Source organism: Lutibacter sp., assembly GCF_041596795.1.
In the GTDB taxonomy this organism is placed as follows: Bacteria; Bacteroidota; Bacteroidia; order Flavobacteriales; family Flavobacteriaceae; genus Lutibacter.
In genome coordinates this window covers 1-57,671 of the sequence record NZ_JBFHHX010000003.1, presented here as the reverse complement: position 1 = coordinate 57,671, position 57,671 = coordinate 1, and the positions used below count along the sequence as shown (strand labels likewise).

Annotated in this window: 61 protein-coding genes (1 of these 61 running past the window's edge); 46 read left to right on the top strand and 15 right to left on the bottom strand. The window is 29.8% G+C overall.

Annotation, left to right across the window (positions count from 1 at the left end; genetic code table 11):
• The 8 genes from leuS to ABY298_RS00925 form a co-directional block, all read left to right on the top strand.
• Positions 1-2,323, top strand: the 3' portion of a protein-coding gene (gene leuS / locus ABY298_RS00960; protein WP_372744108.1) for a leucine--tRNA ligase. 491 nt of this gene lie to the left of the window's left edge; only the last 2,323 of its 2,814 coding nucleotides appear in the window; its start codon lies off the left edge, out of view; the stop codon is at positions 2,321-2,323.
• 100 nt (positions 2,324-2,423) lie between these two features.
• Positions 2,424-3,500, top strand: a complete 1,077-nt coding sequence (ald, locus tag ABY298_RS00955) for an alanine dehydrogenase (protein WP_372744107.1) — start codon at positions 2,424-2,426, stop codon at positions 3,498-3,500.
• A gap of 80 nt (positions 3,501-3,580) precedes the next feature.
• Positions 3,581-3,838 (top strand): SemiSWEET family sugar transporter, encoded by a 258-nt coding sequence (locus ABY298_RS00950; protein ID WP_372744106.1) that lies wholly within the window; start codon positions 3,581-3,583, stop codon positions 3,836-3,838.
• Between the two features lie 65 nt (positions 3,839-3,903).
• On the top strand, positions 3,904-5,364 hold the full coding sequence (locus tag ABY298_RS00945) for a PAS domain-containing sensor histidine kinase (RefSeq protein ID WP_372744105.1): 1,461 nt from the start codon (positions 3,904-3,906) through the stop codon (positions 5,362-5,364).
• A gap of 4 nt (positions 5,365-5,368) precedes the next feature.
• Complete coding sequence (locus ABY298_RS00940; RefSeq protein ID WP_372744104.1) at positions 5,369-6,145, top strand: enoyl-CoA hydratase/isomerase family protein; 777 nt, start codon at positions 5,369-5,371, stop codon at positions 6,143-6,145.
• 5 nt (positions 6,146-6,150) lie between these two features.
• A complete protein-coding gene (locus ABY298_RS00935) occupies positions 6,151-7,107 on the top strand; it encodes a hypothetical protein (protein ID WP_372744103.1) in 957 nt (318 codons plus the stop codon).
• Between the two features lie 6 nt (positions 7,108-7,113).
• Positions 7,114-7,698, top strand: a complete 585-nt coding sequence (locus ABY298_RS00930; RefSeq protein WP_372744102.1) for a Crp/Fnr family transcriptional regulator — start codon at positions 7,114-7,116, stop codon at positions 7,696-7,698.
• Between the two features lie 101 nt (positions 7,699-7,799).
• Positions 7,800-8,375 (top strand): YceI family protein, encoded by a 576-nt coding sequence (locus tag ABY298_RS00925; RefSeq protein ID WP_372744101.1) that lies wholly within the window; start codon positions 7,800-7,802, stop codon positions 8,373-8,375.
• A gap of 52 nt (positions 8,376-8,427) precedes the next feature.
• Here ABY298_RS00925 and ABY298_RS00920 read toward each other — a convergent pair whose 3' ends face one another.
• From ABY298_RS00920 to ABY298_RS00910, 3 genes are all read right to left on the bottom strand, one after another.
• Positions 8,428-10,101: a LysM peptidoglycan-binding domain-containing protein gene (locus ABY298_RS00920; protein WP_372744100.1), complete on the bottom strand. Its 1,674-nt coding sequence runs from the start codon at positions 10,099-10,101 to the stop codon at positions 8,428-8,430.
• 123 nt (positions 10,102-10,224) lie between these two features.
• On the bottom strand, positions 10,225-10,878 hold the full coding sequence (locus ABY298_RS00915) for an HD domain-containing protein (protein ID WP_372744099.1): 654 nt from the start codon (positions 10,876-10,878) through the stop codon (positions 10,225-10,227).
• A gap of 87 nt (positions 10,879-10,965) precedes the next feature.
• Complete coding sequence (locus ABY298_RS00910) at positions 10,966-11,379, bottom strand: BrxA/BrxB family bacilliredoxin (RefSeq protein ID WP_372744098.1); 414 nt, start codon at positions 11,377-11,379, stop codon at positions 10,966-10,968.
• Between the two features lie 155 nt (positions 11,380-11,534).
• On the opposite strand from ABY298_RS00910, the gene ABY298_RS00905 reads away from it, so the two are divergent.
• Positions 11,535-12,275, top strand: coding sequence for a TerB family tellurite resistance protein (locus ABY298_RS00905; protein ID WP_372744097.1), 741 nt, complete (start codon positions 11,535-11,537; stop codon positions 12,273-12,275).
• Positions 12,276-12,413: 138 nt separating this feature from the next.
• Here ABY298_RS00905 and ABY298_RS00900 read toward each other — a convergent pair whose 3' ends face one another.
• Entirely contained in the window at positions 12,414-13,304 is an 891-nt protein-coding gene (locus ABY298_RS00900) for a metallophosphoesterase (RefSeq protein ID WP_372744096.1), read from the bottom strand.
• 145 nt (positions 13,305-13,449) lie between these two features.
• On the opposite strand from ABY298_RS00900, the gene ileS reads away from it, so the two are divergent.
• The 3 genes from ileS (at position 13,450) to ABY298_RS00885 (ending at position 17,929) form a co-directional block, all read left to right on the top strand.
• Positions 13,450-16,857 (top strand): isoleucine--tRNA ligase, encoded by a 3,408-nt coding sequence (ileS, locus tag ABY298_RS00895; protein ID WP_372744095.1) that lies wholly within the window; start codon positions 13,450-13,452, stop codon positions 16,855-16,857.
• Between the two features lie 3 nt (positions 16,858-16,860).
• The gene (locus ABY298_RS00890; RefSeq protein ID WP_372744094.1) at positions 16,861-17,238 is read left to right on the top strand and encodes a TraR/DksA family transcriptional regulator; all 378 of its coding nucleotides are present in this window, start codon (positions 16,861-16,863) and stop codon (positions 17,236-17,238) included.
• A 73-nt stretch (positions 17,239-17,311) separates the two neighbouring features.
• Entirely contained in the window at positions 17,312-17,929 is a 618-nt protein-coding gene (locus tag ABY298_RS00885; RefSeq protein ID WP_372744115.1) for a lipoprotein signal peptidase, read from the top strand.
• On the opposite strand, the gene ABY298_RS00880 is transcribed toward ABY298_RS00885, so the two are convergent.
• Positions 17,919-19,145 carry a DUF1566 domain-containing protein gene (locus tag ABY298_RS00880; RefSeq protein ID WP_372744093.1) on the bottom strand — a complete coding sequence of 409 codons (1,227 nt, stop codon included), beginning with the start codon at positions 19,143-19,145 and terminating at the stop codon, positions 17,919-17,921. The genes ABY298_RS00885 and ABY298_RS00880 overlap by 11 nt on opposite strands.
• Positions 19,146-19,255: 110 nt before the next feature.
• Here ABY298_RS00880 and ABY298_RS00875 point away from each other — a divergent pair, with 110 nt between their 5' ends.
• From ABY298_RS00875 to ABY298_RS00835, 9 genes are all read left to right on the top strand, one after another.
• Positions 19,256-19,588 carry an ArsR/SmtB family transcription factor gene (locus tag ABY298_RS00875; protein ID WP_372744092.1) on the top strand — a complete coding sequence of 111 codons (333 nt, stop codon included), beginning with the start codon at positions 19,256-19,258 and terminating at the stop codon, positions 19,586-19,588.
• A 54-nt stretch (positions 19,589-19,642) separates the two neighbouring features.
• Positions 19,643-20,116 carry a DUF6428 family protein gene (locus tag ABY298_RS00870; protein ID WP_372744091.1) on the top strand — a complete coding sequence of 158 codons (474 nt, stop codon included), beginning with the start codon at positions 19,643-19,645 and terminating at the stop codon, positions 20,114-20,116.
• A 70-nt stretch (positions 20,117-20,186) separates the two neighbouring features.
• Positions 20,187-20,507: a thioredoxin family protein gene (locus ABY298_RS00865; RefSeq protein ID WP_372744090.1), complete on the top strand. Its 321-nt coding sequence runs from the start codon at positions 20,187-20,189 to the stop codon at positions 20,505-20,507.
• A 36-nt stretch (positions 20,508-20,543) separates the two neighbouring features.
• Complete coding sequence (locus tag ABY298_RS00860; RefSeq protein WP_372744089.1) at positions 20,544-21,158, top strand: low molecular weight phosphatase family protein; 615 nt, start codon at positions 20,544-20,546, stop codon at positions 21,156-21,158.
• Complete coding sequence (gene arsB, locus ABY298_RS00855) at positions 21,158-22,192, top strand: ACR3 family arsenite efflux transporter (protein ID WP_372744088.1); 1,035 nt, start codon at positions 21,158-21,160, stop codon at positions 22,190-22,192. Before ABY298_RS00860 ends, arsB begins: the two co-directional genes overlap by 1 nt.
• Positions 22,193-22,199: 7 nt before the next feature.
• Complete coding sequence (locus tag ABY298_RS00850) at positions 22,200-22,811, top strand: class I SAM-dependent methyltransferase (RefSeq protein ID WP_372744087.1); 612 nt, start codon at positions 22,200-22,202, stop codon at positions 22,809-22,811.
• Positions 22,812-22,816: 5 nt separating this feature from the next.
• Positions 22,817-23,794, top strand: coding sequence for a permease (locus ABY298_RS00845; protein ID WP_372744086.1), 978 nt, complete (start codon positions 22,817-22,819; stop codon positions 23,792-23,794).
• A 19-nt stretch (positions 23,795-23,813) separates the two neighbouring features.
• Positions 23,814-24,251: a nitrophenyl compound nitroreductase subunit ArsF family protein gene (locus tag ABY298_RS00840; protein WP_372744085.1), complete on the top strand. Its 438-nt coding sequence runs from the start codon at positions 23,814-23,816 to the stop codon at positions 24,249-24,251.
• Positions 24,252-24,959, top strand: a complete 708-nt coding sequence (locus ABY298_RS00835; protein WP_372744084.1) for an aromatic aminobenezylarsenical efflux permease ArsG family transporter — start codon at positions 24,252-24,254, stop codon at positions 24,957-24,959.
• 199 nt (positions 24,960-25,158) lie between these two features.
• On the opposite strand, the gene ABY298_RS00830 is transcribed toward ABY298_RS00835, so the two are convergent.
• Complete coding sequence (locus ABY298_RS00830; protein ID WP_372744083.1) at positions 25,159-26,403, bottom strand: pyridoxal-dependent decarboxylase; 1,245 nt, start codon at positions 26,401-26,403, stop codon at positions 25,159-25,161.
• Positions 26,404-26,574: 171 nt separating this feature from the next.
• On the opposite strand from ABY298_RS00830, the gene uvrC reads away from it, so the two are divergent.
• Together uvrC and ABY298_RS00820 are read left to right on the top strand one after the other, a co-directional pair.
• Positions 26,575-28,362 (top strand): excinuclease ABC subunit UvrC, encoded by a 1,788-nt coding sequence (gene uvrC / locus ABY298_RS00825; RefSeq protein ID WP_372744082.1) that lies wholly within the window; start codon positions 26,575-26,577, stop codon positions 28,360-28,362.
• A gap of 1 nt (position 28,363) precedes the next feature.
• Positions 28,364-30,580, top strand: a complete 2,217-nt coding sequence (locus ABY298_RS00820; RefSeq protein ID WP_372744081.1) for a patatin-like phospholipase family protein — start codon at positions 28,364-28,366, stop codon at positions 30,578-30,580.
• Positions 30,581-30,627: 47 nt separating this feature from the next.
• Here ABY298_RS00820 and ABY298_RS00815 read toward each other — a convergent pair whose 3' ends face one another.
• Positions 30,628-32,181 carry an Rne/Rng family ribonuclease gene (locus ABY298_RS00815; protein ID WP_372744080.1) on the bottom strand — a complete coding sequence of 518 codons (1,554 nt, stop codon included), beginning with the start codon at positions 32,179-32,181 and terminating at the stop codon, positions 30,628-30,630.
• Positions 32,182-32,457: 276 nt separating this feature from the next.
• A complete protein-coding gene (locus ABY298_RS00810; RefSeq protein WP_372744079.1) occupies positions 32,458-32,802 on the bottom strand; it encodes an HU family DNA-binding protein in 345 nt (114 codons plus the stop codon).
• 78 nt (positions 32,803-32,880) lie between these two features.
• Between ABY298_RS00810 and mutY the strand changes: the two genes are divergently transcribed.
• From mutY to ABY298_RS00785, 5 genes are read left to right on the top strand one after another with little or no spacing between them, the layout of a single operon-like run.
• Positions 32,881-33,921 (top strand): A/G-specific adenine glycosylase, encoded by a 1,041-nt coding sequence (gene mutY / locus ABY298_RS00805; protein WP_372744078.1) that lies wholly within the window; start codon positions 32,881-32,883, stop codon positions 33,919-33,921.
• A gap of 42 nt (positions 33,922-33,963) precedes the next feature.
• Positions 33,964-34,413 (top strand): single-stranded DNA-binding protein, encoded by a 450-nt coding sequence (locus ABY298_RS00800; RefSeq protein ID WP_372744077.1) that lies wholly within the window; start codon positions 33,964-33,966, stop codon positions 34,411-34,413.
• 23 nt (positions 34,414-34,436) lie between these two features.
• Complete coding sequence (gene gldE, locus ABY298_RS00795) at positions 34,437-35,750, top strand: gliding motility-associated protein GldE (protein WP_372744076.1); 1,314 nt, start codon at positions 34,437-34,439, stop codon at positions 35,748-35,750.
• 2 nt (positions 35,751-35,752) lie between these two features.
• On the top strand, positions 35,753-36,304 hold the full coding sequence (gene gldD / locus ABY298_RS00790) for a gliding motility lipoprotein GldD (protein WP_372744075.1): 552 nt from the start codon (positions 35,753-35,755) through the stop codon (positions 36,302-36,304).
• Positions 36,305-36,351: 47 nt separating this feature from the next.
• Positions 36,352-37,359 carry a COX15/CtaA family protein gene (locus tag ABY298_RS00785; RefSeq protein WP_372744074.1) on the top strand — a complete coding sequence of 336 codons (1,008 nt, stop codon included), beginning with the start codon at positions 36,352-36,354 and terminating at the stop codon, positions 37,357-37,359.
• Positions 37,360-37,415: 56 nt separating this feature from the next.
• Here the strand turns inward: ABY298_RS00785 and ABY298_RS00780 are convergent, their stop codons facing one another.
• Both ABY298_RS00780 and ABY298_RS00775 read right to left on the bottom strand, forming a co-directional pair.
• A complete protein-coding gene (locus ABY298_RS00780; protein WP_372744073.1) occupies positions 37,416-37,610 on the bottom strand; it encodes a hypothetical protein in 195 nt (64 codons plus the stop codon).
• Positions 37,611-37,678: 68 nt separating this feature from the next.
• Entirely contained in the window at positions 37,679-38,050 is a 372-nt protein-coding gene (locus tag ABY298_RS00775; protein ID WP_372744072.1) for a cation transporter, read from the bottom strand.
• 81 nt (positions 38,051-38,131) lie between these two features.
• On the opposite strand from ABY298_RS00775, the gene ABY298_RS00770 reads away from it, so the two are divergent.
• Positions 38,132-39,004, top strand: coding sequence for a DMT family transporter (locus ABY298_RS00770; RefSeq protein ID WP_372744071.1), 873 nt, complete (start codon positions 38,132-38,134; stop codon positions 39,002-39,004).
• A gap of 53 nt (positions 39,005-39,057) precedes the next feature.
• Here the strand turns inward: ABY298_RS00770 and ABY298_RS00765 are convergent, their stop codons facing one another.
• Together ABY298_RS00765 and ABY298_RS00760 are read right to left on the bottom strand one after the other, a co-directional pair.
• Entirely contained in the window at positions 39,058-41,124 is a 2,067-nt protein-coding gene (locus ABY298_RS00765) for a M16 family metallopeptidase (RefSeq protein WP_372744070.1), read from the bottom strand.
• A 7-nt stretch (positions 41,125-41,131) separates the two neighbouring features.
• Positions 41,132-42,448: a M16 family metallopeptidase gene (locus tag ABY298_RS00760; protein ID WP_372744069.1), complete on the bottom strand. Its 1,317-nt coding sequence runs from the start codon at positions 42,446-42,448 to the stop codon at positions 41,132-41,134.
• A 325-nt stretch (positions 42,449-42,773) separates the two neighbouring features.
• Here ABY298_RS00760 and rplU point away from each other — a divergent pair, with 325 nt between their 5' ends.
• From rplU to ABY298_RS00710, 10 genes are all read left to right on the top strand, one after another.
• A complete protein-coding gene (gene rplU / locus ABY298_RS00755) occupies positions 42,774-43,268 on the top strand; it encodes a 50S ribosomal protein L21 (RefSeq protein ID WP_372744068.1) in 495 nt (164 codons plus the stop codon).
• Positions 43,269-43,295: 27 nt separating this feature from the next.
• On the top strand, positions 43,296-43,556 hold the full coding sequence (gene rpmA, locus ABY298_RS00750) for a 50S ribosomal protein L27 (RefSeq protein ID WP_372744067.1): 261 nt from the start codon (positions 43,296-43,298) through the stop codon (positions 43,554-43,556).
• 85 nt (positions 43,557-43,641) lie between these two features.
• Entirely contained in the window at positions 43,642-44,874 is a 1,233-nt protein-coding gene (locus ABY298_RS00745) for a 3-deoxy-D-manno-octulosonic acid transferase (protein WP_372744066.1), read from the top strand.
• Entirely contained in the window at positions 44,871-45,506 is a 636-nt protein-coding gene (locus ABY298_RS00740; protein ID WP_372744065.1) for a Crp/Fnr family transcriptional regulator, read from the top strand. Before ABY298_RS00745 ends, ABY298_RS00740 begins: the two co-directional genes overlap by 4 nt.
• A 72-nt stretch (positions 45,507-45,578) precedes the next feature.
• The gene (locus ABY298_RS00735) at positions 45,579-46,136 is read left to right on the top strand and encodes a YeeE/YedE family protein (protein ID WP_372744064.1); all 558 of its coding nucleotides are present in this window, start codon (positions 45,579-45,581) and stop codon (positions 46,134-46,136) included.
• A gap of 11 nt (positions 46,137-46,147) precedes the next feature.
• Entirely contained in the window at positions 46,148-46,561 is a 414-nt protein-coding gene (locus ABY298_RS00730; RefSeq protein ID WP_372744063.1) for a DUF6691 family protein, read from the top strand.
• Between the two features lie 11 nt (positions 46,562-46,572).
• Positions 46,573-47,205: a Crp/Fnr family transcriptional regulator gene (locus ABY298_RS00725; RefSeq protein ID WP_372744062.1), complete on the top strand. Its 633-nt coding sequence runs from the start codon at positions 46,573-46,575 to the stop codon at positions 47,203-47,205.
• The gene (moaA, locus tag ABY298_RS00720; RefSeq protein WP_372744061.1) at positions 47,205-48,191 is read left to right on the top strand and encodes a GTP 3',8-cyclase MoaA; all 987 of its coding nucleotides are present in this window, start codon (positions 47,205-47,207) and stop codon (positions 48,189-48,191) included. The genes ABY298_RS00725 and moaA overlap by 1 nt, the downstream gene beginning before the upstream one ends.
• A complete protein-coding gene (locus ABY298_RS00715) occupies positions 48,191-48,847 on the top strand; it encodes a phosphoribosylanthranilate isomerase (protein WP_372744060.1) in 657 nt (218 codons plus the stop codon). Before moaA ends, ABY298_RS00715 begins: the two co-directional genes overlap by 1 nt.
• Position 48,848: 1 nt before the next feature.
• Complete coding sequence (locus ABY298_RS00710; RefSeq protein WP_372744059.1) at positions 48,849-50,042, top strand: molybdopterin molybdotransferase MoeA; 1,194 nt, start codon at positions 48,849-48,851, stop codon at positions 50,040-50,042.
• A gap of 1 nt (position 50,043) precedes the next feature.
• Here the strand turns inward: ABY298_RS00710 and ABY298_RS00705 are convergent, their stop codons facing one another.
• Positions 50,044-50,646: a DUF4230 domain-containing protein gene (locus ABY298_RS00705; protein ID WP_372744058.1), complete on the bottom strand. Its 603-nt coding sequence runs from the start codon at positions 50,644-50,646 to the stop codon at positions 50,044-50,046.
• Between the two features lie 83 nt (positions 50,647-50,729).
• Here ABY298_RS00705 and moaC point away from each other — a divergent pair, with 83 nt between their 5' ends.
• Genes moaC through ABY298_RS00680 form a run of 5 tightly spaced genes read left to right on the top strand, consistent with a single transcriptional unit; the run spans position 50,730 to position 55,989 of the window.
• Positions 50,730-51,206 carry a cyclic pyranopterin monophosphate synthase MoaC gene (gene moaC, locus ABY298_RS00700; protein ID WP_372744057.1) on the top strand — a complete coding sequence of 159 codons (477 nt, stop codon included), beginning with the start codon at positions 50,730-50,732 and terminating at the stop codon, positions 51,204-51,206.
• Positions 51,199-52,311 (top strand): NTP transferase domain-containing protein, encoded by a 1,113-nt coding sequence (locus tag ABY298_RS00695; RefSeq protein WP_372744056.1) that lies wholly within the window; start codon positions 51,199-51,201, stop codon positions 52,309-52,311. The genes moaC and ABY298_RS00695 overlap by 8 nt, the downstream gene beginning before the upstream one ends.
• The gene (locus ABY298_RS00690; RefSeq protein ID WP_372744055.1) at positions 52,304-53,140 is read left to right on the top strand and encodes a DUF1835 domain-containing protein; all 837 of its coding nucleotides are present in this window, start codon (positions 52,304-52,306) and stop codon (positions 53,138-53,140) included. Before ABY298_RS00695 ends, ABY298_RS00690 begins: the two co-directional genes overlap by 8 nt.
• Positions 53,140-54,219, top strand: coding sequence for a ThiF family adenylyltransferase (locus ABY298_RS00685; protein ID WP_372744054.1), 1,080 nt, complete (start codon positions 53,140-53,142; stop codon positions 54,217-54,219). The genes ABY298_RS00690 and ABY298_RS00685 overlap by 1 nt, the downstream gene beginning before the upstream one ends.
• Positions 54,220-55,989, top strand: coding sequence for a DNA mismatch repair protein MutS (locus tag ABY298_RS00680; RefSeq protein WP_372744053.1), 1,770 nt, complete (start codon positions 54,220-54,222; stop codon positions 55,987-55,989).
• Here the strand turns inward: ABY298_RS00680 and ABY298_RS00675 are convergent.
• Positions 55,986-56,411 carry a molybdenum cofactor biosynthesis protein MoaE gene (locus ABY298_RS00675; protein ID WP_372744052.1) on the bottom strand — a complete coding sequence of 142 codons (426 nt, stop codon included), beginning with the start codon at positions 56,409-56,411 and terminating at the stop codon, positions 55,986-55,988. The two genes, ABY298_RS00680 and ABY298_RS00675, sit on opposite strands and share 4 nt — an antisense overlap.
• Before the next feature lie 73 nt (positions 56,412-56,484).
• Here ABY298_RS00675 and ABY298_RS00670 point away from each other — a divergent pair, with 73 nt between their 5' ends.
• The gene (locus tag ABY298_RS00670) at positions 56,485-56,760 is read left to right on the top strand and encodes a DUF3817 domain-containing protein (RefSeq protein ID WP_372744051.1); all 276 of its coding nucleotides are present in this window, start codon (positions 56,485-56,487) and stop codon (positions 56,758-56,760) included.
• Here ABY298_RS00670 and moaD read toward each other — a convergent pair.
• On the bottom strand, positions 56,757-56,999 hold the full coding sequence (gene moaD / locus ABY298_RS00665) for a molybdopterin converting factor subunit 1 (protein WP_372744050.1): 243 nt from the start codon (positions 56,997-56,999) through the stop codon (positions 56,757-56,759). The two genes, ABY298_RS00670 and moaD, sit on opposite strands and share 4 nt — an antisense overlap.
• Before the next feature lie 156 nt (positions 57,000-57,155).
• Between moaD and ABY298_RS00660 the strand changes: the two genes are divergently transcribed.
• On the top strand, positions 57,156-57,671 hold a 516-nt coding region (locus ABY298_RS00660; RefSeq protein WP_372744049.1), incomplete at its 3' end, for a 4Fe-4S dicluster domain-containing protein.

The following is a 57,671-nucleotide window of genomic DNA, read 5'->3' as shown; positions in this document are numbered from 1 at the left end:
TGAAACTGAAGGAAATAAGAATGTGAAAGCAGCTTGTGATGAAGAAATTGAACAATTTTCATCAGCAGATTGGGAAAATTATACAGAAGAAGAAAAACAAAACATATTATTAAAATACCGATTAACATTTTTATCAGAAGCAGAAGTAAACTGGTGTCCGGCTTTGGGAACAGTTTTGGCAAATGATGAAATTGTAAACGGAGTTTCTGAGCGTGGCGGACACACAGTTGTTCGTAAAAAAATGATGCAATGGAGTATGCGAATTACTGCCTATGCGCAACGATTGTTAGATGGTTTAGCTAAAATTGATTGGCCACAACCGTTAAAAGATATTCAAACGTATTGGATTGGGCGTTCGGAAGGAGCTATGGTTTCTTTTAATATTGATGGTTTTAAGGATAAAATTGAAGTGTTTACAACTCGACCTGATACCATTTTTGGAGTTAGTTTTATGACATTGGCTCCAGAGCATGAATTAGTTTCAAAAATTACAACGCCAGAGCAAAAAGATGTAGTTGAAGCTTATATTAAAGCTACATCAAAACGTAGTGAGTTGGAAAGAATGGCCGATGTAAAAACAATTTCAGGTGTGTTTACAGGAGCATATGCATTACACCCTTTTACTGGTAAAAAAGTTCAAATTTGGATTGGTGATTATGTATTAGCTGGCTACGGAACAGGTGCTGTTATGGCAGTTCCTTGTGGTGATGAGCGTGATTATGCCTTTGCAAAACACTTTGGAATTGATATTATAAATATTTTTGATGGTGTAGATATTTCAGAAGAAGCATTTACCGATAAAGAAGGTTCAGTAATTGCAAATTCTGATTTTTTAAACGGTTTGCCTTATAAAAAAGCAATGAAAACCATTATTTACGAAATTGAAAAACGTGGGTTTGGGTATGGAAAAATAAATTACCGTTTGCGCGATGCCGTTTTTAGTCGTCAACGTTATTGGGGAGAACCTTTCCCAGTATATTATAAAAATGGTTTGCCGCAAATGATTGACAAAAAACATTTGCCAATTGTTTTGCCCGAAGTAGAAAAATATTTACCTACCGAAGACGGAAAACCACCTTTAGGAAATGCCACAACGTGGGCTTGGAACTGCCAAACGGCAGCGGTAGTAAGCAATGAATTGATTGATAATGTGAATATATTTCCATTAGAACTAAACACAATGCCAGGCTGGGCAGGAAGTTCATCGTATTTTAATCGTTATATGGATCCTTCAAATAACGATGAATTTGTAAGTAAAGAAGCGGTAGAGTATTGGCAAGATGTAGATTTATATATTGGTGGTAGCGAACACGCAACTGGGCATTTATTATATTCTCGTTTTTGGCAAAAATTCTTGTTTGATAAAGGTATTTTGCCTGTAGATGAATATGCTAAAAAGCTAATTAATCAAGGAATGATTACTGGAACTTCAGCTTTTGTTTACAGAGTTGAAGGTGAAAATAAATTTGTTTCAAAAGGTTTGATTGGAGATTTAAAAGTTCAACCAATTCATTCAGATGTTTCTTTTGTAAATGGTTCTGATGAGTTAGATATTGAAGCTTTTAAAAATTGGCGAGAAGAGTATAAAAACGCCGAATTTATATTAGAAGACGGAAAATATATTGTTGGTCGTGAGGTTGAAAAAATGAGCAAATCTAAATACAACGTTGTTAATCCAGATCAAATTTGTGAAGAATACGGAGCAGACAGTTTACGATTATTTGAAATGTTTTTAGGACCATTAGAGCAATCAAAACCTTGGAAAACTTCTGGTATTTCTGGAGTTTATTCTTTCTTAAAAAAATTATGGAAACTGTATATTGTTGATGGTGAATTTAAAGTTTCAGATGATGAACCATCAAAAGAAGAGTTAAAAACGTTGCATAAAACAATTAAAAAAGTTGAAGAAGATATAGCAAACTTCTCTTTTAACACTTCGGTTTCAACATTTATGATTGCCGTAAATGAGTTAACAGCTTTAAAATGTAATAAACGTGCTATTTTAGAACCATTAGCAATAATTATTGAACCATACGCACCTCATATTGCTGAAGAATTATGGAAAAATTTAGGGCATACAACTTCTGTTTCAACAGTAGATTTTCCTGAATTTAAACCAGAATACTTGGTTGAAAGTACTAAAGTATATCCTGTTTCATTTAACGGAAAAATGCGTTTTACTATTGAGTTGTCGTTGGATTTAAGCGTACAAGAAATTGAAGATATTGTAATGGCTCACGAAAAAACACAAGAGCAATTACAAGGTAGAACACCTAAAAAAGTAATTATAGTTCCGGGCAAAATAATTAACCTAGTTGGATAATATGTTAAAGTATTCTTAAAACAAAACAAATACGTTAAGAATTCTGTTAAGAAGAGGTTTAAATTGACTTATTTTGTTTGAAATTTAAAAAATATTAATAATGATTATAGGTCTTCCAAAAGAAATAAAAAACAACGAAAGCCGTGTAGCTTTAACTCCGGCTGGTGTTTTTGAGTTAACTAAAAAAGGTCATACTGTTTTGGTTCAAACAAATGCAGGTTTTGATAGTGGTTTTACAAATGAAGAATATGTGCAGGCAGGAGCTTCAATTTTACCATTAATTAACGATGTATATGCCCAAAGCGAAATGATTGTAAAGGTGAAAGAGCCTATAGAATCGGAATATGCTTTAGCAAGAGAAGGACAAATAATTTTTACTTATTTCCATTTTGCTTCAAACCAAAAATTAATTGATGCAATGGTAGCTAGCAAAGCTATTTGTATTGCATATGAAACAGTTGAGGATAAAAAAGGAACGTTGCCTTTATTAACTCCAATGTCTGAAGTAGCTGGAAGAATGGCAATTCAACAAGGAGCAAAATACTTAGAAAAACCTATTAAAGGAAAAGGTATTTTATTAGGAGGTGTACCAGGTGTTCGTCCAGGAAAAGTATTAATTTTAGGAGGTGGAGTAGTTGGAGTTCAAGCGGCAAAAATGGCAGCTGGTTTAGGAGCAAGAGTTACTATACTAGATATAAATATGGACAGACTTCGTCATATTAACGATGTTATGCCTAATAACGTAATAACAGAATATTCTAACGAGTATACTATTAGAAAACATATTAAAGATTCTGACTTAATTGTTGGAGGTGTTTTAATTCCAGGAGCGAAAGCGCCAAAATTAATTACTAAAGATATGTTAAAAGAAATGCAACCAGGTACTGTAATTGTAGATGTTGCTGTAGATCAAGGAGGTTGTTTTGAAACAACTAAAGCTACAACACATGAAGATCCTATCTATATTATAGATAATGTTGTGCATTATTGTGTTGCAAATATGCCAGGAGCTGTTCCTTACACTTCAACAGTTGCTCTTACAAACGTTACGTTACCTTTTGTATTGCAAATTGCAAATAAAGGATGGCAAAAAGCTTGTGAAGAAAATGAAGGCTTAAATAAAGGTTTAAATATTGCAAAAGGTGAAATAATTTATGATGAATTACTTTCTAACTAATTGATTATTTATATATAATGTTCTTAAAATCCTTCCATTTCGGGAGGATTTTTTTATTAGTTTTGACAAAAATTTTATAAATGATAGACAAATTTGAAATTATTGGTTTAATAGCAGCTGTTTTAACAACATCATCCTTTGTACCACAAGTTTATAAAACTTGGAAAACTAAGTCCACAGAAAGTTTGTCCTTACCAATGTATGTTATATTTTTTATTGGTGTTATGCTTTGGCTAGTTTATGGTTTTTATTTAAACAGTTTTGCAATGATAGTTTCAAATATTGTAACAGGAGGATTAGCATTGTTTTTGGTTATTCTAAAATTAAAGTATAAATAAACACATGGTATATTTGTTGATAAATAGAATGTAATTTATTACTTATATTTACTTCAAATTAAATCATGAAAATTAAGCAGCTTTCTTTACGGATACGTATATTTTTTGCAATGATATTGCTAATTCTATTAGCATCAATTTTAATTGCAGCCGTTACAATTTATCAATATAAAGAGCAAACAGACGAATACAATCAAGGTAGATTAGAACGTAAAGAAGAATCTGTTAAAGCAGCTATTAATTATTGGTTAAATAGTGGTAATGGAAACACATTTCCAGTAATTACCAAAAACTTGCCTTTTATTTTTAAAGATAAAATATATGAAATTGCAGATATTGAAAAATTAGAAATCAATATTTACAATTTAGAAGGAGAAATAGTTAAAAGCTCTCATGCTGGTTTTGTTCCAAGCGATGCCCCTCAAAAACTTCCTCAAGAAATATTATATGTAGTAAGCAATAGTTACGATCATAGATATGTAAATGATAAAATTATTAATGGCCGTAACCTTCAATCTTCCTATACATTTATTACAGACAGTAAGTTTAAACCAATAGGTATTTTAAATTTACAATATGTACAAGATAATACCGATCAAGAAAGAGATTTAGAAGAGTTTTTGGTAAGAATGGCGTATGTTTATTTTTTCATGTTTTTAATTGCCATTGGTTTAGCATATTTTATTTCAAGTTATATTACCAGAAATATAAAAGCTGTTACCGATAAAATGAGGCAAACAAGCCTTAACAGAACCAATGAAAAAATTATTTTAAGAGATGCAAGTTCCGAGATTTCTACTTTAGTAAATGCCTATAACAAAATGGTGAATGAATTGGAAATTAGTGCTATAAAATTAGCTAAAGGAGAACGTGAACAAGCTTGGCGAGAAATGGCTAAACAAGTAGCACATGAAATAAAAAATCCGTTAACTCCAATGCGTTTAACAGTACAAAGTTTTCAACGAAAATTTGACCCAGCGGATCCTAAAATTAATGAAAAACTTAATGAATTTAGTAAAGCTTTAATTCAGCAAATAGATACGTTAAGTTCAATAGCGTCTGCTTTTTCAAATTTTGCTAAAATGCCATCGCAAAACAGAGAAGAAATAGATGTTGTTGAAGTTGTTAAACATGCTTTAGATATATTTAATGAAGATTATATATCATTTTTCCCAAAACAACCATCAATTATTGCTAATTTAGATAAAAATCAGTTAATTAGAGTTGTAACAAACCTTGTGAAAAATGCCGCCCAAGCATTAGAAGAAATAGATGATGCAAAAATTGAAGTTACCGTTTCTGAAGAAGAAAACAACGTAATTATTGTAATTGCAGATAACGGAAAAGGAATTTCAGAAGAAGATAAAGATAAAGTTTTTGAGCCACAATTTACCACAAAGTCAAGTGGAACAGGTTTAGGTTTGGCTATGGTTAAAAATATTATAGAAGCTTATAATGGCACTATTTCTTTTACATCGCAAGAAAATGCCGGAACAGTATTTAAAATAATAATTCCAAAAAAATAATTTTATGAATTTTGAAAATATTTTAACAGACAAAAAAGGGTTAATAGGATTTATAACCATTAACAGACCTACAAAATTAAATGCTTTAAATAAAAAAACTATAGAAGAGTTACACATAGCGTTTAAAAGTTTTAATGATAACAGAAAAATTAAAGTTATTATAATTACAGGTAGCGGTGAAAAAGCTTTTGTTGCTGGTGCTGATATTTCTGAATTTGCCAATTTTAGTATAGAAGAAGGAACTGAATTAGCTAGAAAAGGTCAAGAAATTCTATTTGATTATATTCAAAATTTAGAAACACCTGTAATTGCAGCAATAAATGGTTTTGCTCTTGGAGGCGGTTTAGAATTAGCAATGGCTGCACATTTTAGAGTTGCAAGTACCAATGCAAAAATGGGTTTGCCAGAAGTTAGTTTAGGTGTAATTCCTGGTTATGGAGGTACGCAACGTTTACCACAATTGGTTGGAAAAGGAAAAGCCCTTGAAATGATTATGTCTGCAAGTATGATAAGTGCTGAAGAAGCAAAAAACTGGGGATTGGTTAATTATGTTGTAGAACAGTTAGAATTATTGCCTTTATGTATAAAATTAGCCGATAAAATTAGTAAAAATTCCTCTGTGGCTATTGCTGCAGCAATTAAAGCTGTTAATGCAAATTATACCAATTGTGTTAATGGTTATGCTGTAGAAATTGAGCAATTTGGTGTAAGTTTTGGTACCGATGATTTTGCAGAAGGCACTACAGCATTTTTAGAAAAACGCACACCTAATTTTGAATAATTTTTATGAAAAAATATCTTTTTTTATCTCTTTTACTTTTTAAAGTTGTAACATATAGTCAGTTTTCACCAATAAAAAACTTCGATTATAAATTACTTGAAGGTAAAGTTTTATACATTCCTCAATTAAATTTTGATGAAGATTCTAACAAAATTCAACGTTTTTTAAAAAATGAACAATTTGATAAAATTGCTACAGAAAAAGAAAAAATTGAAGAATATAATAGAATATGGAAGTTGGCAATGGAACAATCTAGCTACAACGCAACTCCGTATGAAATTGTAGATTTTAACTTTAAAGAACTCAAAAAAGCAAAAGACCCAAAAGCCTTGGTATTAAAGTATTTTACCGATGGTTTTTATAACGATTGGGTTTTATTGGTTTCAATGGGTCCAGATACTACCAAAGATATTGCAAGAGCTTTAATTACTGGAATTGATTTAACTAAAGTTGAAGACATAAGATTAATGATTAATATGCTCAATTTTTCATTAAATGAAGCTTCAGAGTTACATGAAAATGAATTAACAACCGGTTATTCTGATGTTAGAAATAATTATAAAGAGAAGTTTTTAAAGTTTTATGAAAACATTAATAATCTTACTTTTTTGGCCGTGATGGATGAAAGTGAAAACGAAAAAAAAGCCGACAAAAGAAATGAAGATATTAAAGAAGGACTTGAGGAATGGAATTTATGTAAGTATGAAATTATTACAAAAGAGGAACTTGAACAAAGGAGGTTAAACAAAGAAAAAGGATCGTTTTATTGGAGAAGTTTTGCAATGCGCACGCAAAGTCCACTTATTGTTCTTCAAATAAATGTTATTTTAAATACAGAAAATGATGAGGTTTATTTTTATAAACAACTTGGTTCAAGAAGATTAAAAGGCTCAACAATAATTGATATTCAAGATAACATTAAAAACAGAGCCGAACGCTACAAAAAACAACTTTTAAATTAATTTTAAATGAACGCTCAACCTCTATTAAACTACATTAGCAAGTACATCAGTTTATCTGAAGAGGAAGCTTTATTTTTAATTTCTAAAATAACTTTCAGAAAATATTTAAAAGGACAATACATTGTTCAACAAGGTGATATTTGTAAAAAACAATGCTTTATAATTTCGGGTTGTACAAAAACCTTTTATATGGATGCTGGAGGACAAGAACATATTGTGTTGTTTGCTATTGAAGATTGGTGGACATCGGATATGGGAAGTTTTATAACGCAAACACCTGCCGATTTTAATGTTCAATGTATCGAAAATACAGAGCTTATTCAAATAACCTATGATGATAATGAAGAAATACTTCGTGTAATTCCTAAACTAGAACGTTTTTTTAGAAAAATTGTTGAGTCGGCCTATGCGGCTTCACAAAAAAGAATAATTAGAAGTTTTAGCCTTACTGCTAAAGAACAATATCTATATTTTAAAGAGCAATACCCAACTATTGAACAACGAGTACCTCAATATATGATTGCCTCATATCTTGGAATTACTAAGGAATTTTTTAGTAAAATAAAAAGTCAACTTGCTTTAGAAGAATAAAAAGTTAATCTATATTAACAAAATTTAATAAGCTACCTTTTTTTAATTAAGTAGTTTGTTCCGCAACTTTGCCTAATACAATAAGTTAATTTTATAAACACATGAAAACATTTAAAAATTTAGCGTTAATTGCAGTTATTACTGTAATAACATTTTCATTTACAAAAGTAAATGCTCAACAAAAAGAAATTAAAACAGCTACTAGCAAAGTAATTTGGAAAGGTTATAAAGTTACAGGTTCACATGAAGGTACAATTAATTTAAAATCAGGTTTTTTAACCTTTAAAGAAGATAAATTGGTTGGAGGAGAATTTGTAATGAATATGCAAACAATTGAAACAACAGATTTAAAGGGAGATTATAAAGGAAAATTAGATGGACATTTAAAATCGGACGATTTTTTTAGTGTTGAAAAACACCCAACAGCAACGTTAGTAGTTACTAAAGTAGAAACTTCAGGAAAAAATTCGTACAAAGTAACAGGAGATTTAACTATTAAAGGAATTAAAAATGCAGTTACTTTTGATTTATCTGTTTATGGAAATAAAGCCAATGCAACATTAAAAATTGATAGAACAAAATATGATGTTAGATACGGATCAACTAGCTTTTTCGACAACTTAAAAGATAAAGCTATCTATGATGAATTTGATTTAGTTGCAGATTTAGAATTCTAATATTTAAAAAAATGAATAAAAAAAATGCTCAAGGTTACTTGAGCATTTTTTTTTAGTTTAAAACTCTGTTAATTTGAATAAATCGTTTTGAATAATAGTCTTCATTTAAAGAAGAAATTATTACGCCTTGAGATGTAGAGGAGTGTATAAATTTAATGTCATTTCCACTAACTTCAGTTACCAAACCAACGTGGCTTATAATATTTTTTCTGCCAGTAGCAAAAAATATTAAATCGCCTTTTTGTGCTTTATTTTTATTAATTTTTTCTCCGTATTTAGCCATTGCCCTTGAAGATCGTGGTAAATTCATATCTATCTCTTTAAAGGTAACATATACTAAACCAGAACAGTCAAAACCTCTAGAAGTTGTTCCGCCTCCTCTATATGGAGTTCCCATATTTTTTGAAGCAGCATCAATCAAAATTTCTGCAATTACCGCGTGTGATTCACTGTTTTTAGACTCTTCAATAATTTCAGGAGTCAATTCTGCTAAATGTTTTGTTCCGCGTTTTATTACTAATTCATAATCTACCAGTAGTTTATTTTTAATATCAGGGTTTAAATATTCCAACTCTTCAACGGTAATGCCATATTTTTTTGCAATTCCGTATTTGGTTTCATCAGGTAAAACTTTATGAATAATATCTTCAGCAAGAATTTCGGGATTGTCTAAATTTTGATCGTCAACTCTTGTTAAAATAGTAATGGTATCAGGTTTATTTAAACGAACAATGGTTCCAACTTTCATTCTTCTTGGATCAATTTTAGGGTTTAACTTTGTTAATTCCTTAACATTGATATCATATTTTTTTGCAATTGTTTTAAATGTTTCGCCAGATTTAATTCTGTGTGTTTTTACTTCAGATAAAACTTTTGTTTTTTGAAATTGAGGAGTTGGATTTGTACTAACATTATCAGCAATTGTGTTTTTAACAACTACAGTAGTGTCTGCAGGTAACGTAATTACCATTCCAATTTTCATTCTTCTAGAATCAACAGTTGGATTTAATTTTTGAATAGTAGAAAGACTTGTATTGTATTTGTTGGCAATAATTTTTAAGGTTTCGCCAGAAGCTACAATATGATTTTTGGGTGTAATTATTTTTTCAACTGCATCGTTATTGCTATTGTTTTCTGCTGAAATTTCTTCCGATGATTTTAATTTTAGCACGGTGCCAATTTGTAGTTTTCTTGGATCAACGTTAGGGTTTAATTTACCTAATTCTGCTAAGCTAAGGTTGTATTTATTTGCTATAATACTTAAGGATTCACCTGAAGAAACTGTATGTGTAGTTGCATTTTTGGTAGAGTTACCAGAGTTTTCTATATTTTTAGAAGTTGGAACTTCGGTTAAATTTAAAACATGTCCAATTTTTAGTCTTTTAGCATCAATATTTGGGTTTAGTTGTGATAATTTTAAAGGACTTAAATTATATTTATTTGCAATTCCATTTAATGTTTCGCCAGAAACTACAGTATGAGTTTCAATAATAATATTTCCGTTCTCGTCCTTTCTTGGCGGAATTGATAAAACTGTATTTAGTTGTAGAACTTTACCTTTAATAGTTGGGTTTGCTTCATAAATATCCGATTCAGAAACCTTATATTTTTTTGCAATTACATAAATACTTTCTCCTTTTGTAACTTTGTGTTTTATGGTAGTTTGAGAATATACACTACTTGCAAAAAGCAGTATAAACAGCGAAAAAAGTTTTAAAATATTCATTCTTAATATAATTATAACACTCTAAAATATTGGTTTTTAAAAGCAAGGCAAGATATAAAAACTATTGACTGGTAGCATTGCTTTTAAATTTTTAACAATTTTTTAAACTATTGCTTTTTAGTACTATAATTTTCCTTCCCATTCGTTATAAAATTGCTGTAAAAAAGTTTCCATGTAGGTGTGACGATCTTCCGCTATTTTTTTTCCTGTTTCAGTATTCATTTTGTCTTTTAGCAACAATAGTTTTTCATAAAAATGATTAATTGTTGGGGCTTCTGAATTTTTATATTCTTCTTTGGTTTGATGTAGGTTTGGAGCAATTTCTGGGTTATATAATGGTCGGTTTTTAAAACCACCGTAATTAAAACAACGTGCAATTCCAACGGCACCAATGGCATCTAATCTATCGGCATCTTGCACAACATCTAATTCTGGCGATTTAAAAGTTTGTTTAAAATTTCCGCCTTTGTATGAAATGTTTGAAATAATATTCTCTACATGTTCAATAATAGAATTTTCTACCTGTTCTTTTTCTAAAAAATCACGTGCCATTTTTGGGCCAATAGTTTCATCACCATTGTAAAATTTAGAATCGGCAATATCGTGTAATAAAGCGCCTAATTCAACAATAAATACATCAACATTTTCTTTTTTAGCAATTAGTTTTGCATTGTTCCAAACGCGTAAAATATGAAACCAATCGTGACCTCCTTCGGCATTTTTTAAGGTTTCTTTTACAAAAATTTCAGTATTCTTTATTATTTGTATTGTATTCATCTTTTAAAAATAAAAAAATCCGCTTTAAATAAAACGGATTTTAGATTTATATTTTATTCAATTTAATAAATTGAATACTTTTAATTTTTAATTACAGTACTCTTCGTAAGCTGCAGCTAAATTTGATGCAATTACTTCGGCTGGTCTTCCTTCAATATGATGACGTTCTAACATGTGAACCAAAGCACCATCTTTAAATAATGCAATTGCAGGTGATGATGGAGGAAAGGGAACCATAAATTCTCTTGCTTTTCCTGTTGCCTCAGTATCTACTCCGGCAAAAACTGTTACTAAGTTATTAGGAATTTTATCAAATTGTAATGAAGCTACAGCTCCTGGTCTGCAAGTTCCTGCTGCACAACCACAAACTGAATTAACAACCACTAATGTAGTTCCTTCTTTTGCTATTGCTTGTTCAACTTCTTTTGCGGTATGTAATGATGTAAACCCTGCATTTTCTAATTCTAATTGCATTGGTTTTACTAATTCTGGTGGATACATATTTCTTGATTTTTTAGTTATACTATATTTGACGTAATACGTGTGCAAATATAACAGATTATAGCCAAAAGTTTATAAATATTTTAACAACTGTAACATGTATGCGCTCTAAGCTTACTAATAAATCAATTATATTTGCATCTTTAAATTAAATTATGGGAAATTTTATTAAATGGATTGGGGCTGGAGTTGGTTTTACACTTGGAGGTCCTATTGGTAGTATTTTAGGTTTTGTTTTAGGTAGTATTTTGGGTGGTTTTTCTAAAGAAGACATTGAAAATGCAAAAAAATATAGCTCAACAAGTGGCAATGTTCAATCGGGTGATTTTGAAATTAGTTTATTGTTATTGTCTGCAGTTGTTATAAAAGCTGATGGTAGAGTTGATGAGCGCGAATTAAATTACGTGCGTACACATTTTAAAAATATGTACGGTGAAGAAAGAGCTAATAATGCCTTTAAATTATTTAAAGGTTTTATGCAAAACAACAATGTTTCTACACAACAAATATGTGTTCAAATTCGACAAAATTTAACGCATGCTTCACGTCTTCAATTGGTTCATTTTTTATTTGGGATAGCAAAATCTGATGGAAATGTTTCGGAAATTGAAGTACAAGCTATTAGAACAATAGCAAGTTATTTATACATTAGTTTAAACGATTTTGAATCGATAAAAGCAATGTTTTATGAAGATTCTGAAAGTGCTTATAAAATTTTAGAAATTGAAAAAACAGCAACTAATGAAGAGCTAAAAGCAGCCTACAGGAAAATGGTTAAAAAATACCATCCAGATAAATTACAACATTTAGGAGAAGAACACGTAAAAGGTGCTGAAGAAAAGTTTAAGCAAGTACAAAAAGCGTACGAACAAATACAAAAAGAAAGGGGAGTATAAAATAGTTTGTGACTTTTTAATAATTAATGAGTCATATAGTTGATTAGTAAATAATTAATTTAATAAAATAAGGTAAACCTTAAAACATGTTAACCCCCAAGATTATTAAAAGCGTTTCTTTTTTTAGAGGCGCTTTTTTTATTTTAAATATTTAGATATTTCGGTGGGTCCTTCTAATACTGTTTTTACAATTTGAAGAGTTCCATTCTCTTGAGATATTACGTGCCATTTAATTAAAGAAATTTGCATGTCAACAATTTCAATTCCTGTAATTGACCTTGGGTGTACACAACTTCCATCGTTAAAATAAGGTAACTCGTTTGGTTCAGGAAATCGTGGTCTGTGCGTGTGCCCGGCAATAACCATTTGGTTGTTATTAGCTAAAATCCATTTTTTAAGTCGGCGTTCAACTTTAATTAATTCCTTAAAATTTTTAGCCGGACTTGTAGGGTCTTTTATACCAACAACTTGCAAAGGTTTCCATAAAATACGTACTAAAAACCGACTCCATTTCCATAAAACATAATTATGAAAATCGGCTTGATGCCCATGAATTAGTAAAATATCTTTTTTATAGCCTTCAACTTCTAAAACAATACCTTCCTGAAATGTTAAATTTGGTAATAAATCTTTATCGGTTCCTGTTATTTTATCAAAATATGTAGATAAAAGTGAAGCTGATTTGGTGGGGTTTTTTAAAATCATGTCATGGTTTCCCCAAAGCATGTAAAGTTTGTTTTTTAAATGAAATTCACGCAATAATAAAAACGAGTTTTTATGCGCTTCAAAAACATCATTAAAAAATAAATTTTCCCACAGTTCAATTCCGTCACCTAACTCAATATAAGTGTAATCGTTTTGTAAATAGCTTCTTAACGCATGAAAATAAATATTACTGTTATTGGCAAAATCATCCGCATAACTATTATCACCTCTGTGGCAATCGCTAAAAAAAATAAATTTTGAATCGCAATTCAACGGAATTCTTTGTGCGTTTCTATAGGAATTAGAGATAATATTTTGCATCATAAGTATGGTAAAAAGATAGTGAAATATAAACTTACTATAATTCTATTAAATTCAATGTTTTATGTATTTAATTTTTTACAATTTATGAAATGATATTTTGTAGAAAATACGTAATTTCGCAAACTAATTGAATTAAGGGTACAAAATGAGTAAAAAGTTTAGAGAATATAAGGGTTTGAACCTCACTAAAGTAGCAGATGAAACTTTAGCGTTTTGGGAAAAAGAAAATATTTTCGAAAAAAGTATTACAACAAGAAAAGAAAATAAACCGTATGTATTTTTTGAAGGTCCGCCTTCAGCAAATGGATTACCGGGTATTCATCACGTAATGGCGAGAGCTATTAAAGATATTTTTTGTAGATATAAAACCTTGCAAGGCTTTCAGGTAAAAAGAAAAGCAGGTTGGGATACTCACGGATTGCCAATTGAATTAGGTGTTGAAAAAGAATTGGGTATAACCAAAGAGGATATTGGAATAAAAATTACTGTTGAAGAATACAACGAAGCTTGTAAAAAAGCCGTAATGCGTTATACCGATGTTTGGAATGATCTTACAAAACGTATTGGTTATTGGGTAGATATGGAAGATCCGTATGTTACCTACAAGCCAAAATATATGGAAACTGTTTGGTGGTTATTGGCAGAAATGTACAAAAAAGACCTAATTTATAAAGGTTATACCATTCAACCATATTCTCCAAAAGCAGGTACAGGTTTAAGTTCGCACGAGCTAAATCAGCCAGGAACCTACCAAGATGTAACCGATACAACTGCGGTTGCTCAGTTTAAAGCAATTAAAAATACGCTACCAGCATTATTACAAAATGTAGATGGAGACGTTCACTTTTTAGCTTGGACAACAACTCCTTGGACATTACCTTCAAATACAGCATTAACAGTTGGTAAAAAGATAGACTACGTGTTAGTAAAATCTTTTAACCAATATACTTTTGAACCAATAAATGTAATTTTAGCAAAAAATTTAGTTGGAAAACAATTTGCAGGAAAGTTTTTTGCTGTTGAAAACGAAACTCTACTTGCTGAATATAAAGAGAACGACAAAAAGATTCCATATATAATTGTTCAAGAATTTAAAGGAGCGGATATTTTAGAAGCTAAATACGAACAATTATTACCATATACACTTCCATATAAAAATCCAGAAAATGCTTTTAGAGTAATTGCAGGAGATTTTGTTACTACAGAAGATGGAACAGGAATTGTACACACAGCACCAACTTTTGGAGCTGATGATGCCTTGGTTGCAAAACAAGCAAACCCAGAAGTTCCGCCAATGTTAGTATTAGATGATAATGGAAATCCGGTTCCTTTAGTAGATTTACAAGGAAGATTTACCAAACATATGGGTGAATTTGCTGGAAAGTATGTGAAAAATGAATATTACAATGAAGGTGAAGCTCCAGAGCGTTCTTTAGATGTTGAAATTTCAATCAAATTAAAAGAAGAGAATAAAGCATTTCACGTAGAAAAATACCGTCACAGTTACCCACATTGTTGGAGAACAGATAAGCCGGTGTTATATTATCCGCTAGATTCTTGGTTTATAAAAGTTACCGAGAAACGCGATAGAATGTTCGATTTAAATAATACTATTAACTGGAAACCAAAATCTACAGGAGAAGGTAGATTTGGAAACTGGTTAAAAAATGCAAACGATTGGAATTTATCTCGATCTCGTTATTGGGGAATTCCGTTACCAATTTGGAGAACGGAAGATGGAACCGAAGAAATTATAATTGGCTCTGTTGAAGAACTAAAAGCTGAAATGAAAAAATCTGTTGAAGCAGGTTTTATGCAGGCAGATATTTTTGCCGATTTTGAAGTTGGAAACATGAGTGAAGAGAACTATAATAAAATAGATCTTCATAAAAATGTAGTTGATAAAGTTGTATTGGTATCACCAAAAGGACAACCAATGAAACGCGAAAGCGATTTAATTGATGTTTGGTTTGATTCTGGTTCTATGCCTTATGCACAATGGCATTATCCGTTTGAAAATAAAGAATTGATTGACGAGAAAAAGTTTTTCCCAGCCGATTTTATTGCCGAAGGAGTAGATCAAACTCGTGGATGGTTTTATACCTTACACGCAATTGGAACTATGGTTTTCGATTCTGTTGCCTACAAAAATGTAGTTTCTAACGGATTGGTACTAGACAAGGAAGGTAAAAAAATGAGTAAACGTTTAGGAAATGCTATTGATCCATTTGAAACAATGGATACGTATGGTGCAGATGCTACACGTTGGTACATGATTTCAAATGCAAATCCTTGGGATAACTTAAAATTTGATATTGAAGGAATTGATGAGGTTCGCAGAAAATTCTTTGGCACCTTATATAATACGTATTCTTTCTTTTCGTTATATGCAAATTTAGATAATTTCACATACGCAGAAGATGAAATTGCAATAAGCGAAAGACCAGAAATTGATCGTTGGATTTTATCAGAATTAAATACTTTAATAAAGAATGTTGAAAGTTTTTACGAAGATTACGAACCAACTAAAGCAGCAAGAGCAATACAAGAATTTGTAGGAGAAAATTTAAGCAACTGGTTTGTTCGTTTAAGTAGAAGACGTTTTTGGAAAGGTGAATACGGGCAAGATAAAATATCGGCATATCAAACATTATATACTTGTTTGGTAACTGTTTCAAAATTAGCATCTCCAATTGCACCATTTTTTATGGATAATCTTTACAAAGATTTAACCAGCGCAACTGGAATAGAAAGTTTTGAATCTATACATTTGGCGGAATTTCCAACTTATGATGAAAGTTTGGTTGATAGCAAGTTAGAGCATAAAATGCAACAAGCACAAAAAATCTCTTCTATGGTTTTATCATTGCGTAAAAAGGAAATGATAAAAGTACGTCAGCCTCTACAAAGAATTATGATTCCTGTTTTAAACAAAGAAGACAGAGCAGAAATTTTAGCGGTTGAAAATTTAATAAAATCGGAGGTAAATGTTAAAGAAATTGAATTGATTGATGATGCTTCTGGAATATTGGTAAAAACCATAAAGCCTAATTTTAAAGTGCTTGGGCCTAAGTTTGGAAAAGATATGAGATTTGTGGGGCAAGCAATTCAAAATTTAACCCAAAAAGACATTGAAACTATTGAAAAACTTGGAGAAATTCCTTTAAATATAAACGAAAAAGTTGTAAATTTAACACTAGAGGAAGTTGAAATAACATCACAAGATATTGAAGGCTGGTTAGTAGCAAATCAAGGTAGTTTAACAGTTGCTTTAGATGTTACAATTACAGACGAATTACGTAAAGAAGGAAACGCAAGAGAGCTAATTAATAGGGTTCAAAATTTACGTAAAGAAAGTGGTTTAGAAGTAAATGATAAAATTAAATTAAGTATTCAAAAAAATGATATATTAGAGCAATCTGTTTTGGCAAATGAACTGTATATTAAAACAGAAACGTTAACTAATGACCTTGTTTTTATTGAAGATTTAGAAAAAGGCATAGAAATTGCTTTTGATGATATAAATACAAAAATATTAATAGAAAAATTGTAAATTATGGATGAAAATAATAGATATTCTGATAAAGATCTTGCTGAATTTAAAGAAATTATTCAGAGTAAAATTGAATATGCAGAGGAAGATTTAGCCCTGATAAAAAGCGCATTTAAAAACGATAGTAATAACGGAACGGATGATACTTCTCCTACATTTAAAGCTTTTGAAGAAGGTTCTGAAACCATGTCAAAAGAAGCAAATGTAGCCTTGGCTATCCGTCAGGAAAAATTTATTAGAGATTTAAAAAATGCATTGGTTAGAATAGAAAACAAAACATATGGAATATGTAGAGTTACTGGAAAATTAATTGCAAAAGAGCGTTTAAAATTAGTTCCACATGCTACATTAAGCATTGAGGCTAAAAACATGCAACAATAAAAAATAAGAACATTTTTAATTTGAAGCTTCCTTTATGGAGGCTTCACTAATTTAATATCATTTCATAATACCAATACCATTGAAAAAAGCATTATTTATAATAATTACCGTTTTATTAATAGATCAAATAAGTAAAATATACATTAAAACTAACTTTGTATATGGAGAAGAAGTAGTTGTTTTTGATTGGTTTAGAATTCATTTTATTGAAAATAATGGAATGGCTTGGGGTGCAGAATTTGGTGGAAGAGCAGGTAAATTATTTTTAACAATTTTCAGATTGTTTGCAATTGCAGGTATTGGTTATTGGTTGTATTCGTCTGTTAAAAAAAACGCACATACTATATTAATTGTATCTATATCGCTAATTTTTGCTGGTGCTATGGGAAATATTATTGATTCTGTTTTTTATGGGGTTATTTTTGACACACCAATGAATGGAGTTGCCACACTATTTGCAGAAAAACCTTATGGAGAATTATTTTATGGCAAAGTAGTTGACATGTTATACTTTCCAATTTGGAACGGAGTTTTACCAGATTGGCTACCTATTTGGGGTGGAAAACCATTCACGTTTTTTAATGCTATTTTTAACGTAGCAGATAGCGCTATTTCTGCTGCAGTTATTTTATTAATTATTTTTAATAAAAAGGCGTTTCCAAAAGAAGAAGAAACGGAAACTATTCAATAGTTCTTACGCAACGAACATAATTATATACGTAACGCACATCGCCTTGTGGACCGTAAAACTGTGGGTAATCTGCTATATTTCCACTTTTAGGATCGCTGCGTTGGCAACCAGCACCGTGAACATCTAATAAAATTCCATTCATTACGCCAAGTCCTTCTCCAAATGCTATATAAACGGCACTTGTATACGGGTTTACACCATCTAAATGTGTAGTGCTTGTCCAAAAGTATGGGAAATGACCAGAATTTCCATCGGGATCTAAAATTTCAGTAGTATCAAACATGGAGTTTATTGCTGGAGTTGCTGTTGTTTGGGGTGATCGTGAATAATCTACAATACTTTGTAATTCTTTTGCATTTGGTAAGCGCCAATCTGATTTATTTCCTAATGTTAAATTTTCTGCGTAATTTAATGATGTTTTCCAATCTCTTGCAACACTATCATCGGCTTTTTGCCACATAAGACCTGTTGCTAAATCGCTAATTGTTCCATCTTCATTATCAACAAAATTATTTTTTCCATAAGCTGTATTTCCACGTACCATTCTAAAATACATTGTATTAGCAGCTCCTGTGCTAGGTTTGTATTTTGGATATCCTTTTATGCGTCCATCAACAAAATTAACACCAAATATTGTTTCGTCTCCATACATTGTTTTGCCAACATATTCGGTAGAGCTCCAAGTTTGTGCATCAATTTCACGTTCGCCCATTGCAGTATCTCCTAATGGCTGATTAAAATAATTGGTATCAATAAAAAAATCAATAGCAACTTCACCTTTTACACTTCCGGTAAATAAAATTAAAGAGTACAATTCCTTAATAGTTGGTATTCTCCAATCGGTATATCCTCCTAAGTTTAAGTTTGGTGCTTTGGTTAAAGCTGCTTCAAAAGAAATTTTTTCACCCATATCTTGTTGCCACATTAAACCGGTTATATTATCGGTTATTGTTCCATCTCCATTATTTGTATATGAAGGTTGATTACCAATATACGCTGCATCTTGTCCATAAAAGTCTTGATTATTTAATGGAGTTGAAATAAGTGTACTATCACTATAAAAATCTGAAACGTTAGTGTCAACTATAGTATAAGGTTTTTCTGGTGTAGGGATTTGGGTTAAATTGCTATCTTCATCGGTAGTATTATTTCCTCCGCAATTTATATTTAATAGTATACTTAGAATTATCCAGTTTAGTTTCAGTATTTTGCGCATTGGGTGTTATTTATTTTTGTAGTGTTAAGACTTATTTTCTGCATAAAGGTTTAATTTATTATATTTTTATTTTGTAGAATAATTATTAATCGTATATTTGCGATGAACTTATGAAAAGAACAAATCAACAAATAGATTATTTAGCAGAAACCGAGGAATTGGCACGTTTTGCAAAAGCTTTGGGGCATCCAACGCGTATTAAAATTTTAAATTATTTAGAAAATCAAAGCTGTTGTTTTACGGGCGATTTATTAGAGGTAATTCCGCTAGCGCAATCTACAATTTCACAACATTTAAAAGAGTTAAAAGATGCAGGTTTAATTAAAGGAGAAGTAAATCCTCCAAAAATTAAGTATTGTATTCATACAGAAAATTGGGAAAAAGCGAAGTCTTTATTTAATGATTTTTTTAATAGAAGTTTGGGTGAAAATTATTGTGAGTAAAAAAAATTAACCAATTCAATCGTTAATTTGCGATAATAATTAAAGAAAAAGAAAATGAATATTCAAGAAATTAAGGAACATTTAAGGAATTTAAAAACTATTGCGTTTCAATTACCTGATGGGGAATTAGTACCAAGTCATTTTCACGTAACTGAAGTAGGAAAGGTAACAAAGCATTTTATAGATTGTGGCGGAACACTTAGAAATGAAGTTGTTGCAAATTTTCAGTTGTGGGAAGCAAATGATTATGATCATAGGTTACACCCAGAAAAATTAATTCATATAATTGAATTATCAGATAAATTATTAAAACTTGAAAATCTAGAGATAGAAGTAGAATATCAAGGATTAACAATTGGTAAATATGGATTGGATTTTAACGGCACAAACTTTTTACTAACATCAAAAAAAACGGACTGTTTAGCAAAAGATAATTGCGGTATTCCATCTGAAAAAACAAAGGTGAAACTTTCCAATTTAGGAAATAATAAAGCTAGTTGTTGTTCAACTGAGTCAAATTGTTGTTAAAATACACTTAGTATTATTGGTTTTTACCAACAAGTAATAAATATAAGTACTAAAAATAAATATAATAAATATGAAAACAATTAAAATATTAGGAACAGGTTGTCCTAGTTGTGTAAGCACAGAAAAAGTAGTTAAAGATGTAATTAGCGAATTAAATATAGATGCTAAAATTGTAAAAGTAACTGATATTATGGAGATTATGGCCTATGATGTAATGAGTACTCCTGCAGTTGTAATTGATGAAAAGGTTGTGTTTAAAGGAGGAGTTCCTTCAAAAGATGTAGTAAAAGGTTTGTTAGTAGACAATTTTGCAAATAATGCTTGTTGCTCTGATGAAGATTCAGGGTCTTCATGTTGTTCAACTGATGAAAAAGGAACTAGCTGCTGCTAAACAATTAAATAAATAACCTAAAAAAATCAAAAGTATATGTTATTTGAAGAAATAAACAACTCCATTGAATTGTTAAAAGATGTTCAAATTTCGACGGATCGAAAAGCGGATTTACAACCGTTTATAAATTATATCCAGTCTAAAGTCTCTGAAAGTAAAAATGTAAATCTAAATTTTATTTGTACACATAATTCCCGCAGAAGTCATTTGTCTCAAATTTGGGCACAAACGGCAGCTAACTATTACGGAATTAAAAATGTGTTTTGTTATTCTGGTGGAACAGAAGCAACTGCTATGTTTCCAATGGTTGGAAAAACTTTAGAAAGTCAAGGGTTTCAAATTTCAAAATTATCTCACGAAGAAAATCCTGTTTATAGTATAAAATTTGGTAAAAATGCACATCCAATTATTGGTTTTTCTAAAAAATATGATGATGAATTTAATCCTAAAAGTGAATTTGCTGCATTAATGACGTGTTCACATGCCGATGAAAATTGTCCTTTTATTATTGGTTGTGAAAGTAGAATTCCAGTAAGATATAATGATCCTAAAGCATTTGATAACACACCACAACAAGCTGAAAAATACCTAGAACGCAGTAAGGAAATAGCTTCAGAAATGTTATTTGTTTTTTCTCAAATTAAAAAATAATGAAGACGAAACTTAAATTTTTAGACCGTTTTTTAACACTGTGGATTTTTTTAGCAATGGCTATTGGTGTTGGTTTGGGATATTTCTTTCCTCAAATGGCAACAATTACAGATTCATTATCTGTAGGAGCTACCAATATTCCTTTGGCAATTGGTTTAATATTAATGATGTATCCACCATTAGCAAAGGTTGATTATAGTTTAATACCAACAGTTTTTAAAGACACAAAATTAATGTCAATGTCTTTAGTTTTAAACTGGATTATTGGTCCAATTTTAATGTTTGGATTGGCTATATTATTTTTAAGAGACGAACCAGGTTATATGTCTGGTTTAATTTTAATTGGGTTGGCACGTTGTATTGCTATGGTAATTGTTTGGAGTGATTTGGCTGGCGCAAGCAGAGAATACACAGCAACCTTGGTTGCTTTAAACAGTGTTTTTCAAATTATAACATATAGTTTTTATGCTTGGTTATTTATTACTTTTTTACCTGGATATTTAGGATTTGAAGGTTTTGATGTAAATATTTCTATTGCAGAAGTAGCTAAAAGTGTGGCTATATATTTAGGAATTCCATTTTTAATGGGGTATTTAAGTCGTTACTTTATTGTAAAATACAAAGGTTTAGATTTCTACAACAGAAAATTTATACCATTAATTTCTCCAATTACTTTAATTGCTTTGTTAGCAACCATTGTTTTAATGTTTAGTTTAAAAGGCGATTTAATTGTTGAAATTCCCTTTGATGTATTAAAAATTGCCGTGCCGTTAATTATTTATTTTGTGTTAATGTTCTTTGTAAGTTTCTTTTTAGGAAAAGCAATGAATATAGATTACAAACGTAATGCAGCGGTTGCTTTTACTGCAACTGGAAATAATTTTGAGTTAGCTATTGCAGTTGCTATTGCGGTTTTTGGAATTAATTCGCAACAAGCTTTTACAGGAGTTATTGGTCCATTGGTAGAAGTGCCAGTTTTAATTTTATTGGTAAAGGTTTCTTTTTGGTTAAAGAAAAAATATTATACAAAATAAATATAAAATGAAAGATTTTTGGGAACAAAGATATGGGGCTGAAGAGTTTGCATATGGAATAGAGCCAAATGTATTTTTTAAAAAAATAGTAGAAGAATTTGAGTTAAAAGGCGCTATTTTATTACCAGCTGAAGGCGAAGGAAGAAATGCTGTATTTGCCGCAAAAAAAGGTTTAAATGTTACTTGTTTTGATGTAAGTTCACAAGGAAAATTAAAAGCAGAAAAACTAGCTGCCTTAAATAAGGTTAATATTAATTACTTAGTAGGAGAATTTTCAGAACTTCAATTTGAAGAGAATTCATTTGATGTAATAGCTCTTATTTATGCACATTTTCCAGAGAATTTTAAAACTATTTATCATCAAAAACTGGTACGGTATTTAAAAAAAGGAGGACTATTAATTTTAGAAGGTTTTAGTAAAAATCAACATAAAATTAATAAAGAATACAAATTAGATTTTGGCCCTAAAAATTTAGACATGTTATATTCATTGGAAGAAATTAAAGAGGATTTTTTAGAGCTAGAAATTATAGAACTTAAGCAAGAAGAAATACTATTAAATGAAGGTATTTATCATAATGGCAAAAGTTCAGTAATACGTTTTATTGGTAAAAAATAAAAATTATGTTCGATTGGATACAAGATTTAGCAGATTGGTTAGTTTTTGATGTTCTTAAATTAGAAGCTGGAAAACACTTAACAGAAGCTTTAAATTTCTTTATATATGATTCTATAAAGATTTTATTGCTAGTGTTAGTAATTATTTTCTTTATGGGAATAGTAAATAGTTATTTTCCTGTTGAAAAAGTTAGAAACTTTTTATCTCGTAAAAAACTATATGGGTTTGAATATTTAATGGCATCTTTATTTGGAACCGTTACACCCTTTTGTTCGTGCTCATCAGTTCCGTTATTTATAGGTTTTGTTAAAGGAGGAATTCCTTTAGGAGTAACATTTTCATTTTTAATAACATCACCATTAGTTAACGAAGTTGCTATTGGATTGTTTATTGGCTTATTTGGCTTAAAAACAACTATAATATATGTAGTTAGTGGTGTTTTATTAGGAACTATTTCAGGAATTATTCTTCAAAAATTAAAGCTTGAAAAGTATTTATCACCGTGGGTACAACAAGTATTAGAAAACAGTCAAAAAGAAACAGAGCTATTTGAAGTTGCACATACTTCATTTAAAGATAGAATTCCTTCTATTTGGAACGAAACAAAAACTATTTTAAAAGGTATTGTTCCGTATGTATTGGTTGGTATTGCTATTGGTGGTTTAATGCACGGTTATATTCCAGAAGGATTTTTTGAGAAATATATGGCTAAAGATAATTGGTTTGCAGTTCCAATTGCAACTATTTTAGCTGTACCAATGTATTCTAACGCATCAGGAATACTTCCTGTGGCACAGGTTTTAGTGTCAAAAGGAATTCCTTTAGGTACTGCAATTGCATTTATGATGGGAGTTGTAGGTCTTTCTCTACCAGAAGCAATGCTTTTAAAAAAAGTAATGACCTTAAAACTGATTGCTATCTTTTTTAGTGTTGTTACCCTTTGTATCATTATTTCCGGGTATTTATTTAATATACTATTATAAACCATAAATCAATAAAAATATGAAAATCATTAAATTTATTACAGTTTTAACTTTTGGGTTAATGTTAACAGCCTGCAACGGACAAAGTAAAGATAAAGCGCAATCTTTAACAAAATCAGCGGCTAAAATAGAGGTTATAGACTTCCATTCTACCCATAGATGTATGACTTGTAATGCTATTGAAGCTAACACAAAGTATACATTAAACACTTATTTTGCTAAGGAATTAAAAGGAAATAAAATTACATTTCAGTCTATTAATGTTGATGAGAAAGAGAATGAAAAAATTGCAGAAAAATTTGAAGCATCTGGCACATCATTGTTTTTAAATGTGATAAAAAATGGAAAAGAAACACAAATAAATTTAACCGATTTTGCTTTTATGAATGGCAATAACAAAGACACCTTTTCTAAAGAATTAAAAGCAAAAATTGAATCAGAATTAAAAACACTTTAAATGGAGTTTTTACAATCGCTGTTAGAGAATTACAATATTCCAATTTTATCAGCATTTATACTCGGACTAATGACAGCCATTAGTCCGTGTCCTTTGGCAACTAACATTACAGCAACTGCTTTTATTTCTAAAAATATTTCAAGTAAACGCAAAGTGTTTTTAAGTGGTTTATTATATTCTTTAGGAAGAGGTTTTAGTTATACTGCCATTGGTTTAATTTTATATTTTGGTGCAAGTAAGTTTCATATAGCTAGATTTTTTAATCAGAATGGAGAAAAGTACTTGGGACCTTTATTAATAATTATTGGATTAATAATGTTAAATGTTATTAAGTTCAACTTTTTTGGAAAGTTTAATTTTCAAGAAAAACTATCTGAAAAATTTAAAGATAAAGGTTTGCTGGGTTCTTTTTTAATAGGAGTGGTTTTTGCAATGGCATTTTGTCCGTATAGTGGGGCATTATTTTTTGGAATGTTAATTCCTATAACAATCTCAAGTGTTGATGGTTTGTACTTACCAATTGTATTTGCTTTTGGTACAGGGTTACCAGTAATTCTTTTTACCTATTTATTAGCTTTTGCAGCTGGTAATATTAGTTTCTTTTACACTAAAATTGTAAAAATTGAAAAGGTTATTCGTTTAATTACTGGAATTATTTTTGTAATTGTAGGTATTTATTACGTCTCAATTTTTTTAGGATTATTGTAAGACCAAGTTTAAATAAAAGTATTATTTTAGAACAAATTTTAGAATAGAAAGAGATGGATAGAAAATCTGTTTACACTGCCATTATAGTATTTTTTGTGACTTTTATAGTATTTAGCGCTATATTTTCTAATTGGGAATATTTGAAAACATTATTGTTTTAAAATTAAAAATGCCCGTTATAACGAGCATTTTTAATATTTTAAGATATCACTTTTTGATACGCTTTAAGTTCTTCAACAAATTTTAGAAGATCATCTATTTCTACGTGATCCATCATAATTACTTTGTACCATTTATTTTCACCTTCGTGTGTTTGAGGAACCACACCAAATTTTTTGGCTGTATGTTCCGGAACGTAGTCAGATTTTAGCGTTACAATATTCATAAATGGATTTCGGTAAAACTCAATTCTTAGATCGTTTAATTGATTGCAAAACCATTCTGTACGTAATAAAAGTGTATTAATTTTTTCAAACCAACCATAATAACCATAGCTAAATAAAATCATCCAAACTGCAATGGCATTTGCGCCAGAACGGCTACCTACAATGGTTAAATCCATTCCGTCTACATATTGTGCTTCTTTAGTTAGTACGTTTTCAATTAAATTTTTTCTACATAAAAAAACACCCGTTCCGTAAGGAGCTTGTAGCATTTTATGTGCATCAATGGTAATGGATGATACGTTTGGGTTTTCAAAATTAATAGTCGATTTTCTGTTGGAAATTGGGTAAATAAATCCTCCAAAAGCACCATCAACATGAATTTTAAATGCTACTTGGTGTTTTGTTAAAACATCGGCATACATATCCGGATTATCAACAGAACCAAACATAGTTGTAGCCATATTAGAAATTACCAAAAAATATTTTTTACCATTGGCTTTTAAATTTGAAATAATAGTATCTAATTCTTCAATAATAATTTCACGAGAATTAAAATCAACAGGAATACTTACCGTATCAACACTTAATAAATTGGAACCTTTATGTACGGAATAATGCGTATCTTCAGAAGAAATGATAACCATTTCGTTTAAAGTAGCATTAAAATTCTTTTTATAATAATTTCTATAAATCCAAAGCGCTTGAATATTAGCTTCAGTTCCTCCTGTTGCAATATAGCCATCATACTCGTTTTCTTTAGCATTAAAAATATCAACTGCTAACACTTGAATAACTTCTTTTTCTAACTCTTGAGAACCTTTAAATGCGGGTTCAGATTTTCCCAACGTATGGCAACCAATATTGTTTGGGTTGGCAATAAAAGATTTTAGTAAAGGAGAATTATTTAAAAAAGTACCACTGGTATTAAAAACATTTTCATCTAATTTTGATACCGGATACCCTAAATGTTTACTGTTTTGAAAATCTATGGTAGATGCTAATGCATCATCAATTCTAGCAATTAATTTTTCTTTTGAATATTTTTTCCAGTATTTCATACGTTAATAATTGAATTATATTTAAAAAAAGATATAAAAATAGCTTTAAATTAAAGTTTTCGCAAAAGTAATCATTTTTTATTAGTAAAAACGCTTTTAATCGTTTGGTAGCTAGTAAGATATTATTCAATAAAAAATGAGTAATTTTAGCGTTTAAATAGCAAAAATACTTTGGACTTAGAAATTCAGATAAAAACATTACCAAATCAGCCTGGCGTTTATCAATATTATGATAAAAACGACAAGATTTTATATGTTGGAAAAGCTAAAAATTTAAAAAAAAGAGTTGCCTCTTATTTTAATAAAACTCAGGAAAATGGTAAAACTAGAGTTTTAGTTAAAAAAATTGTTACCATAAAACATATTGTTGTTGATACGGAAACAGATGCGTTGTTGTTGGAGAATAATTTAATTAAAAAATACCAACCACGTTACAATGTACTTTTAAAAGATGATAAAACATATCCTTGGATTTGTATTAAAAAAGAACGATTTCCACGTGTTTTTTTAACTAGAAATGTTATTAAAGATGGCTCTGAATATTACGGCCCTTATACTTCTGTTAGAACTGCAAAAGCATTGTTAGATTTAATTAAAGAGTTGTACCAATTGCGCTCTTGTATGTTTGATTTAAGCGAAAAAAATGTTGAAAATGGAAAGTATAAAGTTTGTTTAGATTTTCATATTGGAAACTGCAAAGGTGCTTGTGAAGGATTGCAAAACGAGGATGATTATATAAATGATATTGTTGCAATTAGAAATATTATAAAAGGAAATTTTAAAGATTCGATAAAATCTTTTGAAGAGTTAATGATGCATTTTGCTTCGGAAATGGAGTTTGAAGAAGCGCAAAAAATAAAAGAGAAAATAGATTTATTAGCTAATTATCAAGCAAAATCAACTGTTGTAAATCCATCTATTACCAATGTAGATGTGTTTTCCATTATCTCTGATGAAAGTTATGGCTATGTTAACTTTTTTAAAATTTCAAATGGATCAATTATTCAGTCGCACACATCAGAAATTAAAAAGAAACTAGATGAATCTGATAAAGATTTGTTAGAGTTGGCAATTATTGAAATTCGACAACGTTTTAATTCAACATCAACCGAAATTTATGTGCCATTTAACGTGGAAGTTGGAGATAATATTAAAGTAACAGTCCCTAAATTGGGAGATAAAAAAAGAATTGTAGATTTAAGTTTGCGAAATGCAAAATATTATCGCCAGGAACAATTTAAACAAATAAAAATTGTAGATCCGGATAGACACGTAAACCGAATTATGGCGCAAATGCAAAAAGATTTAAGATTACGTGAAGAACCTCGTCATATAGAATGTTTTGATAATTCCAACATTCAAGGAACAAACCCAGTTGCGGCTTGTGTGGTTTTTAAAGATGGAAAACCTAGTAAAAATGATTATAGGCATTTTAATATAAAAACTGTTGAAGGCCCCGATGATTTTGCTTCAATGGAAGAGGTGGTTTTTAGACGTTATAAACGTTTGCAAGATGAAGAAGAACCACTACCGCAATTAATAGTAATAGATGGTGGTAAAGGGCAGCTTTCATCTGCTTTAAAAAGTTTAGACATTCTTGGTTTAAGAAATAAAATTGCCATTATTGGTATAGCCAAACGTTTAGAAGAGATCTATTATCCTGATGATCCTATTCCATTATATTTAGATAAAAAATCTGAAAGCTTAAAAATTATTCAACAATTACGTAATGAGGCGCATAGATTTGGTATAACACATCACAGAAATAAAAGAAGTAAAGGAGCCATAACTAATGAATTAGAACAAATTTCTGGTATTGGAAAACAAACAGTTGTATCTTTATTAAAACATTTTAAATCGCCAAAACGTGTATCAATAGCCAAGTTTGAAGATTTAGAAAAGGTGGTTGGAAAAAGCAAAGCAACTATTTTAATTGAATATTATAAAAATAAAGTATAAAGTGAAAAATATAATAGTAATAAGCATATTATTTTCATTTTTTCTAGGGTTTTCACAAGAAATTCCTGAACAAAAGGATGTAAAAGTTGGGTTGGTTTTAAGTGGTGGAGGAGCCAAAGGGTTTGCTCATGTTGCTGTTTTAAAAGTATTAGAAGAAGCTGGTGTTAGAGTAGATTATATTGGAGGAACAAGTATGGGAGCTATTGTTGGAGCATTGTATGCTTCTGGGTATACGGCAAATCAACTAGATTCTATATTAAAATCCGTTAATTATAATAAAATTTTAACTGATGAATTACCACGTAGCGCTAAACCGTTTTACGAAAAGGAAATTGGTGAAAAATATGCACTTACATTACCTATAAGTAATAAAAAAGTTGAAATACCAATTGCAATTTCCGAAGGTCAGAATGTATTAAACTTATTAACTCAATTATTACAACATGTAGATCATATTACAGATTTTAATAAATTACCAATTCCTTTTATTTGTATGGCAACAAATTTGGAAACAGGTAAACCAGTAGTGTTAAATAAAGGATTTTTACCTGAAGCCATTATAGCTAGTGGTTCTTTTCCAACATTGTTAGCTCCTGTAGAAATAGATGGAATGTTGCTAACTGATGGAGGTGTTGTAAATAATTTTCCCGTTGAAGAAGTTATAGCTATGGGTGCCGATGTAATTATTGGAGTGGACATTCAAAGTGGATTAGACGCCAAAAAAGATTTAAATTCGGCAGTAAAAATTTTAAATCAAATTGTTGGTTTTCAAATGTACAATACGTTGGAGTCTAAACATGAAATGGTAGATATATTAATAAAACCAAATATGAACAGCTTTAATGTAATTTCCTTCGATAAGGTTGCTGAAATAATGGCAGAAGGAGATAAATCTGCTAGAGAAAAAAAAGAAGATTTCTTAAAAATTGCTAGTTGCCAGGTAAAAGAAAAAAAATTACCTATAAATACAAGTCAAATTAAAAATATACATATTGAAAGAATTGGAATTAAGGGAAATGAAAACTATACACGTGCCTATATTTTAGGAAAACTTAATTTAAAAACTTTAGATACCATAAATTATACCGATTTAATAGACGGTATTAATAATTTGTCAGCAACAGGAAACTTTGAAAACATCCAATATAAATTAATAAAAAATGGACATGGAAGTTTAGTTAATTTTAAAGTTAAAGAAAATAAAATTGCAAATTTTCTTCAATTAGGTGTGCATTACGACGATTTATATAAAACAGGAATACTGTTAAATATTACTAATAAACATTTATTAAATAAGAACGATGTAGTTTCAACTGATATTATTTTAGGAGATAATTTAAGGTATAATTTTAATTACTTTATAGATAATGGTTTTTATACCAGTTTTGGATTTAGATCTCGCTTCAACGGCTTTAATGCCAACGTTAAATTTGATGATGAAAATATAAATAAAATAAATTTGGTGTACGAAGATTTTACAAATCAGGCATATATACAAACAGTTTTTAATAGAAAAATTGCCATTGGAGCTGGAATTGAGCACAAAAAAGTAAAAGCTTATACAGAAACAATTACATCATTAGAAGCTAACGCAGAAGCATCTGATGAAACTAGATTGTATTTTGATAAATCAAATTATTTTAATTTAATATCATACTTAAAGTTAGATTCTTATGATAAGAGTTATTTTCAGAAAAAAGGATTTTATTTAGATGTGGATTTTAGATGGTTTTTAGCATCTTCAGATTACAGTAATAATTTTCATCAATTTTCACAATTAAAAGGACAAATTGGTGTGGCTCATACTTTTTATAACAAATTAACACTTCATTTTAAATCGTATGCAGGAATAACTTTTGGTGATAATGTGAACAGAGCTCTTGACTATAATTTGGGTGGTTATGGAGAAAATTTTATAAATAATTTAATACCTTTAAGTGGTTACGATTTGTTGTCTTTAAGCGAAAATGCTTTTTTAAAATCTGTCTTAACTGCCAGATATGAGTTTTTACCAAAAAATTATTTTTCTATAACCGCTAATTATGCAAGAGTAGAGAATGATTTGTTTAATGGAGGAAAGATTTTTGAAAATACCAAGTCGGGTTATATGGTAGGTTATGGCCTTGATACGTTTTTAGGTCCAATTGAAATTAATTATTCTTGGTCTCCAGATCATAATGAAAGATTCTGGTATTTTAATGTAGGGTATTGGTTTTAAAAAAAAAGCCCTGCTTTCGCAGGACTTTATAGATATTGTGAATTACCTTATTCAATAATTTCACCGTCTTTATTGGTAAAATTATAGGTTAAATATTGGTAAGCATCTCTTGGTAAAATTTTAATCCACTTTTTGTATTTGGTAAGCCATTTATGTTGAATTGATGGAAAACCTTTTGTTAAGTAGGCAGCTATAAAAGGATGTACGTTTAGTGATATCTTTTTATGCTTATTTGCGCTAATAAGTTTTTCTAAACCATCTTTAATGTGGTCAAGAATAACAATTGGCGCTTCTACTTCATCAGAACCACCACTAGGGTCAGATTCCTGTGTTTTAATTACAAGTTCAGGTCGAACTCGTTGTCTAGTAATTTGTACCAAGCCAAATTTGCTTGGTGGTAATATTTTATGTTTGGTTCTGTCAAAATCCATTTCAGCTTTTAAGTGATCATATAATTTTTGTCTATGTTCAGCTGTATGCATATCAATAAAATCAACAACTATAATACCTCCCATATCCCTTAATTGTAATTGACGTGCAATTTCTGATGCTGCAATTAAATTAACTTCTAGTGCAGTATCTGCTTGGGAAGTTGCTTTGTTAGAACGGTTTCCACTATTTACATCAATAACGTGTAAAGCTTCGGTATGTTCAATAACTAAATAGGCTCCTTTACTCATAGAAACAGTTCGCCCAAAAGATGTTTTTATTTGGCGTTCAATTCCATATTTTTCGAATATAGGAAGTTGTGATTTGTACAAACTTACAATAGACTCCTTATCTGGAGCAATTTCTTGTAAGTATTCTTTAATTTCTAAGAACAGAACTTCATCATTAGTTACAATGCTTGTAAAAGAATCATTAAACAAATCTCTTAAAATAGAGGAGGCTCTGTTTAATTCACTTAAAACTTTGGTAGGTGTATCTTGTGTTTTTAAAGTTTTAAACTTTTTACACATTACTACCCAGCGCTCTAAAGAGTTTTGCAAATCTTTATCAAGTTCTGCAACTTTTTTATTTTCAGCTACTGTTCTAACAATAACTCCAAAGCCTTTCGGTTTAATACTTTTTATCAGTCTTTTTAATCGCTCTTTTTCTAGTGGATCCATAATTTTTTGCGATACGGATACTCTGTCTGAAAAAGGGACTAAAACTAAATATCTACCAGCAATTGAGATTTCTGAACTCAATCGTGGACCTTTTGTAGATATAGGTTCTTTAACAATTTGAACTAATGTGTTTTGACCTGATTTTAATACATCAACTATACTTCCATTTTTATCAATGTCTTTTTCTAGTTGAAAATTTTTTAAAGTGTAATCTTTAATTTTACCTGTGCTAACACCTTTTATAAATTTATTTAAAGACTTTAACTGAGCTCCTAAATCTTGATAATGTAAAAAACCATCTTTCTCATAACCAACATTTACAAATGATGCGTTTAAGCCAGATAGTACTTTTCCAATTTTAGCTAAAAAAACGTCACCAACAGAAAATTTATTATCATTGGTTTCGTTATTAAGTGCAGTTAATTTGCCGTCTTTTAATAAGGCAAAATCAATATCAGAGGAATTTGATCTAATAATTAATTCTGTTTTCACTCTGAATTGTTTTTATGCGCAACTATAAATAGCTGAGCGATTTATATTATGTTACTACAGGGTATTTTACCCAACAATATTTGCAACAGTGTTACAAATATTTATTTCAATGAACGTAAACTTTAAAGAAAAAGTAAGCTAAGCTTACTTTTTCTTTTTATGTCTATTTGCTCTTGCTCTCTTCTTACGTTTGTGCGTAGAGATTTTTGATCTCTTTCTTTTTTTACCACTTGGCATAATTAAAATGTTATTTTTTGTTAATAATTAAGTTTTTGCTTATGCAACAGTTACTTTGTTTTTTACACCTTCTACAAAAACTTTTGCAGGCTTAAACGATGGAATGTTGTGAGCAGGAATTTTGATAGTTGTGTTTTTAGAAATGTTTCTTCCAGTTTTTTCAGCTCTAGTTTTAATTATAAAACTTCCAAATCCTCTTAAGTAAACATTGTCTCCTTTTTCTAAGGAGTTTTTTACCTCTTCCATGAACGCTTCAACAGCTGCTAAAACATCTGCTTTTTCTATTCCAGATTTATCTGAAATATTTGATACGATTTCCGCTTTCGTCATTTTTATACTTGTTATATAGTTTATTATAAATTTAAGACGGCAAATATAGGACATATAAATCAAAATCAAAAAGTTAATTCATTAAAATTTAATTGATTAAATCATGTATTATTGTGTTTTATATAAAAAGCAATGGAATTTTCTAACATATTAGTACAGTGGTATTTACAAAACAAAAGAGATTTGCCTTGGAGAGAAACTATCAATCCATATAATATTTGGTTGTCCGAAATAATTTTACAACAAACAAGAGTTGACCAAGGAATGGCCTATTATTTAAAATTTGTAGCACATTTTCCAACAGTTTTTGAGTTGGCAAATGCATCTGAAGAACAGGTTTTAAAATTATGGCAAGGTTTAGGTTATTATTCACGTGCTAGAAACTTACATTATTCTGCAAAATATATAGTTAATAAGTTACAAGGTAAATTTCCTTCGTCGTATATTGAGTTATTGAAATTAAAAGGAGTTGGAGATTATACGGCTTCAGCAATTGCTTCTATTTGTTACAATGAATCTACGGCAGTTGTTGATGGAAATGTTTATAGAGTTTTAGCGCGTTATTTTGGAATTGCTACACCTATTAATAGTACTAACGGAATTAAAGAGTTTAAATTACTGGCTGAAACGTTGTTAAACCCAGCTATTTCTGGAACGCATAACCAAGCTGTAATGGAGTTTGGAGCAAGAATGTGTAAGCCTCAAAATCCTGATTGTGAAAATTGTCCGTTAAACATTAGTTGCGTGTCTTTAGAAAAAAAAATAATTAAAAATCTTCCAGTAAAGGAGAAAAAACTAAAAATTAAAAATCGTTTTTTTAACTATTTAGTAGTTCAAACATGTGATAATAAAACAATTATTGAAAAAAGACATGAGGGAATTTGGTTAAACTTATACCAATTTCCTTTAATTGAAACTAAACATGAAATAGATGAAAAACAATTAGTGCATACGGATAAATTTGAAGCGTTGTTTGCTAACCTAAACACATCTGTTCAATTGTTTAATATGGAGCAAGTGGTTCATAAATTATCACATCAACATATTTTTGCAAATTTTTGGATTGTGAAAACATCAAAATCCGATAAATTTAACATAAACTGGAGTGAAATTAGACGTTTTCCTGTGCCAATTTTAATAGATAATTTTTTAAATGAATATAAAAGCAACTAAATTTTTTAGTACTTTTGTAATTCACTGAAAATCTACTTATAAATGGCTGGAACTGTAAATAAAGTAATACTTATTGGTCACCTTGGTGATGAGGTTAAAATGCACTATTTTGAAGGTGGAAACTCAATTGGTCGTTTTCCAATTGCAACTAATGAAACATACACAAATAAGCAAACTGGAGAAAAAGTTACCACAACTGAATGGCATAATTTAGTAGTTAGAAATAAATTAGCTGAAATTTGTGAAAAATACTTAAGCAAAGGAGATAAAGTATATATTGAAGGAAGAATAAAATCTCGTCAATGGGAAGGTGAAGACGGTGTAAAGAGATATTCAACAGAAATTCATGTTGTAGACATGACTTTTTTAACCACTAAAAACGATCCAAACGCACCACAACAACAAGAAGGTACAAAAATAAGTTCATCACCAGAAAAACAAGCACCTTTAGCATCAAATATTGAAGAAGAGGATGATGATTTACCTTTCTAAGTTTAATTTAATTTTACTGTAATTTGGATCCTGATCTCACGTTTTTAATCCTATTTCAAAACTCAAACATTTGGTTAACACTAAGTGTTATATCATTATTTTTATTGTTAATATTATCAGCACTTATTTCTGGCGCCGAAGTTGCTTTCTTTTCATTATCAAAAGCTAAATTAAACGAAGCTGCCGATTCTAATGTTAGCAGCCAAAAAATGGTAGTTCAATTATTAGAAAACCCTAAAAAATTATTAGCAACCGTATTAATATCAAATAATTTTATCAATATTTTAATTGTTTTAATATTTGCATATATAGGTGAAAATATTTTTAGTAGAATTACTTCAGATATTTTTAAATTTTTAATTGAAGTTGTTTTAGTTACTTTTTTAATTTTATTATTCGGAGAAGTTTTACCAAAAATTTACGCAACGCGTAATCCGCTAAAATTTGCCGTTTTTATGGCAATTCCTTTAAAAATACTTAGTACATTGTTGTCTTTGGTAAGTTTGCCAATGTTAAGTTTAACAAATATTATAGAGCATAAATTACGCAAAAAACAATCTAATTTATCAGTAGAAAAATTATCTCAAGCATTAGAAATTACTTCAAATGATGCTACAACAAAAGACGAACAAAAAATATTGCAAGGCATTGTTAGTTTTGGAAATACAGAAACTAGTCAAATAATGACTCCAAGAATGGATATTTTTGCCTTGGCAAGTGATGAAGAATACGAAGATGTTATTGCTAAAATTGTTGAAAAAGGATACTCTAGAAACATTGTTTATGGAGATAATATAGATGATATTATTGGAGTTTTATACGCAAAGGATTTATTGCCTTATTTAAATAAAAAACAATTTAACTGGCAAAAGTTAATAAGAGAACCCTATTTTGTACCTGAAAATAAAAAATTAGATGATTTACTAAAAGAGTTTCAGGAAATGAAAAACCATTTAGCAGTGGTTGTTGATGAATATGGTGGAACAAGTGGAATTATTACTTTAGAAGATGTAATTGAAGAAATAGTAGGCGATATAAATGATGAGTTTGATGATGATGATTTGTCTTACACTAAAATAAACGATAACACATTTTTGTTTGAAGGAAAAACTAATTTAAAAGACTTTTACAAGATTATTGGATCAGAAGATGCTGAATTATTTGAGGAAGAAAAAGGAGAATCTGAAACTGTAGCTGGGTTTATATTAGAAATTCACGGAAAATTCCCAAGAAAAAATCAGATTATAAAATTCAATAATTATACGTTTAAAATTGAATTAATGGATAAAAGAAGAATAAAGCAAGTGAAGGTAACCATTAATAGAGGAAATCAATAAGTATGAAAAAAAGTTTGATATTACTGCTATTACTTCTGGTTTTTCACTCTTGTGGAACTGAAACATTGCCTAAACCAAAATCGTATTTAACATTACAATATCCAAACTCAACGTATGTTAAACAAAATTTTAATTGTCCCTATTCTTTTGAGGTTTCTTCCCAAGCTATTGTTGAGCCAAAAGATAATTGTTGGTTAAAAATAGAATACCCACATTTAAAGGCAACCGTGCATATAACATACAGAAGTGTTGATAATAATTTAAATCAAATACTTTCAGAAGTAGAGAAATTAACTTTTGAACACACTGTAAAAGCAGACGTTATTAACGCAATACCTTATGAAAATCTTGAAAAAAGAGTTTTTGGGAAGTTATATTCAATTCAAGGTGATGTAGCTACAAATATTCAGTTTAGGGTAACAGATAGCGTTAAAAATGTTTTAGCGGGCGCGTTATACTTTTATACCAAACCCAATTACGATTCTATTGTTCCGGCAATAAAATATATTGAAAAGGATATTATCCATTTAGTTGAAACCATAGAGTGGAAGTAATGAAATATAAAAACTATAAATATTCCAGAGTTATAAGATTTTGGTTAATGATTGGTCTAATTATGTTAGTTGGCCAAGTAATATTAGGAGGTATTACAAGATTAACAGGTTCTGGTTTATCAATTACCAAATGGGATGTTATTACAGGAGTTGTTCCGCCATTAAATGAGGAAGATTGGATTCAAGAATTTGAATTGTATAAACAAACACCTCAATTTCATAAAATTAATTCAACATTTAATTTACAAGAATTTAAATTTATTTATTTCTGGGAATATTTTCATCGTTTATGGGTGAGAGCTTTAGGATTTATATTTTTAATTCCTTTTTTAATTTTTGTAGTTACAAAAAGAATAGATAATTATTTAATGAAACGATTGGGGTTAGTGGTTTTATTAACCATACTTACAGCTTCTGCAGGTTGGATTATGGTGAAAAGTGGATTAGAAGATAGACCTTGGGTAAATGCCTATAAATTAACAGTGCATTTTGTATTGGCTGTACTAGTTATTGCCGCCATGGTTAGAACTGTTGCAGATGTTTATGTTTATAAAAGCTTAAAAAAAGTAAAATCTAAAAGAATTGTTCTTTGGATGTTACAATTAGTATTTATTCAATTAATTGTTGCTGGGGTAATTTCAGGAATGAAAGCTGGATTGTATTTTCCTAGTTGGCCAGATATGAATGGTGAATTGGTGCCAAGCGTACTTTTAAATTTAAACAATTGGACTTGGGAAAATATGATAAATTATGATAGCTATTTATTTGCGCCGGCTTTGGTTCAATTTACACATAGAACTTTGGCGTATATTATTTTAGTTGGAATATTATTTATGTTCTTTAAATTACAGAACCATATAGAAAGGTCTTCAAAAAAATGGTTGAATTTAACAGTTATACTAGTAGTGGTGCAGGTTGCTTTAGGAATTTTAACAGTACTAAATGTTAAAGGACAAATACCGCTGTTTTATGGAGTAAGCCACCAATTAGTTGGCTTGTTGTTTTTTATGAGTTTATTGTTTCTGCATTATTCATTAAGAAACAAAAGGGTATAAAAAAAGAGCTTCAAAATTGAAGCTCTTCTTTGTTTTGTTTTGTTTTGTCTCAGTAATTATTGAGCAGGAGTTTCAACAACTTCTTCTACAGCAGCAGCAGTACTGTCAACAGCAACTTCTACTTCTTCTACAACTGGAGCAACTTCTTCAACTACTACTTCTTCTACAGCTTCCTCTTTTGGAGCTTCTTTACAAGAAAACGCAAATACAGATACTACTGCAACTGCGATTAAAAATTTAATTTGTTTCATTTTCGATTGATTTTTATTACGGTGCAAATTAACGACAAAATATTTGATATGCACAAATATTTTTTAAATTATTTTAAAATTTTGTTAATTTTTTTTGATTTTACAACAGAATAAAGGTTTCCACCAGCTATTCCGTCTATTTTTTCTTTTACTTTTTCTTCGCTAATTAGGTTAGTATCAATGGTAAATACACCTTTTTTAGTCTCAAAATCAACTTTTGAGTAGGAAACGCCTTTTACCTTAGATAATTTAGACTCAATTGTTCTTGCACAGCCAATTTCACAAGTCATTCCTTCAATATCCATTTCGTAGGATTGTAAAGCAGCAACCTGATTGTTTTCGGTTTGGATTTCGCTTGTTTTGTTTTGTTCAGTTTTTTTTTCATTTGAACACCCAATTATAGATGCTACTAATAAACAAAGGATTATTAATTTTTTCATAATACATATTTAAAACACAAATTTATAAACTAACGCAATCAATTTAGAATAATTATACGATTTTTGTTTTTTTATTTTTTAATGGAACAACAAAATCAAAAATGGCTTTATTTATTTATACTTTCACTAGTTTGGGGAAGCTCGTTTATATTAATGAAAAAAGCATTGATAAGTTTGTCTCCAATACAAGTTGGCGCATTGCGAATTGTAATTACGGCTGTATTTCTTATTTTAATTGGTTTTAAAAGGGTTTTTAAAATAAAAAGAAGACAATGGTATTACTTGTTTTTAAATGGCACTATTGGAAGCTTTATTCCTGTTTTCTTATTTGCTTTTGCCGTAAAACATATAGATAGCTCTATAGCTTCTATTTTAAATTCATTAACTCCGTTAAATACGCTAATTTTTGGAGCGTTACTCTTTGGGTTCAGTTTTAGAAAAGGGCAGTTGTTTGGTGTGCTAATTGGGTTGGTAGGAACAATTATTCTTATTTTAAAAGGTGCAGCAATAAATCCGAACCAAGAATACGAATATTCAGGATTGGTTTTAATAGCTACTATTTGCTATGCTTTTAATTTAAATATTATAAAAAAGCATTTAAATGATTTGGATGCGTTTAGTATTGCAGTAGGAAATTTTGTAATTTTAATTATCCCAGCGTTAATAGTTTTATATATAACTGGAATTTTTTCGTCTTATGAGTTAAATGATACTGGAAAAATGTCATTACTATATATCACAATTTTATCGGTATTTGGAACTGGATTGGCTAAAATATTGTACAATCATTTAATTAAAATATCTACCCCTGTATATTCTTCTTCTGTAACCTATTTAATTCCTATTGTTGCTATATTATGGGGTGTTTTAGATGGTGAAAAAATATCTTTTGTTCAAATATTGGCAGGGTTTATAATAGTGTTTGGCGTATATTTAGTAAATAAATCTAAATAAAAAAAAACGACTCAATTTCTTGAGCCGTTCTTCGGTATTTAAACAAAAAAATATTATTGAAAATCGGCATCAGAAACACCTTCGTTTACTTTTGCATCAATTAATTTAAATTCTACTGTTTGTGGTCCTAAACTTCCACTTTTAATTGCTGGAAATTTAACGCCATTAAACTCTTTATAATCAGAAAAAGTAGCTTCTTGGCTTTGGGTTTGTCCTCCCATTGAAACTGTTTGTGCTTCTTTAACTTTTAATCCAGTTGCAACATCAAAATAAATAGCAGTAGAAACAATTTCTCCTTTGGTTGAAATTACATAAGCATCTTTTCCGTCTACAGGTTCTATTCCTGTTAAAATAGAATTTTCATTAGTTAACAATCCCATTTCTAAAAAAGTACCTAATGTACTTGTCATTTCACTTGCCATTGGTGCTGGTAATGGTTGTTTGTTCATAGTAACACCATCTTTGGTCATAACAACTTTAGCTAAAACATTTCCGCCCATACTAGTTGAATTTGAATAATGAGTTGCAGTTCTTTTTTCAGTTGATAAAATAGTGCTTCCCATTGCCGATGCTTCATAGGTTACAAAGGTGCTTTTTAAGTTTTTTATTTTATCTGCACCTCCAATTGCGTTAAAGTAATTGTCAATTACAGAAGTTTTAGTTACTCCTGCAGGAAGTGGTTTTGTCATTTCTGGTTTAGAAGTTGCATTGGCTTCTTTATCAAAATAATTGATTTTGTATGGTAATTTTTCTAAGTTAGGTAACACATCTAGGGCTTTACCAACAATTACAATTCTTGCATTGTCTGCGCTAAAATATTTTTGAGCCACACGTTGCACATCATCAACAGTAACAGCATTTATTTTTTGTAAATACGTTTCGTAAAAATCTGCAGGTAAGTTTTTAGTTGCAATGTTTAAAGCATAAGAAGCAGCAGTTGAAGTTCTTTCTAAAGCCATAACAAAGTTTCCAATATAGGCAGCTTTTGCATTTTTAAGTTCTTCTTCAGATACTTTTGTGTCTCTAAAAGTTTTAATTTCTTTTATAAATTCAACTACAGAACTATCCGTAACCATATTTCTAACAGTTGCTGATGATTTAAAGGTAGAAGAAGTTCTTTCGTCATTTCCTATACTTGAATAAGCGCCGTATGTATATCCTTTGTCTTCACGTAGGTTTAAGAAAAGACGACCTTCTCCACCACCACCAAAAATTTTGTTGGCTAATAATAATGGAAAATAATCTGGATTGCTCATTTTTAAATCAACAGCATTTATAACAGCAATGCTAGATTGAACAGCATTTGGCATATTTATAAAATTAATTTCAGTTGTAGCAACATTTTTAACTTCAGGAATTGCTTTTACCGGAATAGTTCCTTTTCCCCATTTGCTAAAATGGGCAGTAACTAATTTTTTAACATCTTTAAAATTAACATCACCAATTATTACTAAGTAGCCATTTGTTGGTTTAAAATAAGTAGTATAGAAATTTTTAACATCATCAATAGTTACATTTTTTGCGGTTGTTTCTGTTGCAAATTCTCCATAAGCGTGGTTTTTGCCGTAAACTAATGCGTTTTCAACTCTATCAGCAATTTCACCAACACTATTTTCTCCAGATTTTATTCCTTCAATTAATTGTGCTTGTTGTTTTTCAAATTCTTCTTGAGTAAATAAAGGATTTATAACCGCTTCTGCAGTTAATTCTAATATTCTTGGAAAATATTTAGATAATGTGTTAAAGTTTGCACTTTGACTACCAATATTTAATGAAGCTCCTAAAAAGTCTATTTCTTCTACAAAAGCATCTTTAGCAATTTTTGTAGTTCCGTTACCCATCATTCCGCCAACAATACTTGTTAATCCTGCCTTATCACCTTCAAAAATAGGTCCGTTATCTAAAATTAAACTTGCAGTAACTTTTGGTAATTTATGATTTTCTACAACCAATACTTTTAAACCATTTTTAAGTTCAAAAGTTTGTGGTTTTCCTAAATTAATTTTAGGTGCTGGCCCAGCAACTGGTTGTTTAGTTCTATCTATTTGTGCGTTCACTCCTAAAGAAAGAAGAAACAATGCAATTAGTGTTGTTATTTTTGTTCTCATTTGTTTTTTCATCTTTTAATTATTCACTTTTAGCTTTTAGGTAATCCATTTCAACGCGATTGTTTGCATTTAACAATTCGTTAGCAACACGTTTAATGTCTTCTCTGGTAATTGAACGATAAATACTTAATTCATCATTTATTAAATGAGCATTTCCTTTTAACATGTAGTTAGTAGCTAAAGTGCTAGCAATATTTTCAACGCCAGAATTTGAGTTTACAAAGTTGTTTTCAAATTGATTTTGAAGTTTTTGATATTCTTTTTCAGAAATTAATTCAGTTTGAAGTTTTACAATTTCATTGTTCATTTCAGTTGCTAAATCATCTAAAGAAGTTTCTCCCATTGGTAAAGCGCCCATAATATAGGTTCCGTAATCTTCTTGAGAATCGTTAAAAGCTAAAACTTGTAATGCTTTTTTCTCTTCAACTAGTTTTTTATACATTCTAGAACTTTTACCACTTGTTAAAATAGATGATACCATATCTAAAGCATATGCATCTTTATCTTTGCTTGATGGAGTTCTAAAAATAAATAATTTAATAGGGATTTGGATATTAGAGTCGGTTTCAGTTACGGTTTTAGCTATAACAGCATCTTCTTTAATATTTACTCTTTCTACAACGTCACCTTTTGGAATGTCGCCAAAATAATCTTGTATCATTTTTTTAGCATCAGCTGTTTCAAAATCTCCTGCAACAACTAGCACTGCGTTATTTGGTGCATAGAATTTTTTATGAAATGCTAAAAACTCGTCTAATTGAGCAGCATCTAAATCCTCCATACTACCAATTACAGAGTTTTTATAAGGATGTTTGCTAAAAATATGTTTATTAATTCCTGTTCTGTAAATTATTTTGCCATAAGGAGCATTGTCAATTCTGGCTCTTTTTTCTTCTTTTACTACTTCATTTTGAGTATCTACACCATCTTGATTAATTACAGGGTGTAACATGCGCTCAGACTCTAACCATAATCCTAATTCTAAATTGTTAGATGGAAAGGTTTCATAATAATAGGTTCTGTCTTGTGTAGTGTTTGCATTGTTTCTTCCTCCATTTGCAGAAACTATTTTAAAAAACTCTCCCTTTGGAATGTTTTTAGTTCCTTCAAATAATAAATGCTCAAAAAAGTGTGCAAATCCAGTTCTTCCTTGCACCTCGTCTTTTGCACCAACATGGTACATTACAGAAGTAGTTACTACTGGTGCTGAATTGTCTTGATGTAAAATTACATGCAAACCGTTGCTTAAATCGTATTCTTCAAATTCTACTTTTTGTGCAAAAATGCTTGCACTGATAAGTAGTGTTAAAAAACTTACTAGATAAATTTTTCTCATAGTTGTTAATAGGTTAAATTAAATTGAGTATGGCTAATAGGTCGCCAATATGTTAAACTTGTTACAGTTCTTGTTAAAGATAAAAAAAGGGTATGGGTAATATTCATAGCAAAATCCATAAACTCAAATTTATTAAAGATTTTTGATTTTTTTGATGTTCTGCAAAAAATTAACTGAAATTTAAGATTGAAAATCCTAATAAGCTATTGCAGAGAGTATTCTTATAAGAAAGTTTTGCTAAAAAAGAAAAAAGAATTATATTTGCACCCGCCTTAAGAGAAAGGTGAAATTAATTAATTAATAAAGCGAATATAAAATAAAGCTTATGTATGCAATTGTAGAGATAGCAGGGCAGCAGTTTAAAGTAGCAAAAGACCAAAAGGTTTACGTTCACCGCTTACAAGAAGAAGAAGGAGCTCAAGTTTCTTTTGATAAAGTTCTTCTTTTAGAAAATGGTGGAAATGTAACAGTTGGCGCCCCAGCTATAGAAGGAGCCGAAGTAACGGCAAAAATCTTAGGTCACTTAAAAGGTGATAAAGTTATCGTTTTCAAAAAGAAACGTAGAAAAGGATACAAAGTAAAAAATGGTCACAGACAATCTTTTACTGAAATCCAAATTGAAAGTATTGCAGCAAGTGGCGCAGTAAAAAAAGCACCAGCAAAAAAAGCTGAACCTAAAGCTAAGGAAGTTGCAGCAGCTCCATCTGAAGATTTAAGTTCAATGACTGTTGCTGAGTTAAAAGAGTTAGCTAAAGATAAAGGTATTTCAGGATACACTACTTTAAAGAAAGCTGAATTAATTGAAGCATTAACTAACTAATATTTACAATTTTAAAACCATAACATCATGGCACATAAAAAAGGAGTAGGTAGTTCGAAGAACGGTAGAGAATCAGAATCGAAACGACTAGGAGTAAAAATATTTGGTGGACAAGCTGCAATTGCAGGAAACATTTTAATCCGTCAAAGAGGAACTCAACACCACCCTGGTGAGAACGTATATATGGGAAAAGATCATACATTACACGCAAAAGTGGATGGTTTGGTTAAATTCCAAAAAAGAAAAGACAACAAGTCTTATGTTTCTATTGAGCCTTTTGAGGTTTAATACATAGATTTTTATTGATTTAAAACTCCTTTACTTTTTAAGTTTAGGAGTTTTTTTATGCTCATATTTTGTAACTTTGAAACGTATGTACATATTATATAATATACTGGTTTATAAAGTAAGTCTAGCGCTTAAATTTATTGCGCTTTTCAGTAAAAAAATAAAACTTTTTATTGATGGAAGAAAAGGTACATTTTCAAAGCTAGATGCAACCATTTCTGCAACGGATAATGTTATCTGGGTTCATTGTGCTTCTTTGGGTGAATTTGAGCAAGGAAGGCCAATTATTGAAAAACTAAAAATAGAACATCCGTCAAAAAAAATAGTTCTTACTTTTTTTTCACCATCTGGTTATGAGGTTCGAAAAAATTATGAAGGAGTAGATGTTGTTTGTTATTTACCTTTAGATACAATTTATAATGCTCAAAAATTCTTAGACATTGTGCGTCCGGAAATTGCCATTTTTGTGAAATATGAATTTTGGCCAAATTATTTAAACGAACTAAAAAAGCGAGCTATAAAAACAATTCTAGTTTCTGGAATTTTTAGAGAAAATCAATCTTTTTTTAAATGGTATGGAAGTTGGATGCGAAAGTCGTTACAATCATTTTCTCATTTTTTTGTACAGGATCAAAAGTCTGAAATGCTTTTAAAATCTATTAATTTTAGTAATGTTACGGTAAGTGGAGATACGCGTTTTGACCGTGTTTTTGAAATTACCAAACAAAACAATCAATTAAGATTTATTGAAGAGTTTAAGAATAACAAGTATACATTGGTTGCCGGAAGTACTTGGAAAGAAGATGAAGATATATTGGTAGATTATATCAACAATACAGCTTCAGAAAATGAAAAATTTATTATAGCACCACATAATATTAATCAACAGGCTATTTTAAATTTAAAAAAATCAATTTCAAAAAAAGTTGTTTTATTTTCCGAAAAGGAAGTTGGAAACCTAAAAGATTTTCAGGTTTTTATTATTGATACAGTTGGTATTTTAACTAAAATTTACAGTTATGCGGATGTTGCCTACGTTGGAGGAGGTTATACAAAATCTGGGGTTCATAATGTTTTAGAGCCTGCAACTTTTGGTGTTCCAATTGTAATTGGGCCAAATTATTATAAATTTAATGAAGCGGTAGAATTAGTTAAAAACGAAGCTTGTTTTGTAGTAGATAATTCTCAAAAATTATCCGTACTTTTAAACGAATTTTTATTGCCAAATGGCATAAGACAGAAAGCAGGAAAAAAAGCTCAAGCATATGTTGAAAATAAAACTGGAGCTACTAATAAAATTTTAAATTATTTAAAATGATAAGAGAAAAATTAGACAACTACTATTCGTTTGTTTTTGAAAAGGAATTATTAGATGAAATTGAGCAAATTGGTGTTTATAAAAAATTACGTGAAAACGAATTATTAGTTGATTTAGGTGATAAAATGAAAGGAGTTCCGCTATTATTAGATGGAGCTATTAAAATTGTACGAGAAGATAAAAAAGGAGAAGAAATTTTGTTGTACTTTTTAGAACGTGGAGATACATGTGCTAGTTCTTTTGCAAGTGCAATTTCTAATGGAAAATGTGGGATAAGAGCCATTGCTGAAAAAGAATCTGAAATTATATTTCTTCCAAAAGAAAAACTGGATGAATGGTTAGTGAAGTATAAATCATGGAGAAATTTTGTTATTGACAGTTACAATATTCGCTTAAACGAAATGATGGAAACTATAGATACGTTGGCGTTTATGCGTATGGATGAGCGTTTGTATAAATACTTGAAAGATAAAGCGCAGATAATGCGCGAAACTTCATTAAATACAACACATCAAGACATTGCTTATGATATGCATACATCACGTGTTGTAATTTCAAGATTGTTAAAACAACTTGAAAATGAAGGTAAAATTAAGCTGAATAGAAATAAAATTGAAATACTTGAGTTTTAACCTATGTAACATAAGTTACACAACAGCATAATTTATAGAATACTTTTATAAAACTAACTAATTAAATAAATTATGGAATTTATTACTCAACCTTGGGCTTGGTACGTCGCAGGTCCGGTTATTGCAATTGTCATGTTTTTATTGTATTATTTTGGTGAACGTTTTGGAGTTTCATCAAATTTAGAGACTCTTTGTTCTATTGGCGGCGCAGGAAAATTTGTTGATTACTTTAAAATAGACTGGAAAGAAAATGCTTGGAATTTAATTTTTGTTGCGGGAGCCATTGTTGGAGGATTTATATCTTATTATTGGCTTACTCCAAATGATGTGGTAGCTTTAAATCCACAAACTGTACAAGATTTAGCCGATATTGGAATTCAAAATGCAGGCGCTTCTTATTTACCCGATGAAATTTTTAGCATAGATACAATGCTGTCGTTAAAAGGCTTTTTAATTTTAATAATTGCTGGTATTATGGTTGGCTTTGGTGCTCGTTGGGCAGGTGGCTGTACTTCTGGGCACGCAATTGTTGGATTAAGTAATTTAGAGTTACCTTCTTTAATTTCAGTCATCGGATTTTTTATTGGAGGTTTAGTAATGACTTGGTTTATTTTACCACTATTATTTTAAAAAGGAACGGCATGAAATTCATTAAATTTTTTTTAGTAGGTATTCTTTTTGGAATAGTAATGAGCAAAGCTGAAATAATTTCGTGGTATAGAATTTACGAAATGTTTAAATTTCAATCGTTTCACATGTATGGAATTATTGGTTCGGCGGTTGTTTTAGGAATGATAAGTATGTTTTTATTCAGAAAAAAAATGGTAAAAACATTTGAAGGAAATGATATTCATATCACTCCTAAAAAAGTGGGATTGTATAGAAATTTATTGGGAGGAATATTGTTTGGTTTAGGTTGGGCATTAGCTGGTGCTTGTCCAGGACCAATGTTTGTATTAGTTGGTAGAGGAGTGGTTTCTATTTTAGTGGTTATATTTGGAGCAACTTTAGGAGCCTTTTTGTATGGATTGCTAAAAGATAAGCTACCACATTAAATTTATTTTTGATGAAAATTAACGAAATTGTTGCTCAAAATTTCTCTACTATATTTGAAGATAATTTAAGGCAAGAAATTTGTAATTATGGCATTTTAAAAAAAGCAGATCCCGATAAAATTATATTAGAAATACGACGAGAAATTGAATTTATTCCATTCATAGTTTCTGGGGTAGTAAAAGTAATGCGACGTGATGGAAAAGGAAATGGAATTTTTTTACATTATTTAACTACACAGCAAACAAGCGCTTTAGCAATTACCTACGCTTTACAAAATAAAATTAGCGACATTAGGCTGAAAGCCGAAAGTACTATTTCTTACATAACCGTTCCTGTAAAAACCGTAAATTCGTGGTTTGTAAAATATAATTCGTGGCGATCTTATTATTTTCAATTAAATTATAAGCAAACATCTTTCTTAATAGAGAAAATTAATGATATTGCTTTTGAAAATTTAGAATTTAGATTGTTGAAATATTTAGAACAAGCTAGTGTTGTTTATAATGATAATACTATAAATAGAAAACATTTTGACATTGCGCGCGATTTAAAAGTATCGAGAGAAGCTATTTCCAGAGTTTTAAAAAAAATGGAAAAAGATGAAATTATAAGTTTAGGAAGAAATAAAATTATACTTAATTAATGGAGTTAAGGGATAAATTTGGTAGAAAAATTTCGTATTTACGTTTAGCGGTTACAGATCGTTGTAATTTGCGTTGCCAATATTGTATGCCTGCTCAAGGAATTGATATTGTTGATAGAAAAGAACTACTTTCCTATAAAGAAATGTACAGAATAACACGTGTGCTTTCTGAATTAGGTGTAAATAAAGTGAGATTAACGGGAGGGGAACCATTTGTAAGAAAAGACTTTATAAATTTTTTAGAATCATTATCCTTTAACAATAAATTAGATGAAATAAACATCACTACAAACGGTGCTTTAATTTCAAATTATATTGATAAGCTTGAAGAGTTAAACATTAACGCGATAAATTTAAGTATTGATAGTTTACACAAAGAAAAGTTTGCTAAAATTACACGTAGAGATGTTTTTGAAAATGTATTTGATACTTTTGAAAAGCTTGAAAAAAGCAAGTTAAAATTAAAACTGAATGTAGTAGTGCAATCTGGTTTTAATACCAATGAAATTATTGATTTTGTAGAACTTTCCAAAGATAAAGATATTGCAGTTCGGTTTATTGAAGAAATGCCATTTAATGGGAAAGGGCAAAGAGAAATGCAAGAAGTTTGGAATTTCAATAAAATAATTAATCATATTAAAGATAATTATGCCGATGTTGAATCGGTTATATCAAAAAAATCTTCCACTTCAAAAAATTATAGAATTCCTAGTTATAAAGGAACTTTTGGAATAATTCCAGCGTTTACAAGAACCATTTGTAACGATTGTAATAGAATTAGAATAACAGCAACTGGAATGTTTAAAAACTGCTTGTTTGATGGTGGCGTTTTTAATGTGCGCGATTTTATTAGAAATGGAGCAAGTGACGATGATTTAAAAGAATTGTTTATAAAAACTGTACATCATAAACCAGAAAACGGATTTATTGCCGAAGCCAATAGAGGAAATGATGTTTCTGAAAGTATGTCTACAATTGGCGGATAATGAAGAAAACTCACATAAAAATTTGTTGCATTAGCAGTATTCAAGAAGCAAATTTGGCAATTGATGCAGGCGCTTCATCTATAGGTTTGGTTGGGAATATGCCAAGCGGACCGGGAATTATTTCAGACGAATTAATAGCCGAAATTGCAATTTCTGTCCCAAAAAATATTGAAACTTTTTTGTTAACTAGTGAAACTAAAGTTGATGAAATTATAAAACACTATTCAAAAGTAAAAACAACTACTATTCAATTGGTTGATGCATTAACAGAAGGAACTCATGCGCAATTGAAAGCTGAACTTCCTAACGTAAAAATTGTTCAGGTTTTACATGTATTAAATGAAAAATCTATTGAGGAAGCTATGGAAATTTCATCAAAAGTTGATATAATTTTACTAGACAGTGGAAATCCAAATTTAGCAACTAAAGAATTAGGAGGAACTGGGCGAGTTCATAACTGGGAAATAAGTAAACAAATTGTAGAAAATGTGAATGTTCCAGTGTTTTTAGCTGGTGGATTAAATCCTTTAAATGCTAAAAATGCAATTGAACAAGTTGGCGCTTTTGGATTGGATTTATGTAGCGGAGTAAGAACCAACGGAAAGTTAGATTTACAAAAATTAAATGCATTTTTTAGTGCTATAAAAAGTAATTAAAATGGAATTAACAACGGTTAAAGAAGCGCTTCAAATAGTTTTAAACAATTCGGAAGATTTTGGAATTGAAGAAATTGATTTTTTGCACTCTTCTGGTAGAATTTTAAAGGAAAATATTGTTGCAGATAGAGATTTTCCTCCATTTAACAGAGTTAGTATGGATGGAATTGCTATTTCATCAACAGCTTTTAATAAAGGAATTCGCGCTTTTAAAATTGAAGGAATTCAAGCTGCTGGAAGTCCGCAAATATCACTAAAAAATTCTGAAAATTGTATAGAAGCAATGACTGGTGCTGTTTTGCCAAAAAATACTGATGTTGTTATTCAATATGAACTATTAACTATAAAAAATAACGTTGCAACTGTACAATTAGAAACTTTAAAGGAATTTCAAAATGTGCATTTAAAAGGGTTGGATAGAAAGCAACACGATGTTTTAATCCCCAAAGACACTTTAATTTCTGCAGCTGAAATTAGTGTTTTTGCAACGGTTGGAAAAGCCAAAATTAAAGTTGCTAAACAACCAAAAGTTATAATTGTTTCTACTGGAAATGAACTGGTAGATGTTAATCAAATTCCGGCAGAACATCAAATTAGAAGAAGTAATGTGTATGCACTGGCTTCGCTATTAGAAAAACTTCATATTAAAGCTGAAACCGCTCATATTAAAGATGATAAAGAAGTGTTAACTTCAAAAATTAAAGTTTTTTTAACTGAGTATGATGTATTGCTTTTTAGCGGTGCAGTTTCAAAAGGGAAATTCGATTTTATACCTGAAGTTTTAGCGGAATTAGGAGTTGAAAAATTATTTCATCAAGTTGCTCAGCGGCCAGGAAAGCCTTTTTGGTTTGGTAAAAAGCAGCATAAAACTGTTTTTGCTTTTCCCGGAAATCCAATATCAACGTTTGTTAGTTGTGTTAAATATTTTTATCCTTGGTATTACAAATCTGTTGGTTTAGAGTTTCCTAAAAGTGAAGCAATTTTGGCTGAAGATTTTTACTTTAAACCTAGTTTAACCTATTTTTTACAAGTTAAATTACATCAAGAAAATGGAAGTTTATTTGCAACGCCAATTACTGGAAAAGGATCTGGAGATTTAGCAAATTTAGTAAATGCAGATGCTTTTTTAGAGTTGCCAGCTAATAAAACCAACTTTGCTAAAGGTGAAATTTTCCCTATTATTAACTATAGATAAATTAATCCTTAAAAGTATTTTGGTCAATATTTAAGCCAGTATGATCAACAAATTCCCAATCTAAAAGAGTCGTCATTTTATATATTTTTTTCAATTCTTCAACTAATTGAATTCGTGCTTTTTCTTTTAAACTAGCAATATCAGAAGCTTCTTTTATTTTTTGAATACTTCTGGCGTGCACCTTGTTTAATTCTTCTTTGGTAAACGTATTAAAAGTGCTTTGTTCAAAATCGAAATATGAAATTTTAGGAGAAATAAAAACTTCTTCCTTAGGAATGTAATTTATAATAACTTTTTTGTTAATGGTGTCTGTTTCAATTTTCATTTTAGATAAATCATATGAAATTTGAATGTTGGCTTGCACCGCTAAAATCACTTTTTTATCAAAAGAAAATTGTTCAATTAAAAAATATTTCGATTTTTCATAATTGTACATTTGAGAAAACGTACTTTCAACAACCACCAATTTACGAACGTTTTTTATTTCGTTTAATATTATTTGGGTTTGTTCTTTTTCGCTATCAGAAAGATCTTTTTTAAGGTAGAAATAGGCAACCAACGCGCCTATTAAAAAAATGATTGCATAACTTAAAATCTTTCTCATTTTACTTAAATTTTGACCGAAATTAAGCTTTTTTCAATTAACTTTATACCTTGCATAAAAAATTTAATTAACGAAGTAAAAATATGAGTGATTTTTCACATATCAACAAAAAAAACCAACCAAAAATGGTGAATGTTGGTGATAAAAAAGTTACTAAAAGGAAAGCAATTGCACAGGCAATAATGTTTTTAGGCACCGAAATTATTGCGCATTTTCAAAATAATGAATTGATAACCAAAAAAGGTCCTGTTTTTCAAACAGCAATAATTGCTGGAATTCAGGCAGTTAAAAAAACTTCTGATTTAATACCTATGTGTCATCCGCTGTTAATAAATGGCGTTGATATTACTATTGAAATAATAGACAATGAACATATTGAAATACTTTGTACAGTTTCTATGGAAGGAAAAACTGGTGTTGAAATGGAAGCCCTAACAGGTGTAAATATTGCTGCTTTAACGGTGTATGATATGTGTAAAGCGGTTTCTCAAAAAATGATAATTAAAGAAGTGAAGCTGTTGGAAAAAACAGGTGGAAAAAGTGATATTAAAAATGGGTAAACATCAAAAACACGCAAAACTGAAATTACGCGATAATGATAATTTTGGGTTTAACGAGATATCAATTGTTGGTACAAAATGTGATGTAATTTCTAATTTGGTTGAGCAGGTTTCACACCAATTAAACACATATAAATTGGCTTATTTTGATGCTTCTCATAACGATTCAATTGAATCGCATCCTATGGAAACGTTTACATTTCATCATAAAGGAACGGCCAATATTTTAAAGAATTCTAATGTAAATAAATTTAACCAACGGATTCAGTTTTCACAGTATGATTTGTTGTTTATTAACGGAAATCATTATGAAGGTGCAAAGCAGATTTTAGTGTTAGATTCTACTAAAGAAGCTTCTGTTTTAAAAAGATTAAACCAGTTAAATAATATACAGTTTGTTATAAAATTAACAGACGACTCAAAATATTTTGATTTTTTGGTGGAGCACAATCCACAAATTAAAAATTTAATGTGTTATTCTATTAATGATATTGATAAAATTTCTAAACACATAGAGAATTTAATCAAACAAAAAATAGCACCAATTCAAGGCTTGGTATTAGCTGGTGGTAAAAGTACCAGAATGGGAACAGACAAAGGAACGCTGCAATTTTACGGGAAAAATCAACGCGATGTAACTATTGATTTGTTAGAAAAACATCAGTTAAAAACATTCCTTTCGGTTAGGGAAGAGCAGGAAATTTCAATTGAAAATAAAATTACCGATAAATTTATTGGGTTAGGTCCGTTTGGTGCAATTTGTTCTGCTTTTCAGGAAAATCCAGATGTTGCGTGGTTGGTGTTGGCAACAGATTTACCTTTTGTAAATGATGAAGTTGTTCAGTTATTGTTAAAGCATAGAAATCCTTCAAAAATAGCCACTACAATTAAAGGGAAAAACACTCAATTTCCAGAACCTTTAATTACAATTTGGGAACCAAAAAGTTATCCGTTATTATTAAATTATTTGAGTCAAGGGTATTCTTGTCCACGAAAAGTATTAATTAATTCTGATGTTGAAATTATTGAAATTGATGATAGTTTAATTAGAAACATTAATACTCCTGAAGATTTTAAAGCTGCACAAAAAGAAATTAATGGTTAAAACAGTTCATGTACTTAACGGTGATGCAATTTTGCCAATATTTAAAAAATCTAATATACAAGGCGATGTTGTAATTTGGCGAGAAATGTTGTGCGATGGTCCATTAGATACCATTGTTGCAAGTGATGAATTTTGGAAAAAGAGATATGCTTTTTTTGAAGAAAACTTTGCAGTTAGCAAGTTAGAATATTTTGATAAAACCATAAAAGAACTTTTAAAAATTGATGATTTAGCGGAGTATGATGAAATTGTAATGTGGTTCGAATTTGATTTGTTTTGTCAAGTTAATTTAATTGCATTGTGTTCGTATTTACTTCAAAATTATAGAAAAGATGTAACCTATCATTTAGTTTGTCCGGGAAAAGTAAAAGGGAAAGAAAGGATGCAAACCTTAGCTGATTTCACATCAGAAGATTACAAAAAATTATATGAAAACCGTCTTAAAATAAGTAAAAACAACTTAATATTTGCCGATGAAAGTTGGAAATTATATGTTGAAAATAATGCTGAAAAATTAAAAAAATTCAACTTTAAAAAATGGTCAAAGTTTGAGTATTTACAATTGGCAATAAATGAACATTTAAAAAGATTTCCGCAAGAAAACGGATTGAATGAAATTGAAAATAAAATAATTAAAATTGTTGCTACTGAAGCATTAACATCTGCTGAGATAGTTAAAAAATTGCTTTTTTGGCAACAAGAAAATACTGTTTATGGTTTTGGCGATTTGCAATATTTTACGTACCTTAATATGTTAAAGAAATACTTTGTAATAAAAGATGAAAAGTATTATTTAAATACGGTAGGAAAAAATTTAATAAACCTATAATGGACTTTAATAAAGAGTCATATTTTCAAAGGCAAACTACGCTAACCGAAATTGGAATAGCCGGACAAGAATTGCTGCAAAAAGCCAAAGTTTTAGTAATTGGTTGCGGTGGATTAGGAAGTCCAATTGCAATTTATTTAGCTACAAGTGGTATTGGAGAATTACATTTGGTAGATTTTGATACGGTTTCTGTTTCAAATTTACATCGTCAGGTTTTTTTTAAAGTAAAAGATGTACATCAGCCAAAAGTAGAAATTCTTGCCAAAGAAATAGAAAAAAGAGCACCTTTTACAAAAGTTTCGTTTACCAATAAATCGGTTAACAAAAATTCTATTTTAGAATTAATTTCTAAGTATGATGTGGTTGTTGATGGAACGGATAATTTGCAAATTAAATATTTAATAAATGATGCTTGTGTGCTTCAAAAAAAACCACTGGTTTATGGTTCGTTATACAAGTTTGATGGCTATGTGGCAACGTTTAATGTATTAAATGGAGATGGAGATTATACAACTAATTTACGTGATGCTTTTCCGGAAATTGCTACCGATATTCCTAATTGCGAAGAAGCCGGCACTTTAAATCCTATTGTTGGTATAATTGCGCTATTACAAGTAAATGAGGTAATAAAACTAATTACCAAAACTGGTAAATTATTAACCAATCAATTATTGATTTATAACGCGCTGGACAATAGTCAATTAAAAATTAAATTAAAGAAAAATAAAGCTTTACTAATTTCAAATATTTTTAGAGATTCTAATTATTTAGATGCACATTGTACAACCCAAGATAGTGCTTTGTTAATATCATCATCCAAATTAAAAGAGAAAATTGGTGATGAAAAATTAGAAATTATAAGTGTAATTAATAATCTTCAAATAAGTCTTCCATTTCAAGTTCAAAAAAAAATTCCTTACAAAGAATTTGATATTGAAAAGTTTTTTCCAAATTTTGACAAAACTTATATAATTGTTTGTACAAAGGGAATTACAAGTTACGATGTAACCCAAAAAATTAAAAATAAATTTCCTGATTTATGCGTATTTAGTTTATTTGAAGGAATTGATAAATATTAAATGCAAAACCCAACAGAATTCTACAACAACCAACTTAGTGCTTTAATAGTTGCATCTTCTAAAATAAAAAAGAAATTGTACATTTCTAGTATGCTACGGTTTTTTACTTTTTTAAGCATAATTTTAGGTGTTTATGTATTTTTTGGAAACTATACTGCAGTTACTTTTGTTGTAGTTTTAGGAATAGCTTTGTTTGTTTTTTTAATTTTAAAACATACTAATTTACAGTATACATATAATTTAAATAAAGCTTTAATTAAAATTAATAACTTAGAGTTAAAGGTATTAAACAGAGATTATTTGTCTTTAAAAGATGGAAGAGAATTTGTAAATACAAAGCATCCGTTTAGTTACGATATTGATTTGTTTGGGAAAGGTTCTTTTTTTCAATATTGCAATAGAACAATTACTGTTGAGGGCGAAAAAGAATTGGTTGCGGAATTAACTTCTAATTCAATTTCAAGCATTGAAACCAAACAAAAAGGAATTAAAGAATTAAGCGAAAAGCCAACTTGGCGACAAAATTTTTCTGCAATTGCTAGTTTGGTAAAAGTAGAGCATCCAGCAATTGAAATTGTAAATTGGATTCATAATTATAACTTTGTTTTCCCTAAATTTATTTCCTTTTTTCCAGCAGTGTTTTCAATAATTTCAATTGGAATTATTGTTTTACTTGGGTTGCAATTAATTCCTGCAACAATACTATTACTTTGGCTTTTTACGGGTTTAGGAATTTCTGGTTTGTATTTAAAAAAAGTGAATGAATTATATAAAAATACTGGTTATGCCAAAGATACTTTTAAACAGTATTATAAATTATTGAAAGAAATTGAAGATGCCACTTTTACATCTGAAATATTAAAAAGCAAACAACAAGAAATACAATCTGAAACTGAAAAAGCTTCGGTTATTTTTAAAAAATATTCCAAATTGTTAGATGCGCTTGATCAGCGAAATAATGTAATAATTGCTGTTTTTGGAAATGGCTTGTTTTTAAGAGATATTCAGCAAGCTTATCAAATAGAAAAGTGGATTAAAACCTATAAATCTAAAGTAGAGAGTTGGTTTCAAGTAATTGCTTTTTTTGATGCGCAAAATTCACTGGCAAATTTTGCATTTAATCACCCAAATTATGTTTTTCCAACCATTAACACTAGTAATATTGTTATAAACGCAACAGATTTAGGGCATACATTATTAAAGGAAGCACAAAGAGTAGATAATAATTTTACAATTAAAAATCAAGAGTTTTTTATTATTACCGGTGCAAATATGGCTGGTAAAAGTACGTTTTTAAGAACCGTTTCCTTATCTATTGTTATGGCAAATGTTGGGTTGCCAGTTTGTGCCAAAAATTTTGAATATAGTCCAATAAAATTAATTACAAGTATGCGTACCACAGATTCATTAGCTGATGATGAATCGTATTTCTTTTCAGAATTAAAACGCCTTAAATTTATTGTTGATGAAATAAAAACAGCTAATTATTTTATCATTTTAGATGAGATTTTGAAAGGAACCAATAGTACAGATAAGGCAATTGGATCTAAAAAGTTTGTTGAAAAATTAGTAGCTTCAAATTCTACCGGAATTATTGCAACGCACGATTTAAGTTTATGTGAAATAGCGCAAGATTTGCAAGAAATCAAAAACTATTATTTTGATGCGGAAATTATAAACAACGAACTAAACTTTGACTATCAATTAAAAGATGGAATTTGTAAAAATATGAATGCTTCTTTTTTATTGAAAAAAATGGAAATAATTTAAGGGTGCGAATTCACCCAAACTTCGCCATCTTCAAAATGTTCTTTTTTCCAAATAGGAACAGTTTCTTTTAAGGTATCAATAGCAAATTCACACGCTTCAAAAGCCGCTTTTCTGTGTGCCGATGAAACTGCAATAATTACAGGAATTTCTCCAATTTTTAATTCGCCAACCGCATGATGAATGGCAATTTTATGAATTTCAAATTTATCCAAAGCAGTATTCGCAATTTTTTGCATTTCTTTTATGGCCATAGGTTTATAACCGCTAAAATCTAATAAAGTAACTTCTTTATTTTGCGTAGCATTTCTAACGGTGCCAACAAATAAAGCAATACCACCACACGTAGCATCTTGTACAAAATTGTAGCAATCTTGCAGATTTAAAGTTGATGAAGTAATTTTTATTGAAGATCTATTTTCCATTTTTTAAGATAACGTTTACAAAGTTAAGAAATCAAAAGTGTATTTTTGCGGCTACTACTAAAATATTGAAATCATGAAAAAAACATTTAGAATAGTTAGCTGGTTAGAAGGCGTGTCGTATTTATTGTTGTTATTTATTGCAACCCCAATTAAATATTTAGCAGGGATAGATTCTTTTGTTAAATTATTAGGAATGCCACATGGCTTACTTTTTATTGGCTATGTTATTTTGGCAATTGTATTAAAATATGAATTAGAGTGGAAATCAAAAACATTTTTCACGGTTTTAGTAGCGTCAATTATTCCTTTTGGCACTTTTTATATCGATAAAAAATACTTGAAAAATTAACCGCCACTTACCGGCGGAATAATAGCCACAACATCATTTTCATTTAAAATTAAAGCATCATCGGCGTATTCTTCATTTACAGCTATAGCAAATTGATGCAAATTTTTTAAACCACTAAACTTTTCAACTAAAACATCTTTTAAATTTTTAACAGATGTTTTGGTTGCTATTTCCAAATTCATAGATTTTTCTCCGGTTAAATCTGTTGTAATTCCAAAAAACAGTATTTGAATCTTCATAATTTTTTTAAATGATTTGACAAAAATAGGTGATTTATAATACAATAAAGAATCATTTTATTTAAAACCATTCTAAATAAATTAATATGTGATGTTAGTTACAAAACTAATATTCTTATAACCTAACTTTGATAGAAGTCCAAATATATTTTAAAAATGAAGTATGGTTTTATAATTGATAACCGAAAATGTATAGGTTGTCACGCTTGTACAACTGCTTGTAAATCAGAACACGATGTTGCTATTGGTGTAAACAGAACGTATGTAAAGCAAGTTGAAAAAGGTGAGTTTCCTGATACACGAAGAATTTTTTCAGTAATGCGTTGCAACCATTGTACAGATGCACCTTGTGTAGAAATTTGTCCGGTTGAAGCCTTGTATACGCGTGAAGATGGAATTGTAGATTTTGATAACAACCGTTGTATTGGTTGTAAATCTTGTATGCAAGCGTGTCCATATGATGCCTTGTATATTGACCCAGATAATAACACAGCAGCAAAATGTAATTATTGTGCGCACAGAGTTGATGTTGGTAGAGAGCCAGCTTGTGTAGCCGTTTGTCCAGAACATGCAATTATTGCTGGTGATATGCACAACCCAACCACTGAAATTTCACAATTATTAGCTCGTCAAGCGGTGAAGGTTAGAAAACCAGAAAAAGGAACCAATCCC

What these genes read in the sequence shown, in the direction of transcription:
- ileS (WP_372744095.1), top strand. Translation starts at nt 13,450, where the DNA reads ATGAGTAAAAAGTTTAGAGAATATAAGGGTTTGAACCTCACTAAAGTA.
- ABY298_RS00860 (WP_372744089.1), top strand. Translation starts at nt 20,544, where the DNA reads ATGTTATTTGAAGAAATAAACAACTCCATTGAATTGTTAAAAGATGTT.
- ABY298_RS00690 (WP_372744055.1), top strand. Translation starts at nt 52,304, where the DNA reads ATGGTTAAAACAGTTCATGTACTTAACGGTGATGCAATTTTGCCAATA.
- ABY298_RS00800 (WP_372744077.1), top strand. Translation starts at nt 33,964, where the DNA reads ATGGCTGGAACTGTAAATAAAGTAATACTTATTGGTCACCTTGGTGAT.
- ABY298_RS00785 (WP_372744074.1), top strand. Translation starts at nt 36,352, where the DNA reads ATGATTGGTCTAATTATGTTAGTTGGCCAAGTAATATTAGGAGGTATT.
- ABY298_RS00935 (WP_372744103.1), top strand. Translation starts at nt 6,151, where the DNA reads ATGAAAAAATATCTTTTTTTATCTCTTTTACTTTTTAAAGTTGTAACA.
- ABY298_RS00725 (WP_372744062.1), top strand. Translation starts at nt 46,573, where the DNA reads ATGAAAATTAACGAAATTGTTGCTCAAAATTTCTCTACTATATTTGAA.
- ABY298_RS00765 (WP_372744070.1), bottom strand. Translation starts at nt 41,124, where the DNA reads ATGAAAAAACAAATGAGAACAAAAATAACAACACTAATTGCATTGTTT.
- ABY298_RS00900 (WP_372744096.1), bottom strand. Translation starts at nt 13,304, where the DNA reads ATGATGCAAAATATTATCTCTAATTCCTATAGAAACGCACAAAGAATT.
- ABY298_RS00920 (WP_372744100.1), bottom strand. Translation starts at nt 10,101, where the DNA reads ATGAATATTTTAAAACTTTTTTCGCTGTTTATACTGCTTTTTGCAAGT.
- ABY298_RS00745 (WP_372744066.1), top strand. Translation starts at nt 43,642, where the DNA reads ATGTACATATTATATAATATACTGGTTTATAAAGTAAGTCTAGCGCTT.
- ABY298_RS00710 (WP_372744059.1), top strand. Translation starts at nt 48,849, where the DNA reads ATGGAATTAACAACGGTTAAAGAAGCGCTTCAAATAGTTTTAAACAAT.
- moaC (WP_372744057.1), top strand. Translation starts at nt 50,730, where the DNA reads ATGAGTGATTTTTCACATATCAACAAAAAAAACCAACCAAAAATGGTG.
- gldD (WP_372744075.1), top strand. Translation starts at nt 35,753, where the DNA reads ATGAAAAAAAGTTTGATATTACTGCTATTACTTCTGGTTTTTCACTCT.
- ABY298_RS00670 (WP_372744051.1), top strand. Translation starts at nt 56,485, where the DNA reads ATGAAAAAAACATTTAGAATAGTTAGCTGGTTAGAAGGCGTGTCGTAT.
- ABY298_RS00870 (WP_372744091.1), top strand. Translation starts at nt 19,643, where the DNA reads ATGAATATTCAAGAAATTAAGGAACATTTAAGGAATTTAAAAACTATT.
- arsB (WP_372744088.1), top strand. Translation starts at nt 21,158, where the DNA reads ATGAAGACGAAACTTAAATTTTTAGACCGTTTTTTAACACTGTGGATT.
- ABY298_RS00945 (WP_372744105.1), top strand. Translation starts at nt 3,904, where the DNA reads ATGAAAATTAAGCAGCTTTCTTTACGGATACGTATATTTTTTGCAATG.
- ABY298_RS00925 (WP_372744101.1), top strand. Translation starts at nt 7,800, where the DNA reads ATGAAAACATTTAAAAATTTAGCGTTAATTGCAGTTATTACTGTAATA.
- ABY298_RS00865 (WP_372744090.1), top strand. Translation starts at nt 20,187, where the DNA reads ATGAAAACAATTAAAATATTAGGAACAGGTTGTCCTAGTTGTGTAAGC.
- ABY298_RS00930 (WP_372744102.1), top strand. Translation starts at nt 7,114, where the DNA reads ATGAACGCTCAACCTCTATTAAACTACATTAGCAAGTACATCAGTTTA.
- ABY298_RS00715 (WP_372744060.1), top strand. Translation starts at nt 48,191, where the DNA reads ATGAAGAAAACTCACATAAAAATTTGTTGCATTAGCAGTATTCAAGAA.
- ABY298_RS00730 (WP_372744063.1), top strand. Translation starts at nt 46,148, where the DNA reads ATGAAATTCATTAAATTTTTTTTAGTAGGTATTCTTTTTGGAATAGTA.
- ABY298_RS00810 (WP_372744079.1), bottom strand. Translation starts at nt 32,802, where the DNA reads ATGTCCTATATTTGCCGTCTTAAATTTATAATAAACTATATAACAAGT.
- ABY298_RS00915 (WP_372744099.1), bottom strand. Translation starts at nt 10,878, where the DNA reads ATGAATACAATACAAATAATAAAGAATACTGAAATTTTTGTAAAAGAA.
- ABY298_RS00875 (WP_372744092.1), top strand. Translation starts at nt 19,256, where the DNA reads ATGAAAAGAACAAATCAACAAATAGATTATTTAGCAGAAACCGAGGAA.
- ABY298_RS00685 (WP_372744054.1), top strand. Translation starts at nt 53,140, where the DNA reads ATGGACTTTAATAAAGAGTCATATTTTCAAAGGCAAACTACGCTAACC.
- ABY298_RS00940 (WP_372744104.1), top strand. Translation starts at nt 5,369, where the DNA reads ATGAATTTTGAAAATATTTTAACAGACAAAAAAGGGTTAATAGGATTT.
- ABY298_RS00770 (WP_372744071.1), top strand. Translation starts at nt 38,132, where the DNA reads ATGGAACAACAAAATCAAAAATGGCTTTATTTATTTATACTTTCACTA.
- ABY298_RS00705 (WP_372744058.1), bottom strand. Translation starts at nt 50,646, where the DNA reads ATGAGAAAGATTTTAAGTTATGCAATCATTTTTTTAATAGGCGCGTTG.
- moaA (WP_372744061.1), top strand. Translation starts at nt 47,205, where the DNA reads ATGGAGTTAAGGGATAAATTTGGTAGAAAAATTTCGTATTTACGTTTA.
- ABY298_RS00740 (WP_372744065.1), top strand. Translation starts at nt 44,871, where the DNA reads ATGATAAGAGAAAAATTAGACAACTACTATTCGTTTGTTTTTGAAAAG.
- moaD (WP_372744050.1), bottom strand. Translation starts at nt 56,999, where the DNA reads ATGAAGATTCAAATACTGTTTTTTGGAATTACAACAGATTTAACCGGA.
- ABY298_RS00950 (WP_372744106.1), top strand. Translation starts at nt 3,581, where the DNA reads ATGATAGACAAATTTGAAATTATTGGTTTAATAGCAGCTGTTTTAACA.
- ABY298_RS00680 (WP_372744053.1), top strand. Translation starts at nt 54,220, where the DNA reads ATGCAAAACCCAACAGAATTCTACAACAACCAACTTAGTGCTTTAATA.
- ABY298_RS00835 (WP_372744084.1), top strand. Translation starts at nt 24,252, where the DNA reads ATGGAGTTTTTACAATCGCTGTTAGAGAATTACAATATTCCAATTTTA.
- mutY (WP_372744078.1), top strand. Translation starts at nt 32,881, where the DNA reads ATGGAATTTTCTAACATATTAGTACAGTGGTATTTACAAAACAAAAGA.
- ABY298_RS00845 (WP_372744086.1), top strand. Translation starts at nt 22,817, where the DNA reads ATGTTCGATTGGATACAAGATTTAGCAGATTGGTTAGTTTTTGATGTT.
- ABY298_RS00850 (WP_372744087.1), top strand. Translation starts at nt 22,200, where the DNA reads ATGAAAGATTTTTGGGAACAAAGATATGGGGCTGAAGAGTTTGCATAT.
- ald (WP_372744107.1), top strand. Translation starts at nt 2,424, where the DNA reads ATGATTATAGGTCTTCCAAAAGAAATAAAAAACAACGAAAGCCGTGTA.
- ABY298_RS00905 (WP_372744097.1), top strand. Translation starts at nt 11,535, where the DNA reads ATGGGAAATTTTATTAAATGGATTGGGGCTGGAGTTGGTTTTACACTT.
- ABY298_RS00880 (WP_372744093.1), bottom strand. Translation starts at nt 19,145, where the DNA reads ATGCGCAAAATACTGAAACTAAACTGGATAATTCTAAGTATACTATTA.
- ABY298_RS00735 (WP_372744064.1), top strand. Translation starts at nt 45,579, where the DNA reads ATGGAATTTATTACTCAACCTTGGGCTTGGTACGTCGCAGGTCCGGTT.
- ABY298_RS00780 (WP_372744073.1), bottom strand. Translation starts at nt 37,610, where the DNA reads ATGAAACAAATTAAATTTTTAATCGCAGTTGCAGTAGTATCTGTATTT.
- ABY298_RS00890 (WP_372744094.1), top strand. Translation starts at nt 16,861, where the DNA reads ATGGATGAAAATAATAGATATTCTGATAAAGATCTTGCTGAATTTAAA.
- rpmA (WP_372744067.1), top strand. Translation starts at nt 43,296, where the DNA reads ATGGCACATAAAAAAGGAGTAGGTAGTTCGAAGAACGGTAGAGAATCA.
- ABY298_RS00910 (WP_372744098.1), bottom strand. Translation starts at nt 11,379, where the DNA reads ATGTATCCACCAGAATTAGTAAAACCAATGCAATTAGAATTAGAAAAT.
- rplU (WP_372744068.1), top strand. Translation starts at nt 42,774, where the DNA reads ATGTATGCAATTGTAGAGATAGCAGGGCAGCAGTTTAAAGTAGCAAAA.
- ABY298_RS00695 (WP_372744056.1), top strand. Translation starts at nt 51,199, where the DNA reads ATGGGTAAACATCAAAAACACGCAAAACTGAAATTACGCGATAATGAT.
- ABY298_RS00760 (WP_372744069.1), bottom strand. Translation starts at nt 42,448, where the DNA reads ATGAGAAAAATTTATCTAGTAAGTTTTTTAACACTACTTATCAGTGCA.
- ABY298_RS00830 (WP_372744083.1), bottom strand. Translation starts at nt 26,403, where the DNA reads ATGAAATACTGGAAAAAATATTCAAAAGAAAAATTAATTGCTAGAATT.
- ABY298_RS00775 (WP_372744072.1), bottom strand. Translation starts at nt 38,050, where the DNA reads ATGAAAAAATTAATAATCCTTTGTTTATTAGTAGCATCTATAATTGGG.
- ABY298_RS00675 (WP_372744052.1), bottom strand. Translation starts at nt 56,411, where the DNA reads ATGGAAAATAGATCTTCAATAAAAATTACTTCATCAACTTTAAATCTG.
- ABY298_RS00840 (WP_372744085.1), top strand. Translation starts at nt 23,814, where the DNA reads ATGAAAATCATTAAATTTATTACAGTTTTAACTTTTGGGTTAATGTTA.